Below are 57,671 nucleotides of genomic sequence, written 5' to 3'. Positions count from 1 at the left end.
GCGTTCATCGCCGGCGTCGATGCGGAGGTGCGCGTCGCCCGGCTGCTGGGTCCGTCGCACTACCAGCGCGGCTTTCACGGCACCGCGACCTACGGCACGTTTGGCGCCGCCGCCTCTGCGGGGCGCATGCTCGGCCTGGACCAGGAGGCCACGATCCGCGCCTTCGGCATCGCCGGTACACAGGCGGCGGGGCTGAAGGCGGTGTTCGGCACGATGTGCAAGCCGCTTCACGCCGGCAAGGCGGCGGCCAACGGCCTGCTCGCCGCGCGTCTTGCGGCCCGGGGCTTCACCAGTCATCTCGACATCCTTGCGACCGAGCAGGGCTTCGGGACGACCCAGTCGGACGCGCTCAATCCGGAAGCGGCGCTCGCACCGCCGCCGCGCGGTCACTGGGTCCGCGAAACGCTCTTCAAATACCATGCCGCCTGCTACCTGACCCATTCCGCGATCAACGCCGCGGATGTTCTGCGCCGCCGCCAAGCATTCGGGCCCGACCAGATCGTAGCGGTGGAGGTCGGCGTCGACCCCGGTCACCTGCGCGTCTGCGCGATTCCGGCACCCGCCACGGGGCTCGAATGCAAATTCTCGCTAACCATGACCACCGCGATGGCGCTGATGGGGGAGAACACGGCGGACGACCTGCTCTTTACCGACGCCACCGCGGCGCGCACCGATTTGATGGCGCTGCGCGACCGCGTCGTGGTGACTGGCCGGAAGGCCAGAAGCGCGACGCTGTCAGAGGTGACGGTACGGCTCGCCGATGGACGGGTGTTGCGCGAGGAAGCGGATTGCGCGGTGCCGGCGGAGGACGTCGAGGCACAATGGACCCTGCTAATTGCCAAGTTCCACTCCTTGGTCGATCCGGTACTCGGCGCGCAGCGCGCGGCGGCGCTGGTCGCACATTGCCGGGCGCTGGACACGGCGTCCAGCGTCAGGCCGCTGATCGCGCTTGCTGAGTGATCGCGCGATATTCGGCTTCGCCGCCGGCCGGGTTGGCGGCAGTGAAGGCGGCAAAGCTCTTTTGTAGCTCGAAGAGCGCGGCGATGATGGTCGGGCGCGCCGCCTCGATCCGCTCCACCGGTACCCCGACGCCAATCGCCATCGGCATCAGCCCGACCGGTGCGGGCACGGTAATGGCGATCGCGCCGAAGCTGGGCGTCACATCGCCGCGCGTTTGCGCGTAACCGCGCTGGCGCACCTGCTCGATCAGCGCCAGGAACTCGCTCGGCACGACGCGCAACCGCGCTTCCGTCGCTTCTGCGTTGCAGCGATGGACATGGCGAAGCACCTCCTCGTCCGACTTCAGCGATAGCAACGCCCGGCCCATGGCCGATACGGTCATCAGCTTCAGGACTCCCGAACGGATCTGCATTGCGCGAACCTTGTCGCGAAAGATGACCAGGATATATTGTGCGTGCGTACCGTTCTGGATGCCGACGAAGACTGTTTCGTCGACATGTTCCTGCAACTCGGTCAGCCTGGTGGTAAGCGAACCGGCATCGTCGAATTGATGGTTGATCCAGCTACCCAGCAGCGCGACGCGGATCGTGGGCGAATAGGTCCGGGCCGCGCGATCGTAGTTCATGTAGCCCAGTTCGCGCAGGTTCGTCAGCAGCATGGAGGCGCTGGCCTGCGGTATCCCGAGTTCGGCCGCGATCCGCCCGACGGTCAGCGGCCGCTGACGCATCGAGAAGAGCTCGAACAGCGCCAACGTGCGTTCTGCCGATTTGACCGAGCGTATCACCGTTACATTCCGTAGAGTTCGGCTTTTCTGAGCGTGTTGCGCGTCAGGCGCAATACGGCCACGTCGATCATCACGCCGTCCACCTGTACCGCACCGAGCCCACGCGACTCGGCTTCCAGATAGGCGGCTTCCTGGCGCCGTGCGCGATCGACATCGGCTTGGCTGGGGCTGAATACGTCTAGTGCAGGCTCGATCTGCGAGGGGTGGATCGCCCATTTGCCGACCATTCCCAACGCTCGCGAGCGGGTCGCCTCGCGGCGGAAGCCTTCGTCGTCGCGAAAGTTGGCGAAGGGGCCGTCGACCGCATCGATCCCCGCCGAGCGCGCGGCCATGGTGATGCGCCACCGGGCATAGTGGAAGATGTCGCCGGGGTAGCCGTCGCTTGACCCGATCGCCTTGGTGTCGATCCCCTGTGACCCCGAATAGTCCCCCATGCCGAAGATCAGGCATTCCATTCGTGGCGAACAGCTCGCGATCTCCTCCACATTCTGCAGCGCCTGCACCTCTTCGATCAGCACCTCGATGCCGATCTGACGGTCGAGCTTCAGCCGCTTTTCGAGCTGCGTCAGCATGCGATCGAGGAACAGGACGTCGGCGGCCGTGTAGGGCTTGGTCAGCATGATCGTGTCGAGGTTGGTGCCCGCGCCCTCGACGATCTCGATGATGTCGCCGTGACACCATTCGGTAGTGACGTCGTTGATGCGGACGCAGCGGGTCTTCTTGCCCCAGTCGAGATTGTTGAGCGCGTGGACGATCTTCTGCCGCGCCTCGACTTTTACTGATGGCGCGACCGCATCTTCCAAGTCGCAAAAGACGTGATCCGCTAGCGATTGCGCGCCCTTGGCGAGCATCTTCTCGCTGGAGCCGGGGACGGAAAGCTGGGAGCGACGCGCGCGCGCGGGACGGTTCATGCGGGGGTCCTTTCATGGGCGGCCGCCTCGCGGCGGTCGATGAGCATCTGGATTTCTTCGGAGGAGAGACCGGCTTCGGCAAGGCGCTGGCGGGTGTGTTCGCCCAGGAACGGCGCGCGCGTGCGAACGCCACCCGGTGTTTCCGTCATCTTGATCGGCACGCCGGCGATGCGAAGCGGGCTGTGGCCGGGCTCCTCGACCGGCACGATCATCTCGCGGGCGATGAAATGCGGGTCCTGCTCGATCTCCGCAATGTTCATCACCGGACCGAAGGGAATATGTCCCCCCAGCCGCTGCATCAGCTCGGCCTTGGTGAAGCGTCGCGTCGCCTCGCCCAGCGCCGGGATCAGCGCGTGACGGTTCGCGGTGCGCTGCGGTCGGGTCGCGAAGCGTGGGTCGGTCAGGAGGTGGCCCGCGTCCAGCGCCTCCGTCAGTACGGAAAAGAACGCGTCCTGCTGCGCGGCGATGGTGATGTGGCCGTCGGCGGCTGGGAACATGCCGAACGGGCAGAGGAAGGGATGGTGGTTGCCCTCCGGTCCTGGGACGACATCCTCGGTCGAGTGCTGCCAGATCATCCGCTCGCATACCGCCAGCACCGAATCCGCCATCGCCACGTCGACGAACTGGCCGACGCCCGTCCGGCGCGCATGGTGGACCGCCGCCAGCACGCCGAAGCCGAGCATCAGTCCGGGGACGATGTCGCCAACGCCCGGTCCTACCTTGGTCGGCGTACCGGCATCGGGACCCGTGATGGCCATGATGCCGCCCATCGCCTGCGCGACGACGTCGAAGGCGGGCCATTGCTGGTATGGTGACTTGCCCGTGCGCGGGTCGCCGAACCCGCGCAGGCAGCCATAGACGAGCCGGGGATTGATCTCCCGCAATACCTCATAGCCCAGGCCCAGCCGGTCCATCACGCCGGTGCGGAAATTCTCGGTGATCGCGTCGGCGTCGCGCACCAGCATCTTCAATGCTTCGCGCCCGCCCTCGCTCTTGAGGTCGAGAACGATGCTTTCCTTGTTGCGGTCGATGCTCTGGAAATAGCCGCCCAGTTCCCGCTGCTGACCCCCGGACCCGTTCGGTCCCCGCGTCATGTCGCCCTGCGGCGACTCGACCTTGATGACCAGGGCACCATGATCGGCGAGTACCATCGTGCCATAGGGGCCCGCCAGCATCTGGGTCAGATCGATGATCCGGATGTCGCTGAGTGCGCCGCTCACCGATCGCCCCAATGGCTCTTCCGCTTCATCAGCACCAGCCGGTCGACCTGTGCGACCTGCTCGTCATGTTGGTTGAAGCCATAGTGGCGGAAGCGGATCAGCCCCGCATCCTCGCGGTCAGCGTCGCTGCGTTCCAGCACCTCGCTGAACGCATACAATGTGTCGCCGTGCGTCACCGGACGCATCAGCTTGACGTTGTCCAGCCCGAGTTCGGCGAGCGCGTTTTCGCAGCAATCCTGTGCCGCGAGGCCCAGCACCATCGAGAAGTTGACCCCGCCATAGCTGATGATCTTGCCGTTGCCGAAGGGCCCGCCACTCTTCGACATGGCGTCTTCATTGAAATGACCCTGCGCGGTGTTCATCACCATGTTGGTGATGAGCACATTGTCCAGGTTGGTGACGGTCTTGCCGCGCGCGTGGCGAATGGCGAGTCCGACTTCAAAGTCCTCGAAGTAATTGTGTTGCCCGGTCAGGGCGGACAGGCGCTGCATCATTGCGCTCCTTCGATCTGGCGGCGGCGGACCAGGTTGGATCGGCGAAAGCTGACGACGGCGGCGCCCTCCTCGTCGATCCCGGCGCTGTTCCAGGTGACGATGCCGTTGGCCGGGTTGCTGCCGGACACGCGCGCCTCGATTGTCTCGCTGGTCGCACGGATGGTCGTGCCGGGATAGACCGGCCGATGGTAGGTCAGCTCGAACACGCCAAGGAACGGCCCGCCGATTTCCGAACAATCCTCGACCGATAGGCCGAGCACGATGTTGAAGAGGAGCTGCGGGTTGACGACGATGTCCGGATGGCCGTGGGCGCGGGCATAGTCGCGGTTGAAGTAGAGCGGATTGAACGCCAGGGTAAGGGTCGAGAAGAGCAGGGTGTCGCTGGTCTCGACGGTGCGGCCCCAATGGTGTTCGAACTTCTGGCCGACCGTGAAATCCTCGAAGAGGCGACCCTTCGGCCACAGCTTCGCCCGCTGCCTGATATCCTCCGCCATCCACCCCGCTCCGACTGTTTTGTTGCCTTGGGAATGCGCGTGACCATCGCGTTGAGCAAGCCGACCCGGCGTCGCTGACGGTAAGCATCACAGATGTGATTGAGGGAAACCTTGGTGGCGGCCCCGGGAACGGCGGGTTTCCGGGCGATTGCGCGGCTTCATCACGTATGCGATACCATGTTTGGACGGGATGCCTTTGCGAGCGGCGGCAGATACGATGGACCTCGAATTCGAGCTCCGCTTCAGCCGAGCCATCCAAGGGAGAGACATCATGGTCGTGAGACCCACTCGTTTCAGGATCCTGCTCGCATCCACCGCCGCGACGGTGGCGCTGGTTGCGGCGACCCCGCTATATGCCCAGACCGGGCCGCAGCCGCGCTCAGCCGGCAATCAGGCCGACCTGCCGCAGACGCCTGCCGAACAGGATCGCGAGCAGGCGGCGGACACCCCGGTTTCCGATCCCGCAGCGCAGACGGTCGGCAACGACATCGTCGTCACCGGATCGTTCATTCGCGGCACACCGGAAAACGCCGCATTGCCCGTGGACGTGATCGGCGAGGCGGAACTCGCCAATCGGGGCACGCCCTCCACCCTCGACCTGATCAAGTCGCTGCCCAGTTCGAGCGGCGTGCTGGGTGACTCCAACCAGTTCGATTCGCGCTCCGGCGGATCGGAGGGCAGCGGCTCGATCAACCTGCGCGCCCTCGGTCCCGAGCGGACGCTGGTGCTCCTCAACGGGCGCCGGCTCAGCTTCAATCCCGTCGCCGCGACCGCCAACGGCGTGGTCGACACCAACCTCATTCCCTCGGCGGCGATCAGCCGCGTCGAGGTGCTCAAGGACGGCGCTGCCGCGCTGTACGGTTCGGACGCGGTGGCTGGCGTGGTCAACTTCATTACCCGCACCGATCAGCGCGGTCTCGCACTCGCCGCCGACTACCGGTTCATCCGCGATTCGGACGGCGATTTCACTCTGTCCGGCTCGTACGGCGGCCGGTTCGGTGATCTGCGCGTGTTCCTTTCCGCCGGCTACCAGCATCGCGCGCAGCTGGAGGCCTACACCCGCGACTTCGTGCGCGTGGGCTATCTAGACAATCCGAACGGCGGTTACACCGCAATTGGCAATCCCGGCACCTATATTCCACTCGGCGCGAACAACGCAGCGATCGGTCCGGCGCGCCGCGACGTCAATTGCGCGTCGTTGAACGGCTTTCCCGGCTTCAGCGGCGCAACACCGGTCTGCTACTCGCAGAGCGTCCAGTTCGACAATCTGGTCGAGGAGGAGAATCGCTACCAGGTCTTCGGCGACCTCTCCTACGAGATCAGTGACAAGGCTACCCTGTACCTCGAGGGGCTTTACGCGCACACCGAAGTGCCGCGTTACATCACCAGCCCGTCGCAGGCGCCGGTACAGCTCCCCGGGGTCGATCCGACGGGCGTGCCGGCGCTGGCCGGCCGCTTCTTCGTCCCCGCGAGCAATCCGGGCTTTCAGTCCTATGTCGCGGCCAATCCGGGCGTGTTCCCGGCCGGCACGACGGGCGTCCAGCTCGTGTCGTTCCGGCCGTTCTTCCTCGGCGGCAATCCGCTGTTCCGAGACACGGGCGGCGCCGAAGCCGAGCGCAAGATCGACGCCTTCCGCATCTCCGGGGGGCTACGCGGCAACCTCAACCCGTCCTTCGGGTATGATTTCACCGTCACCTACATGGAAAACAAGAACTACCGGACGAACAACGACGTCATCTCCAATCGCCTGCAGCTTGCGCTGATCGGGCTTGGCGGATCGGGCTGCGATTCCGATCCGGCGCGGGCGGGTGTCCAGGGCACGCCCGGAGTCGGAGCCTGCCAGTATTTCAATCCCTTCTCCACCGCCGTCGCGTTCAACCCGCAGCAGGGCGGCGTTAACCCGCAATACAACCCCGCCGTCGCCAACTCGAACGACGTCGCCGGCGCATTCTATCAGACCTTCAGCTACAACGCCCGGAGCCGGCTGCTGGTGGCCGACCTGGTCTTCAACGGTCAGACGGGGATCAATCTGCCCGGTGGCGAGATCGGATGGGCGCTGGGCGGCCAGTACCGCAAGAGCTGGTACGAGAACCGTGCCAACGGGATCGGCGACGCCAGGACCAATCCGTGCCTGAACACCCCCGATTTCCTCGTGACCAACTGCGCGATCCGCAATGGTCCGCTGTCCTTCTACAACGTCACGACGCCGGTGGATCTCACCGGCAGCGTCTATGCGGGCTTTGCCGAACTGAGCCTGCCGGTGTTTGACTCGCTGTCGTTCCAGGCTGCCGCTCGGTACGAAGACTATGGCGGCGGGATCGGCTCGACCTTCAACCCGAAATTTGCGGGCAAGTGGGAGGTGGTCGACTGGCTGGCGTTGCGCGGGTCGATCAGCACGACCTTTCGCGGGCCGCCGCTGATCTCGACCGATCCCAATCCGGCGACCACGCTGCAGAACGTCCGCGGCATCTTTCGCGCCATCGACGCCTTCGGCGATCCCAACCTGAGCCCCGAAAGCGCGACGTCGTTCAACATCGGCGCACTGGTGGACGCCGGCGGCTTCCGGGCCTCGGTCGATTACTTCAAGTTCAAGTTGCGCGACTCGATCACGGTCGAGCCGATCAGCGCACTCGCTGCCGGCCTGTACCCCACCAACACCACCAATCGATGCACCGATCCGGCCTTTGCGGCCATCCTGGCGCGGTTTTCGTTCCAGGATCTCAACGGCAACGGCACCGCGGACGATTGCGCGGCCGCGAACATCGCCCGGGTCCGCGTCAACATCATCAACGGCGCGCCGGTCAACGTGGACGGGCTGGACTTCGCGATTTCCTATGCGATGCGCGATGTCCTGGGCGCGCGCGTCACGGTCGGGGCGGACGCAACCTGGTCGCTCAACTACGACATCGGCGCGCTCAGCCTGGGCAACCTGCCGCTGTCCCCGGCGTTCGACGCGGTCGGCAAGCTCAACTTCCAGACGGTCGCCTACCCGCTGCCGGAATGGAAGGGCACCGCCTATGTCAACATCGACGCGGGGCGGCAGAACCTGCGCGTCACCGCCCGCTATTTCGACGGCTATGTCGATCAGCGTACCGACATCTTCTCGCCCTCGGTGAACTACAGCACCAACGGCACCACGCCGACCACTTTGCCGCAAGGCAAGAACATCGCTTCGTGGACCGTGATCGACGTGGCCTATCGGCTGGAGCTCCCCGCCGAGATGCAGTTCGTCGCGAGCATCGACAATTTGTTCAACGTCGACCCGCCCTTCGTTCGCCTCAACTACAGCTACGATCCGTTCGTGGCGAACGGGCTGGGCACCACCGTCAAGTTCGGCTTCAGCAAGAAGTTCTGATCCCATGACCCCGCACAGCCTCGACGCCGCCGCCGCCCTGCCCGAAGCAAACGGCTATCTCACTCCCGAGCGGCTGATGATCCGCGATCTCGCGCGCGATTTCGTGCGCGACGAAGTGCTGCCGGTCGCCAACCGGCTGGATCCCGAAAAGGGCGACATTCCGCGCGAGCTGATCGACAAGATGGGCGATCTCGGCTTCTTCGGTATTCTGATCCCGCAGGAGCTGGGCGGGCTGGGGCTGGGCGCGTTCGAATATTGCCTGGTGGCGGAAGAGTTGGCGCGGGGATGGATGAGCGTCGCCAGCATTATCGCACGCGGCAACAACTTCTACCGGTCGATCCCTGGGAGCCCGGAGGAGCGTCAGGAAAAGGCGCGCAAGATGGCGGCCGGCCGGTATCTTGGCGCCGCGGCCCTGTCGGAACCCAACACCGGCTCCGACCTGTCCGGCGTCAGCTGTCGGGCGCGTCGGGATGGGGACGATTGGGTCATCACTGGCAACAAATATTGGTGTACCTTTGCCGACGGCGCCGACTTCATCAACGTGCTTTGCCGGATCGACGATCCCGACGCCCCGCCCGACGCGAAGGCCGGCACGATCAGCGTCGCGGTCGAGAAGCCGCGCGGCCAGCTTCCCCAGGGCGTCACGGGTAGCCCGATTCCCAAGATCGGCTATTTCGGCTGGAAGACCTGGGAACTGCATTTCGACGGCGTGCGCGCACCATACCGCACGCCGACGAGCGAAGCGGACGGCAGCGGCAGGGGCTATCAGGTCGCCGCCGCCGGCCTCGGCATTGCCCGTGCGCATACGGCCGCACGCGCCATCGGGCTGGCGCGCGGCGCGCTGGAGGATGCGATGGTCTATGCCAAGGAACGCGTGCAGTTCGGGCAGCCGATCTCCGACTTTCAGGCGATCCGTTTCAAGATCGCGACCATGGCGACGGAGATCGAAGCCGCGCGCCAGCTGATGTATCATGTCTGCACGGAGCTCGACGAGGGTCGCCCCGCCCGTGTGGAAATCTCGATGGTCAAGCTGTTCGCATCGGAGATGGCGGAGCGCGTGACCAGCGAGGCGCTGCAGATCTTTGGCGGCGCCGGTTACACCACGCTTTACCCGATCGAGCGCTACTGGCGCGACGCACGCCTCACCAAGATCTTCGAAGGCACGTCCGAGATCCAGCAGCGGATCATCGCCGATCAGCTGCTCGGCAAGCCCAGCCGCAGGGGGTCCAACTGATGCAGCCCATCGTGCCTGCCGATCCGATCGAGGCGGTGGCGGAGCCTCATGCGAGCGGCGCGGCCGCCCGGACCACCAGTTCGTCGGCGGCCAAGCTGACGCCCAGCTGGCTGGTCCTGACACTGTTGATGCTCAGCTATGCCGTCAACTTCGCCGATCGCACGATCATCAACGTGCTAGGCGAGGCGATCAAGCGCGACCTGCAGCTCAGCGACACGCAGCTCGGCCTGCTCGGAGGGCTCAGCTTCGCCTTGCTGTACGCGGTCATGAGCGTGCCGATCGCGCGCCTTTCCGATCGGTACAGCCGGGTCCGCATCCTTTCCACCGCCATCGCCTTCTGGTCGGCCGCGACCATGTTGTGCGCCGCGGCGACCAGCTATGTTCACCTGCTGGTGATGCGCGTGTTCGTGGGTATCGGCGAGTCCGGTTGCTCGCCCTCGGCACAGTCGCTCATCACCGATTACTTCCCCCGTGCGAAACGCGCGTTCGCCATCTCGATCTATTACATCGGCGTGCCGCTCGGCAGCTTCGGGGGCGCGATGTTTGCGGGAGCGCTGGCCGAGGACTATGGCTGGCGCGTCGCGTTTCTCGTCGTTGGCGCGCCCGGCATCCTGCTGGCGCTGGTGCTTCTCCTGCTGATGCGTGAGCCGCCGCGAGGCCGGTTCGACGCGATTGAGGCGGACTCGGAAGCGCCCCCGTTCAGCGCCGTGCTGCGGACCCTGTGGTCGACGCCGGGGCTGCGCAACGTCGCGGCCGGCACGACGCTCGCGGCATTCACCGCCTATTCGATCGGCGCATTCCTCCATCCCCTGTTCGTGCGCGACTTCAAAATGGATTATTCCGAGGCGGCCTTCACCTATGGCGTGGTCAACGCGGGTGCCGCCGCCGTCGGGACGTTCATTGGCGGCTGGCTTACGGATGTGCTGACGCGCCGCGACTATCGCTGGATCGCATGGCTGCCGGCGCTGGGACTGGCGATCGGCATTCCGCTTCACGTCGGCGGGGTGCTCCAGTCCTCCTTGACGGTGCTGGTCGTCTGCATGTTCGTATCCAGCTTCGCCGGCGCGTTTTACCATGGCCCGACATTCGCCTCGATCCACAACCGCATTGCGCCACGGATGCGCGCCACGGCGACCGCCATCCTGATGCTGCTCTCCGCGTCGATTGGGCTGGGCATGGGGCCGTTGCTGACCGGTTTCGCCAGCGACAGCTTCGCGGCGGCGGCCTTTACCGGGCTGGACTATGCCGGCGAATGCGTGCGGCGTGGCATGCTGGCTGCGGCGACATCCGAGGTGCGCGCAGCCTGCGGGGCGGCCTCGGCTGAAGGTGTTCGCTACGCCATCGCGCTCGTGTCTCTGGTCAACATCGTGGCGGTCTGGAACTACATGATCGCCGCCCGGCGCCTCAGTCGCGAGGAAGACGGCGTCGAACTGCACGGAGGCTGACCGAATGACGTCCCGCCCGCGGCGTAGCGCGCTGTACATGCCGGCCTCGAACGCCCGCGCGATCGAGAAGGCGCGGGCGCTACCGTGCGACACGGTGATCCTCGATCTGGAGGATGGGGTTGCGCCCGACATGAAGGACCTCGCCCGCGATCAGGCTACTGAAGCGGCACGGGCAGGCGGCTTCGGCCGGCGCGAGCTGGTGATCCGGGCTAACGGCCCGGATACCGAATGGGGCGAGGCGGACCTTCGCGCCGCCGCCGCCGTGCGGCCGGACGGCGTGCTGCTGCCCAAGGTGTCCGACCCGGAGGTACTGCGGCGCGCCCGGGCGATGATCGGCGAGGGCATCCCGCTGTGGGCGATGATCGAGACCTGCGACGCGATCCTGAACCTCGCCGCCATCGTGGCAGCGGCGCGCGAGACGGGGCTTGTGGCCCTGGTCGCGGGCACCAACGATCTCGCCAAGGAGATGCGTTGCCGTCCGGGCGCCCTGCGGACGCCGCTATTGCCTGTGCTGAGCCAGATCGTCGTGAGCGCCCGTGCCGCAGGGGTGACGGCGCTGGACGGTGTCTGTAACGTGATCGACGACGACACCGTGTTCGAAGCGGAGTGTCGCCAGGGTCTGGACTGGGGCTTTGACGGCAAGACGCTGATCCATCCCGCGCAGATCGCCACGGCCAATCGGGTGTTTGCGCCCAGTTCGGAGGAGATCGCCTGGGCGGAAAAGGTGGTCTCTGCCTTCACCCTGCCGGAGAACGCCTCCCGCGGCGCGATCCGCCTTGAAGGCAAGATGGTGGAGCTGCTGCACCGCGCCGAGGCGGAGCGGACGCTCGCCATCGCGGCGGCGATCCGCGCTGCCTGAGCCGTCGCCGCCCGGCGATCGCCTGCGCACGCTGATCGCGGGGCTATCCTTGCCCGTCATCGTCGCGCCGATGTTTCTGGTCTCCGGCCCGGCGCTGGTACTCGCCGCGTGTGCGGAAGGGCTGGTTGGCAGTTTCCCGGCCCATGCGACGCGCACGCGGGCCGAGTTCGAGGCGTGGCTGGTGGAGATCGAAGAAGGGCTGGCCGCGCTGCGTGCTGCTCATCCCGATCGCGTCGTCGCGCCCTATGGGGTCAACCTCGTCACGCACGCGACCAACCCGCGCATGGCAGGCGATCTGGAGCTGTGCCTGCGCTACCGCGTGCCGGTGGTCCTGACCTCCAAGAGCGCACCGATCGATCTGGTGCCGACCGTGCAGAGCTATGGCGGGGTCGTGCTGCACGACGTCGCCAGCCGGCGGCATGCCGAAAAGGCCGCCGCCGCCGGCGTCGACGGTCTGATCGCGGTTGCGACCGGTGCCGGTGGGCACACCGGCACGATCAATCCGTTTGCGCTCCTCAACGAGGTACGCTCCGTCTGGGATGGGCCGTTGGCGCTCGCCGGGTGCATCGGCACCGGGGCGGACATCCTCGCCGCGCAGGCCATGGGCGCGGACCTCGCCTATGTCGGCACGCGCTTTCTGGCGACGGAGGAGTCGCTGGCAAGCGATGGCCACAAGGCGATGGTGGCCGCCGACGGAGCGAGCGACGTCTTCTTCAGCGCGGCCGTCGACGGCGCGCCCGCCAATTTCCTCACGCGCAGCCTGCTTGCCGCCGGTATCGAGCTCGACGCGCTCCGCACGACCTTGCCAGGCGCCATCGTGGCGGCGGGCACCGCCAAGCGCTGGAAGAACCTCTGGTCGGCGGGGCAGGGGATCGGCGCGGTGAAAGCGGTGGAACCCGCGCGCGCGGTCGCGCAACAACTCAAGCGAGAATATGCCGCCGCCCGCGCCACGCTGCTCGCCCGGCTGAGCGGTTGAGCTACAGTGACGCGATCACGGCCGCGCCGAAGGCATGCGTCGTGGCCTTCCCACCAACGTCGGGCGTAAGGGTGAGGCCATCTGCATAGACCCGCTCGATGCCGGTGCGGAGCCGCGCCGCGGCGTTGCCGAATCCGAGATACTCGAGCATCATAGCCGCCGACAGCAGTGTCGCCGTCGGGTTGACGATATTCTTGCCGGCTATGTCCGGCGCGGTGCCATGCGCCGATTCGAAATAGGCATAATCGGCACCGAAACAGCCGCTCGCCGCCACCCCCAGCCCGCCGACCAGCCCCGCTGCCATGTCCGACAGGATGTCGCCGTAAAGATTGGGCATCACCAGCACGTCGAAGCGGTTCGGCATGCGGACGAGCCGGTGCGCGCAGTCGTCGATGATCAGCGTCTCGAACCCAATGTCCGGAAAGTCGGCGGCGACTTGCGTCGCGACTTCCATGAACAATCCGTCGGTCTGGGGCAGCATGTTGTGCTTGGCGCTGGCAGTGACCAGCCCGCGTCCGCCCGCCAGCTTGCGCGCGCGCGCAAGCTTGAAGGCGTGGCGTACGACCTGCTCCGACTTGGCGCGCGTGATCGCCTTCAGCGCGAAACGACCCTCTCCCATCAGATGCGGCGCGACGCCCGCAGTGCGGCTCGTCAGGGCCAGCGGCTCCAGCACGGCGAGGTCGCCTTCGATAGCGACATAGGCGTCCTCCAGATTCTCGCGCACGATCACCAGGTCGATGCCGGTCGGATCCGCAAGGACGCTGGGCATCCCCGGAAACCAGCGGATCGGACGCACATTGGCAAAGGTCTGCATGCCCCAGCGCAGATAGAACAGCGCCGCTGCCGAAGGCCCCGACGTGGCGCCAAACAGCGTCGCATCGGCATCGTCGATCGCGGTTCTAGCCATGTCGGGAAACGCCGGCAGACCGGCCGCGAGGGCGCGCTCTCCGACCAGGGGATGTACGAACCGAAGCCCGAGCGCCATGCTCTGAAGCACTTCCAGCGTCGTTTCGAGCGCCTCGACGGCAGCGCCCTCGCCCGGAACCACAGCGACTGTCGGCAACGCGTTGCTCCCTGCGACGTTTTCGTGAAACCATTGCTAGTGCATTCACCGCGGGTGAGCGAGCGTCGCGGCGCACCATTCGCCAGGTTGCCGGAACTGGGCATGGGGGAGCAACAGCCATGAATTTCGATCTCGCCGACGACCACCGCATGCTGAAGGATCTGGTGCGCCGGTTCGTCGACACCGAGCTGATGCCGCTGGAACCCGGCGTGCTGGCGCGTGAGGCTTCGGGACAGTCACCCGCGCTGCCGCCGGCGGACAATGCGCGGATCGACGCTGTGTCGCGCGACCTGGGGCTCTGGGGTCTGGACGCGCCGGAGGACATCGGCGGGGCAGACTTGCCGATGGTCGCGATCGTCGGCGTCAACGAGGAGCTTGGGCGAACGATCGTTCCGTATGTGCTGCCGCCCGACTCACCCAATCTGCGGATGCTGATGGCGACCGTCACCGACCGGCAGCGGACCGCTTACCTCGAGCCCTATGTGCGAGGCGAGACGATTTCGGCGATTGGCATCTCTGAACCGGGCGCGGGTTCGGACCCGTCGGGCATGTCGACGCGCGCGGTGCGTGATGGTGACGATTGGGTCATCAATGGTCGCAAGACATGGATCACCCGCGCCGCCGAGGCCGACTTCACGATCGTCATGGCGGTCACCGAGCGAACTGAGGCGGGCAGGCGCAACAGCGTGAGCGCTTTCCTGATCGACCGCGACACGCCGGGCTTCAACATCCTGCGGCAGATCGCGCTGATCGGCGGCCAGTCAGCGTACGAGATAGCGCTGGAGGACTGCCGGGTGCCCGGTTGGAAGCTGCTCGGTCAGGAGGGGCAGGGGTTCGCACCGATGCAGGTCCGGCTTGGGACACGCCGGATAGAGATGGCATCCTGGTCAATCGGCATGGCCCAGCGCGCGCTCGACATGCTGGTCGACTATGCACCGCAGCGCACCACCTTCGGCAAGCCGCTGTCGGAGCGTCAGGCGATCCAGTTCTGGATCGCCGACGCGGCGACCAAGATCCATGCAGCACGGCTGATGACCTATGACTGCGCGTGGAAGCTCGACGAGGGCCGCGACGTGCGCAGCGAGATATCGATGATCAAGGCGTTTGCGGTCGAGATGGCATATGAGGTCGTCGATCACGTCATGCAGGCATTCGGCGCCATGGGTATGACCAAGGAACTGCCGCTTCACCTGATGGCGACGCGGCTACGCACCATGCGGATCTACGATGGGCCGACCGAGGTCCACAAATGGGTGGTCGCCCGCAACCTGCTCGGCACGGCACACTGAGGCGACGGAACCATCGGGAGAAAGCCGGCCGGCACCGCCGGACGCCCGGCTCGAGCCAAGCGCCATTGTGCACACCGCCTTGCACGCGCAAAAGGTCCGCCGCGCCCTGCCTCCATGACAATGTCGAGAAGGTTCATGCCTGTGCCTGCCACCGAGCCGAAGATCGACAAGGAGGCCTTGCTCGCCCGGTACGTCGCCGAACGCGACAAGCGCCTCCGGACCGACGGCAGCGCGCAGTATCATCGCACCGAAGGCATGTTCGAGCGCTACAAGCTGGACGTCCAGGCAGAGCGGATCGAGCGCGAACCGCTCTTCGATCACGTCACCTTCGCGTTCGTCGGTGGCGGTTTTGCCGGGCTGGTGACCGGCGCGCGGCTGGCCGAGGTGGGCGTCACTGACGTTCGCATTGTCGAGAAGGGCAGCGACTTTGGCGGTACATGGTATTGGAACCGTTATCCCGGTGCTCAGTGCGACACCGCCTCGATGGTCTATATGCCGCTGCTGGAGGAGACCGGACACCGCCCGACCGAGAAATACGCGCACGGACCAGAGATCCTGGCGCAATGCGGGCGGATCGGGCGGCAATATCGGCTGTACGAAAAGGCATTGTTCCAGACCGAGGTGACGGGTGCCGAGTGGGACGAAACGGCATCACGCTGGATCGTCTCCACCAATCGCGGTGATCGCTTTACTGCCACCTATCTGGGAATGGGCGTCGGACCGTTGCACGTCCCCAAGCTGCCGGGCATCCCCGGCATCGAAACCTTTGCAGGCCACAGCTTCCACACCAGCCGCTGGGACTATGCCTATACCGGCGGCGATGCCGAGGGTGCGCCGCTGGACCGGCTGGCCGACAAGCGCGTGGCGATCATCGGCACCGGCGCCACCGCGGTGCAGATCGTGCCGCATCTCGCGGCGGCCGCGGGTAAGCTCTTCGTCGTGCAGCGCACGCCCTCGTCAGTCGACGTACGCGACAACCGCCCGATCGATCCCGACTGGTTCGCGACGGTCGCGACGCCGGGCTGGCAGCTACGCTGGCTGGAGAACTTCACCGACAACCAGGCGGGAGGTAATGCGCGCGACGATCTGGTCCAGGACGGCTGGACCGACATCTCGCGTCGTATCCGCTCAAGGCTCATGGGTCTGCCGCGCGAACAGATGACGCAAGCGGCGATGCTCGCGGCGTACGAGGACTGCGATTTCGAGAAGATGGAGGAGATTCGCGCTCGGGTCGACACGACCGTCGCGGACGCCGCCACGGCTCAGGCGCTGAAGGCGTGGTATCGCCAGTTGTGCAAGCGACCCTGCTTTCACGATGCCTATCTGCCGGCGTTCAACCAGCCCTCGACGGAGCTGGTCGATACCGACGGGAAGGGGGTCGAGCGGATCACGCCCGCAGGGTTCGTGGTCTCGGGACGCGAATATGCAGTGGACTGCATCATCTTCGCATCGGGCTTCGAGGTCGGCTCCGATTACGAGAAGCGCGCCGGATTCGATCCGATCGGACGCGAAGGGCTGACGCTGTCGCGTGCTTGGCGCGACGGAATGCGATCTCTGCATGGTATTCACGTCCACGGCTTTCCCAACGCGTTCTTCGTCCAGCCCGGGCAGGGCGCCAACCTGATCTCGAACATCCCGCACAACCTGGTCGAGGCCGGACGCACGATCGCGACGGTGGTCGGCCACGCGCTTACGCTGGGCAAGCCGGTCGTGGAGGTGGGGGAGAACGCGCAGCGGGCATGGGTCGAGCAGCTGCTCGGTGGCCCGCCCCGGCTGCTCGGTGCGCCGGACTGCACGCCGGGCTACTACAACAACGAGGGGCAGGAGCCGACGGCGGCGATGCGTTCCGCCGTCGGCTATCCGGCGGGGCCGAGCGCCTATTTCCGTTACCTGGATGGTTGGCGGACCAGCGGTGCCTTTGCCGGGCTGACCTTCACCTGACGCTAAAGGTCTGTCGTCAGGCCTGAACGCGCAGCTCCTGCAGCCCGCGAAAGAACGGCAGCGTGCGCCAGCGAGGTTCGACCTCGGTGTCAAGCATATGGAGCTTGGGAAAGCGTTGGAACAGCTTCAGCAACGCCAGCTGGCCTTCCAGCCGCGCAAGCGGGGCGCCGATGCAGATGTGACTGCCGCCGCCAAACGACAGATGCGGCGCGCGCTTGGCGTCGATGATGAACGCCTCCGCATCGTCAAATACGGCCGGGTCGCGATTGGCGGCGCGCAGGACGGTGGTCACCGCCTGGGTCGCCGCGACCGGGCAGCCGCCGATCTCGCCATTTTCGGCCATGATGCGTTGGGTGATGTCTATCGGCCCCTCATACCGCAGCACCTCCTCCACCAGTGAGGGTGCGAGGCCCGGCTCGGCGAGCAGCTTGTCGCGTTCGTTTGGGTTGAGCATCAGCTGTCGGGCACCGTTCCCGATCAGATCGGTGGTCGTCAGATTGCCGCCGACGAGCAGCGCGATGAGGTTGACCACCAGCTCGGCGTCGTTGATCTCCGCGCCTTGTGCCTGAAGCGCGACCATGTCGCTGATCAGGTCGTCGCCAGGGTTTGCCCGCCGGTCTGCAATCTGCGCGCGGAAATAGGCATGGAGCGCAGTGCGGCAGCGTTCGAGCACGGCGGTTTGTTCGGCCGAGCGGAACGGGTTGAGGCCCAAGATCACGCCTTCGGACCACTCCCGGAAATCGTCCAGGTTGTCGCCATCCACCCCCAGGATCGCCGCGATCGCGTGCACGGGAATGGGTACGCAATAGCGGGCCATCAGGTCGAACGGCCGCGCGGGATCGATGGCGTCGAGTGCGGCGGCGATGACCCGCTCCACGCGCGGGCGGCAGGTCTTCACGCGTGCGTAAAAGGCGCGCTGGAGCGGCCGGCGTATGCGCGCGTGGTCCGGGTCGTCCAGGACCAGGATCGACACGGCCTCGGCGCGCGGTACCCCGGGTGGAAGCTGCTCGGCCTGACGGCGGATCAGGACGGCAGCCTCCTCCGCCTTTGCGCCATCGCGATACGTGCGGCGGTTCGCGAGCACGCGATGTGCCTCGGCATAGCCCGTGACGATAAACGTGCCCGCCTGTGGATCACGAGCCACCGGGCAGGTCTCGCGCAGCGGACGGAGCACCGCGTGCGGATCGTACTGGTAGGCCGGGTTCATGGGCGTGAGCGCGAGTAGCGAAGCGTGGGGATCATCGCTCATGGGTACTCTCCTCGATCGACCGCCTGAGCGACTCGTTGGAAGCGATCGTCCGTAGCCGCGGCCTTCCCATGGCTCCTTCCGATCGGATCAGTGGCGCGCTCCGTGCTGCCCGCAAGCACTATTACGCCCGGCGCGGCGTCAAGCGCAACGCGCGGATACCCGGGTAAGAGCGCTGCGCGACGCCTCTGCGACAGGTAGTGGCAGCGACACTACACCTGGGTCGTCATAGTCATCCCGACCCCGCTGAACTCGCGAGACGGCAAATTCGAAGTCACACCGCCAGAAGACTCGTCTTCTGAGTGGCTCCGGCAGAAATCCATATGCAGGTCACTGACGACCGCGATCGAGCGCACGAGCATTTTGATCTTCACCGAGCGCGAGCCAGTCCGTCTTCGGCAAGCCGTAAAGCATGTCGAAGAACTCGAGCTGGAGCCGCGCCGGCGTGGAGCGGGAACTGTTCCAGAGCATCACGATGCCGCTCCGGTCAGCGGGGTCGAACAGGATGAGCGACCCGTACCCGTCTACGGCTCCCCGGTGTCCGACCAGCCGATGCCCTGCATAATCGAAGCTGCGCCAGCCCAGACCATATGACGCGTTGGCCAATGCGCGATCCATCGGGCCACGTCTCCCGTGAGGCGGCGTCGCCACGCGCGGGCGGTGAAGCGTTTCCAGCACGGCAGGTGAAAGCACTCCGGGGGCACCGCCCATCTGTGCGGACATCCACCGGACGAGATTGCGGATTGACGAGTTCACGCCGCCTGCAGCCGGAACGTGGTAATAAGGATCCTTCACCTCGACCGTTCTCCTGTTCGGGCGGTGAGGGCGGGCCCAGCTTGCAGAGCCCTCGAGGCCCGCGCGGCCGATGCTCGTGTTGGTCATGCCCAGTGGCGCGAACAGCGTTTCACGTGCGGTCTTTGCATAGGACTGTCTGGTGACCTGCTCCACGATCTCCGAGGCGGTGTCGAAGGCGACGTTCTGATAGCTGTAGCAGGTCCCGGGCAGGCAAAGGGGGGTGATGGTGCTGAGCTGTGACCGAAGCACCGTCGGATCGTCGCCGGCCTCCAGGCGGTCGTCCCAGGCGTTCCGCGGAAGGCCAAGACGATGCGACAGCAGATCGGCCACCGTCACCCCGGACATGTTGCCGGCCAACCGCAGACTTGTGCCCACAGAAACAATTGGCGCGGCTAGCGACAGACGCCCATCCTCGTCGAGCTTGGCTACCAGGGTCGCGGCTACACCTTTCGACACGGACGCCCAGCGGAACACCGTGTCCGGCGTCACCGCGCTGCCCGAGCCCGCAAGTGTTTCACCATATCCGCGCATGAAGCGAACGTGCCCGCGCTCAATGGTGGCGACGGCAAGCCCGACCATATCCGGCTGCTGCATCAGCTTGACGACCCGCCCATCCAGTCGACCATAGTCGACACGCGACGGGTCCATGCGGTTCTTCGCGTCGGCGGTGGTAACAGCCGTGGGAGCTGTGGCCTGCCCGCTTTCGCTTCCAGCAGCACTGCGAACTACGAGCGTTGCGGCTGCGCCGCAAAGGACCACAGTCGACGATATCAAACCGATCTTCGTCTTGGACCCAAGCATGACCGTTGGCCCCCTACGCTGCACGAGCAACTCCTAGCGACCGCCTTTTAACGATTGCGCAGACTTCATATACTGCTTCTCGGCGGCGAGGGTCGGCGGCGTCAACCGCGACCTTGGTGGGAGAATAGATCCCGAAGCCGGCCAAACCCCGGTAGCCGTCGATCGACGGGATGTTGAGGATGCGGCCGCCTGCGGATTGCGGGCGGTGGCCAGCGCCGTCGCCCCTCGCCAAAGCGCGTTCGACAACCAGGTCACCGAAACCGCGCGAGGCGCGGTGATGAACCAGGTCTTCATGAGGACAGTCCTTGAGATTGCAGACAGAAGCTCACTCCGTGGGCGAGAGGCGCGCCCACAGATCGTTGAAGGCGAGCGCGTCGAAGAAGGCGGCGGCGCGGATCCTGGTCCTTCAGTCGCCATGGTCAAGAGGTCGAGTTCGAGGCGAGTGGGCCGCTTGCCCTTCATGATCACGAGCTGATGATCGAGGCGGCGCTTGCCGGGATTGCGCTCGCCTATGTCTGGGGAAACCGGGTGCTGCCCCACCTCGCGGAGGGGCGTCTGATCGCCTGCATGGAAGACTGGATCGTACCTGAGGACTGGCTCTACATCTACTATCCGACCCGCAAGCACATGACGGCGGGCCTGGGCGCGATTGTAGAGATGTTGCGGGCCTGAAACACCAACGCGATGGCCTCAGATCCTCCACGCGAGACGACCGATACAAGCCATGTTCCATTTTAGCTGGGGGCCGAAAGCTGCTCCACAGATATCATGTCGTAGGAAGGGGATCGCAAAGGACCCGCGTCATCTCCGCCACCGCCCTATTCTGCGAAGGATCTCGTCGAGAAAATGACTTAAGCTGCCTCTTGCGTACCGTTTGCGCACGATGGCTCGTCTGATGAGCTAAGTCATTGGCGCGGTGGTGGAGCTGAGGGGAATCGAACCCCTGACCTCTGCAGTGCGATTGCAGCGCTCTCCCATCTGAGCTACAGCCCCGCGCACCCGCCGGAGGCGTTCGCCCTCCGGGGAGCGTTGCGCTTAGCGGCACTCCCCCAGCGATGCAACATGCGCTCTGGCAGGTCTCGACGACCCGTCGTCGCCGGACCATCCACCATCCTGCCGCCCCTTGAGCCGCAGTTTAGATCGCCCCGCTGAACGTATCGCACTGTGCCGGGTCGCCGCTCCGCAGGCCACGCTGCAACCACCGCTGCCGCTGCTCGGAACTGCCGTGGGTGAAGCTCTCCTGGTTGATGTTGCGGCCGCTTTGACCCTGCAACCTGTCGTCTCCAATCGCGGCAGCGGCGGTCATTCCTTCTTCGACATCGCCCGGCTCCAGTCGCTGGCGGTTCTGCGCGGCCCAGACGCCGGCATAGCAATCGGCCTGCAGCTCAAGCCGCACGGACGCGGCGTTACCCTCCGCCCGGCTCGACGAGCGCTGGATCTGCTGCACACGCGCCGAGGCGCCGGTCAGCGTCTGGATGTGATGGCCGAACTCGTGAGCGACCACATAATATTGGGCGAAGTCGCCCGCCGCGCCGAACTTGGTGGCGAGCTCGTTGAAGAACGTGGTGTCGATATAGATGCCGCGATCCAGCGGGCAGTAGAACGGGCCCATTGCGGCCTGCGCGGCGCCGCAGCCGGACTGGCCGTTCCCGTCGAAGAACTGTAGCGATGGTGCCTCGAAGCGCTGCCCCGCCTGGGCATAGAGGGCCTCCCACGTGTTCTCGGCGGATGAGAAGGCGTTGCAGGTCGCGCGTCGCGCCGGGTCGGTCGAGCAGATCGCCGCCGCGCCGCCGCCTTCTGCCGACGCGGAGCGGGTCGCCACCTGCGGCGTTCCGCCCATCCCCACCATGCTGCCGAGGCCACCCAACCCGCCGCCGAACACCGCCATCACGATCAGCAGGACGATGATCCCACCGCAGCCGAAGCGGCTGGCGATCAGTGGCAGCAGGCCCATCAGCAATCCGCCGCCGCCGCCCCCGCCAAAGCCGCCAAAGCCGCCGCCGCGGTCGCTTTGGGAGCCGACGTTGATGTTGGGATCGAAGTCGTCGAGACGCATGGCGGTTACCCTCAGCCGTTACGGAGGTGCAATGCTTTGGGGCACGTCCGGGTTGCACGGCCCCGTGAGCGACGCCAAAGCACGGCGATAAAGAAGGACTACCCTATGTTTCTGCGCGGCAAGACGGCCATTGTGACGGGCTCCACCAGCGGGATCGGCCTGGCGATCGCGCGCGGGCTGGCGGCGGAGGGCGCCACCCTCGTCATCAACGGGTTTGGCGAGGCGGACGCGATCGAGCACGCGCGCGGTGGGCTGGCGGACTCAAGCGGGGCGCAGGCGTTGTACGATGCGGCCGACATGTCCCAGCCCTCACAGATCGCGGCGATGGTCGATCGGGTGGTGGCTTCGACTGGCTCCGTCGACATCATCGTCAACAATGCCGGCATCCAGCATGTCGCACCGATCGCCGATTTTCCGGTCGAACGATACGATGCGATCATCGCGATCGTGATGTCCTCCGCCTGGCACCTCGCGCGCGCAGCACTGCCGCACATGCGGGACAAGGGGTGGGGCCGGATCGTTACCACAGGCTCCGCGCACAGCCTGGTCGCGAGCCCGAACAAGTCGGCCTATGTCATGGCCAAGCACGGGCTGGCAGGGCTGACCAAGACGCTAGCGCTGGAGGCGGCGACCAGTGGCGTGACGGTGAACATGGTGTCGCCGGGCTATGTCTGGACACCGCTGGTCGAGAACCAGATCCCCGATACGATGCGCGCACGCGGGCTGACGCGCGAGCAGGTGATCGACGACGTGCTGCTCGCAGCGCAGCCGACCAAGCGTTTCGTCACGCCGGAGGAGGTCGCCGCGCTGGCGGTGTATCTGTGCCGCGACGAGGCGCGGTCGATCACCGGCGCGAACCTGTCCGTGGACGGTGGCTGGACGGCCGCCTAGGGGGCAGGGGCGAGCCCCCTGGCAGGCGCGGGCATGAGAGCGGGTGACGCCAGCGGCGGCAGTGTCGCGAGGTATGCCTTGCCGTTCTGGTTGATCTTCGTGACCCGCGCCGCGTTGGCCGCCTGAACCGCGAGCAGGTATGAGCGCGGCTTCTTCATCAGCTTGGGATAATCGAGGCGGGAAAGGCCGACGGCACGCGCCGCCTCCTTGACGAAGTGAACGCAGTTGCGGCCGTTTAGGCGGTAGGTGGCGTCGCCGGTCTTCTCACTCCACCCGGACACCAGCGCCAGCAGCTGATTATATTGCGCATCGGTCAGCACCATCGAGAACTGCGCATCGCTCGACGCGATGTAGGACGGCTTCAGCGGCTCGACGCGGCCAGGAACGGCGCCGAACAGGATGGCGGGCGAGATCGTCCTCGCGGTGAAGCCATAGGTGGTGTCGACGGCTGGTCCGCCAGCATCCGGCACGCCGCGCACGGACACGAAGGCATGCGGAAAGCTGTTGCCGAATTCATGGCTCCAGAAGGTGACCGTGACCGCCGCCTGCGCCGGAATGGCGAGGCCGATCAGGAGCAGAAAGGCAGAGAAGAAGCCAATAAGTCGAGACATGATCGCTATTTAGATTTTTCACTTGCGTTCGGCTAGACTGCGCATGGCTCTACCCGCCGGCACCTCCAGGCGCCGGCGGGCAGACCGTTCGGCTGCTCAGCCAGCCCGTCCCAGCCGATGGTACAGCTGCGTGTACTGGCGCGAGCGGGTGTCGTCCTCGGGCATGTTGCGGATGTATTCGCCCACGGCTTCTTTCAACAGGTCGAAGTCCATCGGCGACAGAACGGCGCGGGGCCGGCCTCCATCGGTCGGGCGTTCGCGGGCGTCGATGTCGTCGCTCATGCTGCTTCCTTCCTGAACTGATCGGCCTCGGTCGACTCCGCGAGCGCGGTCGTCGAGCTTTCGCCGCCGGCGACGGCCTGCGCAACCAAGTCGAAATAGCCGGTGCCGACCTCGCGCTGGTGACGGGTCGCGGTGTAGCCCTTGCTCTCGCTGGCGAACTCGGCCTGCTGGAGTTCGGAATAGGCCGCCATGCCACGGTCGCGATAGCCGCTCGCCAGCTCGAACATGCCGTAGTTGAGCTGGTGGAAGCCGGCCAGGGTCACGAACTGGTACTTGTAGCCCATCGCGCCGATCTCGCGCTGGAACTTGGCGATCGTGTCGGCGTCGAGCTTCGCCGCCCAGTTGAATGAAGGCGAGCAGTTGTAGGCCAGCATCTTGTTGGGGAACTGCTTCTTGATCGCCTCGGCGAAGCGGCGAGCGTCGTCGAGATTGGGGTAGCTCGTTTCCCACCACAGCAGATCGGCATGTTCGGCAAAGGCCAGACCGCGCTTGATGCAATGGTCGACTCCGGAGCCGTCCTTGAGGCGGAAGAAGCCCTCGGCGGTGCGCTCGCCGGTCAGGAACTCGTGGTCGCGCTCGTCGACGTCCGACGTGATGAGCTTGGCGGACTCCGCGTCGGTCCGCGCACAGATCACGGTCGGCACGCCCGACACGTCGGCGGCGAGACGCGCCGCGTCGAGATTGCGAATGTGCGCCTGGGTGGGGATCAGCACCTTGCCGCCGAGATGGCCGCACTTCTTCTCCGACGCGAGCTGGTCCTCGTAGTGAACGCCGGCGGCACCGGCGGCGATGTAGGCCTTCATGATCTCGAAACAGTTGAGCGGGCCGCCAAAGCCGGCCTCGGCGTCGGCGACTATCGGTGCGAACCAGTCGCGCGTTGCACCGCCTTCGCTATGCTCGATCTGATCGGCGCGTTGCAGAGCGTTGTTGATGCGCTTGCACAGCTCCGGTCCGGCATTGGCGGGGTAGAGCGACTGATCGGGGTACATCGCGCCTGCGGTGTTGGCATCGGCGGCGACCTGCCAGCCGGACAGATAGATCGCCTTCAGCCCGGCGCGGACCATCTGCATCGCCTGGTTGCCCGTCATCGCGCCCAGCGAATGGACGTAATCCTCGGTGTTGAGCAGCTCCCACAGCTTGAGCGCGCCGCGCCTGGCGAGCGTGTGCTCGATCGGGACCGAGCCGCGCAGCTTCGCCACATCGTCGGGGGTGTAGGGCCGCTTGATGCCGTCGAAACGGCCAGCGGGGGCGGGGATCAGGTCTTCGAAGGTGGTAGCCATCATTGTCTTCCCATTTACAGCCGATCTGGAACAACGCGGCCGTGACACGAGAGACAATGACGGAAGTTCAATGGAAGTTCAGCCGTAAACGCCGCGGTATCGCGTATCCCTGTGGCCCGCCCGATACGTTCTTCTGTATTGCTGTAAATACTTTACAAAGGGTGCCGAAGCGAGTCGTAGCAGGCGAAAGGCGTGTAGGACATGGCAGAACGCAAGCTGATGGCCGGGCACGCGGTGCGGCGCGTGCGGCGGCAAGCGGGGCTGACGCAGGCGGCGATGGCGGAGGTGCTGGAGATCAGCCCCAGCTACCTCAACCTGGTCGAGCGCAATCAACGGCCGGTGTCGGCGGGGCTGCTGGTGCGGCTGGCCGAGCGGTTCGACTTCGATCCGCGCCTGCTTAGGGCGGCAGAGCCGGGCGGCGGCGCGGATGCGATCCGCCGGCGGCTGGCCGATCCACTGTTCGCCGACCTGGAGATCGACCGCAACGAGGTGGCGGAATGGCTTGCGGCTGCGCCGGGCGGCGCCGAGGCGTTCGCGCGGGCGTTCGACCGGGGCGGGGCGGGCACGGAGCGGGCGGTGGAGGACAGCCCAGGCGGCGCGGTGCGGGGAGCGATCGAGCGGTGGCGAAACCACTTCGCGGACCTCGACGCCGGCGCGGAGGCACTGGCGGACGAGCTGCGGCTGGGCAGCGACGACCTGTACGGTGCGATCGCCGAGCGGCTGCGGGTGAAGCATCACCTCGCCATCCGCGTGCTGCCGGTCGACGTCATGCCCGACCTGCTTCGCCGCGTGGACCTGCACGCTCGCCAGTTGCAGCTGTCGGAACTGCTCGACCGCGCGTCGCGGACCTTTGCCGCCGCGTCGCAGCTGGCGCAGATCGAGGCGCGGGCTGAGATCGACGCATTGACCAAGGGCGCGGAGATCGCGGACCGGGGAGCGGAGCGGCTCTTTCGGCGGCATCTGGTCAGCTATTGGGCGGCGGCGCTGATGATGCCCTATGACCGCTTCCTGCGCGCATGCGAGGCGACGGGTTATGACGTCGAGCTGTTGCAGCGGCGCTTCGGTGCCGGGTTCGAGCAGGTGGCGCATCGGCTGACGACCTTGCAGCGGGTCGGTGCGCGCGGTTTGCCGTTCTTCATGGTGCGAGTCGATCGCGCGGGACAGGCGTCGAAACGCTATGCGGGCGGGAGCGGTTCAGCGCTGGCGGCGGCGGAGGGGCGGTGCCCGTTGTGGCGGCTGCACCATGCGTTCGACCGCCCGGGGGAGCTCGCCGTGCAGCTGGTCGAGTTGCCCGGCCCCGGATCAGTGTCAGCGGCAGGCGGAGAACGCTGGCTCACGATGGCGCGAACGGTGGTGCCGCAAGGTCGCCAGGTCGGCGCGGTGGCGGCGGAGTTCGCGGTCGGGCTGGGTGTCGAGGCGGGGCAGGCGGCCGGACTGGCGGCCGCGCGGGGAATCGATCTGGCTGGCGACGCGACGCCAATCGGGTTGGGCTGCGCGGCGTGCCTGCGGCCGGATTGTCCGCAACGCTCGCTGCCGCCGAGGGGGCGGGCGCTGCTGATCAACGAGCGCGAGCGCCGGGTGTCCGCGCTGACGTTCGCGGGGGATTAGGGGCTAAAGCGATGACCCTGGCGTCGGCTTCTCGACCCATTCACGAAACACGCGAATGGCTTGTGCCAGATCGAGGGGACCGCACGCCGCTTCGAAGCGATGACCGTTTACATAGGCAACCCACCCGCTGCCGAGCTTACCCAACGCCATCGGCCACTACAGGTGATCGGCAAAATATGGGCTAACGGTCTCGCCCGAGAGTAGCAGCGCCAGCGCGGCGACCAGGTCGAGAAGGGTGACGTGGAGCAGCACGACGGCATACAGGCAGAAGGTCCATTCCACCTGCCCGCGCAAGCCGAAGATCGCCCACCAGGTCTGCGCCAGCACCAGCAGCAGCATCGCAGCGCGAAACAGTGCGCGCCAGTAGATCGTGGTGCGCGCCCGCGCGACGAGCAGCCCGCGGATGCCCTGCAACAGCTCGGTCGCGGCGAGGCCGATGATGATGGAAAACAGGACCGCGATTGAAGGCGTCGGCGGTCGCCATCGCGCGTACGTTCAGCAGCCCGCGGTGGACAGGCGGGCGAGCTGGTCCTCGCTGAGCTCCAGCGTCATGGCGGGCAGCAGTTCCTTCAGCTGCGCGACGGAGGTGGCGCTGGCGATCGGCGCGGTGACGCCGGGTTGGGCGATCAGCCAGGCAAGCGCGATCTGGGCGAGCGTTGCGCCGGTGTCGGCGGCGATCGCGTCCATCGCGGCGAGCATGGCCGCACCCTTGCCGGTCAGCAGCTCGGCCATGCGACCGCCGCGGACGCTCTGCTTCAGGTCGGCTTCGGACCGGTATTTGCCGGTGAGAAAGCCGCTGGCGAGTCCGTAATAGGGGACGACCCCGATATTCTCCTGCACGCAATAGGCCTGCAGCTCGCCTTCGAACTTTGCGCGGCTGACGAGATTGTACTCGGGCTGAAGCACGCCGATGCGGGGCAGGTCGCTGCCGTTCGACAGATCGACCGCCGATCTGAGACGAGCGGCGGAGAAGTTGGAGGCTCCGACGACGCGAACCTTGCCGGCCGTGACCAGCTTGCCGAAGGCGGCAAGATAGTCCTCCTGCGCGACCTCCTCATCGTCCTGGTGCGCAAAATAGACGTCGATGCGATCGGTGCCGAGCCGCTGGAGCGAGGCCTCGCAGGCCGCGGCGATGCGGGCGGGCGCGAGCGTTGCGCCGCCTTCGCCGGGCAGCATTCCGACCTTGGTGGCGATGAGCACGTCGTCACGCCTGCCCGACGCCTTCAGCCACTCGCCCAGCACCGCTTCCGACTCGCCGCCACGATGACCCGGCACCCAGGCGGAATAGACATCGGCGGTATCGATCATCGTCCCGCCTCCCGCGACGAACGCGTCGAGCACCGCGAAGCTGGCGGCGCGATCGGCGGTCCAGCCGAACACGTTGCCGCCGAGCACCAGCGGGGAAAGCTCAAGGTCGGTCGAGCCCAAGCGACGAAGTCGGCCTTCGGCCTCGGGCCGGCGATGGGGGATCATGGCTGCGCCTCATTGGTGGTGACTTCGTCGAGATCGACGGCGTTGGCGTCGAGCATCTCGGCCGCCTCGTTCAGCTGCTGCTCGTCGTCGGCGGTGAGTCCGCCAGGCTGAGGATCGGGGTCCGGCGAGCAGGCGGCGAGGAGGAGGGCGAGGGGGAGGAGGCGCATGGACGAAGCTTACGCCCGACCTCCTCCTTCGTCACCCGGAACTTGTTTCAGGGTCCGTGCGATCACTGCCGGATGCACGCGACGCTCCCGAGCCGCGTGGATGCTGAAACAAGTTCAGCATGACGGCGCGGTCGCGTCACCGCTCCAGTTCGTTGCCGAGCGCCTGGAGGCCGCGACCGGCTTCGCGTCGCGCATTGTCGGTCGCGGCGCCGACATGGTCGGCGGCATTGTCGAGCGCGGTGCCGGCGTCTTCCAGCGCCGCGTCTGTGCGGGCACCCGCCGAGTCAGCAGCGTTCTCTCCCGCGTCGATCGCCTGTTCCACGGCGGCGTCGACGTCGTCGACCGCATTCCGTGTGGTGGCGGACACGTCGGCGGCGGCGGCGTTGGCGTCCGCGGCGGTGTCGTTGTCGACGGACACGGTGCAGGCGGACAGCGCCAGCATGGCAGCGAGCGTGAGGGGGGCGAGCGCGGCAAGCTTCATCGTTTCACTCCAGAACAGATCGCGGGCCTAACGCAGGTAAGTCGGAACAGGTCCGATTGACGTCATATAAAGAATTCTTTATATGATCGTTCGTGACCGTAGCTCTCGAAGTCTTCCGCGCGCTCGGCGACGCGACCCGGCTGCGGATCGTGCAGCTGGTGCGGCGCATGGAGCTGTCGGTGGGCGAGCTGGCGCAGGTGCTGGGGCAAAGCCAGCCGCGCGTATCCCGGCATGTGAAGATCCTGTGCGACGCAGGGCTGCTGACGCGGCGCAAGGAGGGCAGCTGGGTGTTCGTGGCGCTCGGCCGGCCCGACGCGGTGCACCCGGTGGCGGCGGCGCTCGACGGCTGGGCCGGTCCGGACGGCGCCGGGGATCACTGGGCGGTGGCCGATAGCGCGCGATTGCAGGCGGTGCGCGCGGATCGCGCCGGGGCGGCGGCGGCGTGGTTCGAGGCGCGCGCAGGCGAGTGGGACGCGATCCGCTCGCTGCACGTGGCCGAGGAGCAGGTCGAGGCGGCGATGCAGGCAGTGCTCGGCGCCGGGCCGTTGGGAGCGCTGGTCGACATCGGCACCGGGACCGGACGCATGCTGGAGCTGTTCGGCGGTCAGGCTGAAAGTGCGCTGGGTGTCGACCGTTCGTCGGAGATGCTGCGGCTGGCCCGCGCCAAGCTGCAGGATCGCGCCGAGCTGCGCCAGGCCGACCTGTACGCGCTGCCGCTGGCGGACGGGGCGGCGGACGTCGCCATCCTGCACCACGTGCTGCACTTCGCGGCCGATCCACCCGCCGCCATCGCGGAGGCGGCGCGGGTGCTGGGGCGTGGCGGGCGGCTGCTGATCGCGGATTTCGCGGCGCACGACCGCGAGGAGCTGCGCCTGCGCGACGCGCATGTGCGGCTCGGCTTCGACGATGCGCAGGTGGCGAGCTGGTACGCGGCGGCGGGACTCGCCACCGTGCGTACCGAAACGCTGGAGGGCGGAGAACTGACGGTCAAACTGTGGCTGGGTCGCAAGTCGGTTGCGAGCAGGGTCGAGAGGCAAGGCGTTCGGTTGAAGGAGGTGCGAGCAGCATGACGCTATCGGTAAACCAGCTGGCGGAGGCACAACGGGCGCTCGCGACGCCGCTCTATGCCGATGTCGGCGGCGATCTCGAGGTGTCGTTCGAATTCTTCCCGCCCAAGAACGAGGCAATGGAGGCGCAGCTGTGGGACGCGGTGCGGACCCTGGAGCCGCTTGGTCCGCGCTTCGTGTCGGTCACCTATGGCGCGGGCGGATCGACGCGCGAGCGGACGCACGCGACGGTGGCGCGTATTCAGCGCGAGACGTCGCTCGCGGCCGCCGCGCATCTGACCTGCGTCGAAGCGACGAAGGACGAGATCGATCGTGTCGCGCAGGAATATTGGGCGGCGGGCGTGCGGCATATCGTGGCGCTGCGCGGCGATCCGCCGACCAAGGGGGCGAGCTATGCCTCGCATCCGGGCGGGTACGAGAACGCCGCCGATCTGGTCGCCGGGCTGAAGCGGCTGCATCCGTTTGAGGTTTCGGTATCGGCTTATCCCGAATGCCACCCGGATTCGACCGACGCGGCGGCGGACCTGGACAATCTGAAGCGCAAGCTGGACGCAGGTGCGAACCGCGCGATCACGCAGTTCTTCTTCGAGCCGGAGACGTTCTTTCGCTACCGCGACGAGCTGGCGGCGGCGGGGGTCGATGCGGAGATCGTGCCGGGAATCATGCCGGTGATGAACTTCGCCAGCGTCAAGCGAATGGCTGCCATGTGCGGCACAGCGGTGCCGGCGTGGATGGCGCGGCTGTTCGAGGGGCTGGACGACCACCCCGCCGCGCGCCAGCTGGTCGCGGCGACGGTGGCGGCCGAGCTGTCGCGGCGGCTGTATGCGGGTGGGGTGAAGCAGCTGCACTTCTACACGCTCAACCGGGCTGAGCTGGCGTATGCGATCTGCCACCTGCTGGGGGTGCGGGCGCGGCAGAAGCAGGAAGCGGTGGCTGCCTAAATTCCTCCCCGGGACGGGGAGGTGGCAGCCCGAACGGCTGACGGAGGGGGCTCTCCGCCAGCGCACGATCCTCTCGGAGAGCCCCCTCCGTCACGCAGGCTTCGCCTGCGCGCCACCTCCCCGTCCCGGGGAGGATCGAGGTCTGACATGACACCACGCGAACAATTTATGGCCCAGGCGGCCGAGCGCATCCTGATCACCGACGGGGCGTTCGGGACGGAGATCCAGAACTGGCGGCTGGACGAGGCCGCCTATGCGGGCGAACTGGGGCTGGGGCACGACCAGAAGGGCAACAACGACATCCTGGCGCTGACGGCGCCGCACGTGCCGGCGTCGATTCACCGCGCCTATTTCGAGGCCGGTGCCGACATCGCCGAGACCAACACATTTTCCGCCAACCGGATCAGCCAGGCCGATTATGGCGCCGAGCATCTGGTGCGCGCGATCAACGTCGAAAGCGCGCGGATGGCGCGTAATGTCGCCGACGAGTTCGCCGCGCGCGATGGGCGGCCACGGTTCGTCGCGGGAGCGCTGGGACCGACCAACAAGACGCTGTCGCTGTCGCCGGACGTCAATGACCCGGGCTATCGCGAGATCGACTTCGACTTCCTGAAGGATGTCTATCGCGAGCAGATCGACGCCCTGGTCGAGGGCGGGGTCGACTTCGTGCTGATCGAGACGGTGTTCGACACGCTTAATGCCAAGGCCGGCATCATGGCGGCGATCGAGGCAGGCGAGGCGCTGGGTCGCGACCTGCCGATCATGCTGTCGATGACGCTGACCGACCTGTCGGGGCGCAACCTGTCCGGACATACGGTGGAAGCGTTCTGGCACGCGGTGCGCCATGCGCGGCCGCTGACCATCGGGCTGAACTGTTCGTTCGGCGCCGAGCAGTTGCGACCGCACGTTCGCACGTTGAGCGACCTGTGCGATACGCTGATCATGGTCTATCCGAACGCCGGACTGCCCAACGAGCTGGGCGAATATGACGAGCAGCCCGGCACGACCGCCAAGCTGGTCGGCGAGTGGGCCGATGCCGGTCAGGTCAACGTGCTGGGCGGATGCTGCGGATCGACGCCCGCGCATATCGCCGCGATGGCGGAGCGCGTACGGGGGCTGCCGCCTCGGCAGGTGGCGGTGCCGGCGGTGCGGACCAGGCTGGCCGGGCTGGAGCCGATGACGATGGCGGCATGATCCAAGCTCCCCTCCCGCTCGCGGGAGGGGTCGGGGGTGGGGCTGACACGCTCCCCTACTCGACATGCCCACCCCCAGCCCCTCCCGCAAGCGGGCGGGGAGTTGAGAAGAACCAATGAACTCCTCCTCCTTCGTCAACATCGGCGAACGCACCAACGTCACCGGTTCGGCGGCGTTCAAGAAGCTGATCATGGCGGGCGACTATGCCAAGGCCGTCGAGATCGCGCGCGCGCAGGTCGAGAACGGCGCCCAGATCGTCGACGTCAACATGGACGAGGGGCTGCTCGACGCCGAGCACGCGATGACCACCTTCCTCAAGCTGATCGCCGCCGAGCCTGACATCGCGCGGGTGCCGGTGATGATCGACAGCTCGAAATGGAGCGTGATCGAGGCAGGGTTGAAGTGCGTCAGCGGCAAGCCGATCGTCAATTCGATCAGCATGAAGGAGGGCGAAGCTCAGTTCCTGTCGCAAGCTCGCGCATGCATGGCCTATGGCGCGGCGGCGGTGATCATGGCGTTCGACGAGACAGGCCAGGCGGACACCGAGGATCGCAAGGTCGAGATCTGCGGGCGCGCCTATGACCTGCTGACCGGCATCGGCTTTCCGCCCGAGGACATCATTTTCGACCCCAATGTGTTCGCCGTCGCCACCGGGATCGAGGAGCACAACAACTACGGCGTCGACTTCATCAACGCCTGCCGCCGGATCAAGGAACGCTGCCCTCACGTCCATATCTCGGGCGGGCTGTCCAACCTGAGCTTCAGCTTTCGCGGCAACGAGCCGGTGCGGCGCGCGATGCATTCGGTATTCCTGTTCCACGCCATCCCGGCGGGGCTGGACATGGCGATCGTCAATGCCGGCCAGCTGGATGTTTACGACACGATCGACGCGGAACTTCGCACGGCGTGCGAGGATGTGGTGCTCAACCGCGATCCAGAAGCCGGCGATCGGCTGGTGGCGCTGGCGGAGAAGTATCGCGGCACCGACGCGGTGGCGGAAAAGGCGGCGGCGGAATGGCGGAGCCTGCCGGTGACGAAGCGGCTGGAATATGCGCTGGTCAAGGGCATCGACATGCACGTCGTCGACGATACCGAGGAGTGCCGGCAACAGTTCGCCCGCCCGATCGAGGTGATCGAAGGGCCGCTGATGGACGGGATGAACGTCGTCGGAGACCTGTTCGGCACCGGCAAGATGTTCCTGCCGCAAGTGGTTAAAAGCGCGCGCGTTATGAAAAAGGCGGTGGCGCACCTGCTGCCCTTCATCGAGGCGGCGAAGGAGCCGGGCGCGCGCGGCAAGGGCCGGATCGTGATGGCGACGGTCAAGGGCGACGTCCACGACATCGGCAAGAACATCGTCGGCGTGGTGTTGCAGTGTAACGGCTTCGAGGTGATCGACCTTGGCGTCATGGTGCCATGGTCGCGCATCCTGGCGGCGGCAAACGAGAACGATGCGGACATGATCGGCCTGTCGGGGCTGATCACGCCCTCGCTCGACGAGATGGTGACCGTCGGCGAGGAGATGAGCCGCGCCGGCATGACGATGCCGCTGCTGATCGGCGGCGCCACCACCTCCAAGGTTCACACGGCGTTGCGGATCGCGCCCGCCTATGCCGGGCCGGTGGTTCATGTGCTCGATGCGTCGCGTGCTGTCGGCGTGGCGACGACACTGGTCAGCGACACCGGGCGCGATGCCTATGTGGCGGGGGTCGCCGCGGACTATCAGGCGGTGCGCGATGCGCGCGCGGCCAAGGCGCCGAACGCGCTGCTGCCACTCGCCGATGCGCGCGCGAAGGGGTTCGTGGCGGACATGGCGCTGAAGCCGCATGCGCCGTTGCAGCCGGGGCGGCACCAGTTCGACGGCTGGGATCTTGGCGAGCTGCGCGCGGTGATCGACTGGACGCCGTTCTTCCGCGCGTGGGAGCTGGCGGGGAACTACCCGGCGATCCTGGAGGACAAGGTGGTCGGGGAGAGCGCGCGGGGCCTGTTCGCGGATGCCAACGCGATGCTGGACCGGATCGTGCGGGAGAAGTGGCTGACGGCGAAAGGCGTGGTGGGGTTGTGGCCGTGTCGGCGGGATGGCGACGATGTGCTCCTGTTCCCGTCCCGCTCGCGGGAGGGGCTAGGGGTCGGCCTGTCCGCATCCGGTCTGACAGGCCCGCCCCCGACCTCTCCCGCGAGCGGGAGGGGAGAAGAAGTGCGCCTCCCCTTTCTCCGCCAGCAGATCGCCAAGCGGGAAGGGCGGGCCAACATGTGCCTTGCCGATTTCGTCGATCCGGCGGGCGACTGGCTCGGTGGGTTCGCGGTCGGCATCCACGGCATCGAGCCGCATCTGGCCGCGTTCAAGGCCGCGCATGACGATTACAACGACATCCTGCTCAAGGCGCTGGCGGACCGGCTGGCGGAGGCGTTCGCGGAGGTGCTGCACCGGCATGTCCGCACGCATCTGTGGGGCTATGCGGCCGGCGAACAGCTGACCAACGAAGCGCTGATCAAGGAGCAGTATCGCGGCATCCGCCCCGCGCCTGGCTATCCGGCGTGCCCGGAGCATTCGCTGAAGACGGTGCTGTTCGACCTGCTGGATGCGGAGGCGACCGGGCTGACGCTGACGGAGAGCTTCGCGATGCTGCCGACCGCGGCGGTGAGCGGCTTCTATTTCGGCCATGCGCAGGCGGAGTATTTCGGCGTCGCGCGGATCGGGCCGGATCAGGTCGCGGACTATGCGGAGCGGCGGGGCGTGGATGTGGCGCAGGCGGAGCGGTGGCTGCGGCCGAACCTGGACTAGCTCTACGTCACCCTGAACTCGTTTCAGGGTCCATGCGCGACGCCAGACCCTTAGCGATTGGCTCGCGTCGGGCATGGATGCTGAAACAAGTTCAGCATGACGAACGGCTACTTGTGACCGCCGTGGCCGGCGTTCTGGCCGTCGGTGCCCTTGCCGTCGTTCTTCAGGCTGTTGTCCTGCTTCTTGTTGCCGCCTTCGCGCTCGGCATGGCTGTCGGTCTTGTGGAAATCGCCCTTCTTCTTGTGATCGGTCATGTGCTTGCTCCTTCGGCGGTAGAACGCGTTGCGGCCGACACATATCCCTCCGCGACGGAAGTCGGGGTCCAGCCCGCGGCGCGGCCGGCCGGGCCCCGGCGTCCGCCGGGAGGGCTCGTTCCGTGCCGTTTCGGCGCATGTCGGCGTGCCGGTAAGCAGTTGCGGTGTCGCCAGAGCACCTTAACCTTCTATCCGGCTGGTCCCCCGGGCCATCCACTCGCATCGCTGATCCGAAAAGGATTCTTCATGCGCTCCCTCATCCTCGTGCTCGCCCTCGCAACCCCCGCCGCCGCCCAGCAATCCGCGCCGTTCGTCGTCGCCGAAACCGGCCAGGGCTTCTCCCGCCTGCAGGAGGCGGTGTCGTCGATCCGGCTGGGCACGGGCACGATCCTGATCGCGCCGGGGACCTATCGCGACTGCGCGGTGCAGGCGGGCGGCTCGATCACCTTCCGCGCGCGGCAGGCCGGTACGGCGGTGTTCGAGCGCACCGCGTGCGAGGACAAGGCGGTGCTGGTGCTGCGCGGCGCGCGCTCGACGGTGGATGGCCTCGTGTTCCGCAACATTCGTGTGCCGGACGGCAACGGCGCAGGAATCCGCACCGAGATCGGCGACCTGACGGTCACCAACTCGATGTTCCTCGACAGCCAGGAGGGCATTTTGGGCGGCCATCCGGCGCAACGGATCAGCATCGACCGCTCGACCTTTTCCGGTCTCGGCCAATGCCACGAGACCGAGAACTGCTCGCATTCGATCTATCTGGCGCCGGGCGGCCCGGTGACGATCACCAACTCGCGCTTCGAGCGCGGGCGCGGCGGGCATTATGTCAAGGTGCGCGGGCCGCGCGTGACGATCCGCAACAACAGCTTCGATGACAGCGGCGGCACGCGGACCAACTACATGATCGACCTGCCGGAGGGCGCGCAGGGGCTGATTGCGGGCAACAGCTTCGTGCAGGGCAAGGGCAAGGAGAACAGTTCCGGCCTGATCGTCGTCGCGGCGGAGCGACGTACGCATCCGAGCACCGGCCTGCGGATCGAGGGCAACGATGCGCGGCTGGCGCCGGGCGCGCCGGGCAATCCGGCGTTCGTGGCGGATCTGTCGGGGGACAGGCTGGCGGTGGGAAGCAATAGCCTCGGCGCCGGGATACGGATGTTTGAACGGCGATGAATTCAGCCCTCCCCGGCTTCCGCCGGGGAGGGGCTTGGATCAAGGCTTACACGTATCACCCGCGCCCGGATCGAGGTCCAGGCACCGTCCGTCCACGCCCGGAATCGGCAGCCCGACCCCCGCCGCCAGCGTCGGCGCGATGTCGACCGTCTCGACCGACAGCGGCTGTTCGAACCCCGTCATCCCCTTGCGCCAGAAGATCAGCGGCACGCGGCGATCATAGTCCCACGGCGAGCCGTGCGTCTCGACATAGCCCGGCCCGGGCGTCGGGATCGGCGTGACGCGCGGGCGGAACAGCAGCAGCATGTCGCCCGAGCGCTCCGGGTCGAACGAGGCGCGTGCGCGCTCGGCGAGCGTCCAGTTCTCCGGTGGTCCCGACGGCAGGGGTGTCGCGGCGACCTGCGCGCGGGTCAACGCCGCGGCGACCTGGGGATGCGCGCGGAACCGGGCCAGCGCCTCGCGCTCGACACGCGCGCGGTCGGCCGGCGACAGCGCCCGGTCGATGTGTACGTCGTTGTCGGCGGCGATCAGGACGCGGCCCTGCAGCCCCAGCTTCGCGCCGATCTCCTTGGCGAGCGTGCCGATCGACAGGTCCGTCGAGAGCCGCGCGGCGGTCGGCATGGCGCGCTGCTGGTGACGCTCGGTGACGTCGTGCGCACCGTGATCGCCGGTCAGCACGACCTGATAGTCGAGCCCCCAGCCGTCCAGCGTGTCGAAGAACGCGCCCAGCATCTGATCGAGCTGGTCCATCTGGATGCACATCTCGCTGCCGCCGGTGCCGAAGCTGTGGCCGACATAGTCGGTCGCGGACAGGCCGATCGCGATCAGGTCGGTCTGCGCCGCCTTGCCGAGCCGCATGTCCTGGATCAGCCCCGCGGCGAGGCCCAGCACCGCGGCGTCGGACGCCGGCGAGGCGCGGAACGAGCGGGCATCGCCCGCCGCGCGCGCGAAGCGGCCCTGGCCCAGCGAGAGCGCACCGACCTGCACGGGGCGATCGGCGGGCGCGCACCAGCCGGGCAGCGGCAGCGCCGCCTGCGGCTGCGCAAGCAGCGCGGCGACGGCGGCGCGGGTGCGCTCCACCACCGGCGGCGCGACGCGGCCGGCATAGCTGACGAAGTCCTTGTCCTTCCACCACCACAGCTCGTCGATGCGATGGCCACCCATCATGATCGCGGCGCGGTCCTTGCCCGCGACGGCGACGACGCGGGTGGCGGCGTTGGCCTGCTTCATCCGCTCGCCCAGCGTCGGCACCTTCAGATGCTTGTCCGACGCGGTGTAGTTGCTGGAGGTCGAGCCGGGCACGGACTCGTCCTCCGCGCAATAGACGAGCTTGTCCGATCGGGCGACGGACTGGTCGACCCATTGATTGGCGATGATCCCGGTCCGAGCGGGACGATAGCCGGTGAGGATGGTGGAATGGCCGGGGCATGTCTCTGTCGCGGCATGGCCTTGATAGGCTGACGGGAACACCGCGCCGTTTAGCAGCTGGGCGAAACCCCGCTCGAAGCGGTTGCGGTACTGCGCGAAGAGATCGGCGGACAGCTGGTCGACCGAGATCGCCACGATCAGCTTCGGCTTGGTCGGAATGGGTCGGGCGACCTGCTGGGCGACGGCAGGCACCGCGGTGGCGAGAAGCAGGGCGGCGAACACATGGCGCATGGACAAGTCCTTGGGGTCGGGCGTCGCCCACGCTATGAGCGGGCGATGGGGTTTGAGCAATGATGCGTGCGCTGCTTAGCATGCTGATGACGTGGTTATTGGCGGGCGCGGCGGTGGCGCAGACGCGGCATGTCGCGATCGAGCTGGTGGCCGAGACGGTACGGCCGGCGGCGGGATCGAGCGTGACGCTCGCCTTCGCGTCGACCCCCGAGCGCGAGTGGCATGGCTATTGGATCAACGGCGGCGATGCGGGTGTGCCGACGGTGGCGACGTGGACGCTGCCGGCGGGGGTCACGGCGGGGCCGCTACAGTATCCGGTGCCGGGGCGGCTGCTCGTCTCCGGGCTGATGAACTATGTCTACGAGCGGCCCTATGCGCATCTGGTCGAGCTGCGCGTGCCGGCGGGGCTGGCGGCAGGGACGCGGCTGCCGGTGCGGGTGGCTCTCGACTATCTGGTGTGCACGGTCGAGATCTGCGTGCCCGAGAAGCAGACGCTTACGGCCGAACTGACGGTGGGGGACGGCGCGATCGAACCCGCGACGCGGGTCCGGTTCGACGGGTGGCGCCGCGCGATGCCCAAGCCGCTCGGGTCGCGCGCGAGCTTCGCGGCGGCGGACGGGCGGTTCCGGTTGGCGGTGCCGTTCCCGGCCGACGCCACGCTGGGCGAAGCATATTTCTTCCCGCTGGTGGGTGGTGCGATCGATTACGCGGCGCCGCAGGTGGTGACTCGCGACGGTGACCGGCTGATCGTGGAAACCAAGGCGGCGACGATCGGCACGCCGCCCGCGACGCTGGACGGCGTGCTGTCGACGGGGGAGGGGCAGGGTTTCGCGCTGCGCGCCGTGCCGGGCTCGATTGCGCCACCGACGGGGGGTGGCGATCTAAGCTGGCGCGCGGCGCTGATCGCGTTTGCGGGCGCGGTGCTGGGTGGGTTGCTGCTCAACATCATGCCGTGCGTGTTCCCGATCCTGAGCCTCAAGGCGCTGAGCCTCGCGCGATCGGGCGCTGACGCCAAGGCGGCGCGGAGCGAGGCGTTGGCTTATACCGGTGGCGCGGTGCTGGCGTGTCTGGGGCTGGGCGTCGCCATCCTGGCCCTGCGCGCGGGCGGCAACGCGGTCGGCTGGGCGTTCCAGCTGCAGGACCCGCGCGTCATCGTCGTGCTGCTGGCGCTGACGGTCGGCATCGCGCTGAACCTGTCGGGGCTGTTCGAGGTGCCGACGCCGCGCTTCGCCAGCGAGAACGGCGCGGGCGGGGCGTTCGCGACCGGCGCGCTGGCGGCGTTCGTGGCGACGCCGTGCACCGGCCCGTTCATGGGCGCGGCCCTGGGCGCGGCGCTGGTGCTGCCGACCGTCGCCGCGCTGGCGGTGTTCGCGGGGCTGGGGCTGGGGCTGGCGCTACCGTTCTTGGCTGTCGGTTTCGTGCCGGCCCTGCGGCGGCGGCTGCCCAAGCCGGGTGCGTGGATGGAGCGGTTCAAGCGCGCCATGTCGGTCCCGATGTGGCTGACCGCGCTGGCGCTCGCCTGGGTGCTGGGACGGCAGGCGGGGGTCGACGCGATGACCTGGGGCCTGGGCGCGGCGTTGCTGGTCGGCTTCGCGCTGTGGCTGGCCGGTCGGCGACAGGCGCGCGGACTGGGCGCGGGCATGGCGATGACGGCGGCGCTGGTGCTGGCGATCGGCGCGGCGGCGGGGGTGCCGCGCGAGGCACAGGCGGTAGCGGGCGCTCCAGCGAAGGGCGACGAGGCGTTCTCCGAGACGCGCCTTGCAGCCCTGCGCGCCGAGAACCGGCCGGTGTTCGCCTATTTCACGGCGGACTGGTGCCTCACCTGCAAGGTCAACGAGGCGGGCGCGATCGATCGAGCGGCGGTGCGCGCGGCGTTCGACACCGGCAAGGTGGCGGTGCTGGTCGGCGACTGGACCGATGGTGACGCCGATCTGGGCCGGTTTATCGAGCGTCACAATCGTGCGGGCGTGCCCCTGTATTTATGGTATGCACCGGGTGCGTCGGCACCGCAGGTGTTACCGCAGGTATTGACGCCAGGTATGTTGACCGCCCTTGCCGCGGAATGGCGGCGCTGAAGGGGAGCTGGAGATCATGCGTCCCCCGATCGTTCTCGCTGCCGCCGCCGCACTGTTCGCCGGCCCCGCTGTCGGCCAGCAGGCGACCAACGCCGCCGCCGGCAATTTCCGCCTGACCGACGCCACCGGCAAGGCGGTGCAGCTGGCGGACTACAAGGGCAAGACGGTCGTTCTCGAGTGGAACAACCCCGACTGCCCCTTCGTGAAGAAGCACTATGCCGGCAACATGCAGCGGACGCAGGCCGCCGCGCGCAAGGACGGCGTCACCTGGCTGACGATCAACTCGAGCGGGCCGGGCAAGCAGGGGCATGTGACGGGCGCACAGGCGCGGGCCTATGTCGCCGGCGCGAAGGCGCAGCCGACCGCGTACCTGCTCGATCCCGAAGGCCGCGTCGGCAAGGGCTATGCGGCGAAGACCACGCCGCATCTGTACGTGATCGATGGCAAGGGCACCCTGCGCTATCAGGGCGGGATCGACGACAAGCCGACCGCCGACGTCGCCGACATCGCCGGCGCGCGCAATCATGTGCTCGCGGCGCTGGGCGAGCTGAAGGCGGGCAAGGCCGTGTCGGTGGCGGAGACGCGGCCGTATGGGTGTTCGGTGAAGTACGCTTTGTAGCTCGGTCCGCCTTCCGCTCAACTCGTCACCCCGCGCAAGGGAGGGGCCCCATCCCGCCCGCGTGCGGACCAGCGACAAGGGTGAGGCGATGGGTTCCCGCGTTCGCGGGGATGACGAAGATGGCGGCGGGTAACGATGAGCAGGCTGCTCAGGCGCGTGCCCTCAGCCTGCTCGCTTCGCGAGCTGTCCCTCTCCCGCTCGCGGGAGAGGGTTAGTAGGGCTTGCATCCGCTCTCGCCGCGCCGCAGCATGGAACCTAGGTGGGAAACGAGGGTATAAGCTGGGTGAGTAAAGCGCCGGCGTTTGACGAAATTCGTGACCGTACCGGCGGCGGCTTCGACGCGGTCGCGCAGTGGCTGGAGGCGACGCCGGGCGAGGAGCTGCGGCGGCGACAGGCATCGGCGGAAGCGACGTTCCGGCAGCTGGGCATCACCTTCGCGGTCTATGGCGACAGCGACGCGGCCGAACGCATCATTCCGTTCGACATCGTCCCCCGCGTCTTCCTGCCCGACGAATGGTCGCGGCTGTCGGAGGGGCTGGTGCAGCGGGTGGAGGCGATCAACGCGTTTCTCGACGACATCTATGGCGCGCAGAAGATCCTCGCCGACGGCGTGCTGCCGACCGACCTGGTGCTCGGCAATGCGCAGTTCCGGCCCGAGGTGCATGGCATGCGCAGCCCCCACGGGGTGCGCGCGCACATCTGCGGGATCGACCTGGTGCGGACCGGACCCGACGATTTCTGGGTCCTGGAGGACAATGCGCGCACCCCGTCGGGTGTCAGCTACATGCTCGAGAACCGCGAGGCGATGCTGCGGCTGTGCCCCGAGCTGTTCCGCCAGCTGCGCGTCGCGGCGGTGGACAGCTATCCCGACGCGCTGTTGCAGACGATGCAGTCGGTCGCACCGAAAGGCGGCAGTTCCAAACCGGTGTGCGTCGTGCTGACGCCGGGGCACTTCAACTCGGCCTATTACGAGCACAGCTTCCTCGCCGATTCGATGGGGATCGAGCTGGTCGAGGGCGCGGACCTGCTGGTCGACGACGACGTGGTGTGGATGCGCACCGTGCAGGGGCGCGTGCGCGTCGACGTGATCTATCGCCGCATCGACGACGACTTCCTTGATCCGCTGGTCTTCAGGCCCGACAGCGCGCTGGGGGTGCCGGGGCTGATCGCGGCCTATGCGGCGGGCAACGTCGCGATCATCAATGCGCCCGGCAATGGCATCGCCGACGACAAGGCGATCTATAGCTACATGCCGGAAATCGTGCGCTATTATTCGGGCGGCGAGGCGCGGTTGCCGAATGTCGAGACGTGGCGGTGCCGAGAGCCGGAATCGCTGCGCTATGTGCTCGAGCATCTGGACGAAGTGGTGGTCAAGCTGGTCGACGGATCGGGCGGGTACGGCATGCTGGTCGGGCCGACCGCCAGCAAAGCGGAGATCGAGGAGTTCCGACTTGCGCTGGTGGCGGAGCCGCACCGCTATATCGCGCAGCCGACGCTGGCGCTGTCCACCGTGCCGACCATGGCGGACGCGGGGTTGGCACCGCGCCATGTCGATTTCCGCCCCTTCGTGTTGAGTGGCGCGAAGGGGGTGCAGGTGGTGCCGGGCGGGCTGACGCGGGTGGCGCTGCGCGAGGGCTCGCTGGTCGTGAACTCCAGCCAGGGTGGCGGGACCAAGGACAGTTTCGTGCTGATGAACGAACCGCGCATGCGACAGTCGCAGAGCATGGGCGGGATGACGCAGAGCCAGGGGATCGGGTCTTGAGGGGGCAAAGTGGCCGGCACCCCTTGCTCGTCCCCGGCGGAAGCCGAAGCCCCGTATCGGCGCACCGCGCCGATCGACGCTGCGGCGTCGCTTTTTGCTTCAGCTGGGCCCCGGCTCTAGCCGGGGAGCGGCTTCAGGGAGCGGCGGCAATCCTGTGCTGAGCCGCACCGCATCCGCGCTGTACTGGCTCGGCCGCTACTTCGAGCGGGCGGACTTCGTCGCGCGGCTGGTGGAGGCGACGGCGCGGCTCGATACGCTGTCGTCGCGGCCCGCGGGCGAGGCGGCGTGGCTGTCGGCGCTGGCGGTGACCGATCAGGAGGCGACGTTCGCCGGCACCGGCGCGTCGGCGGGGCAGATGGAGGTGGCGAGCTTCCTCACCGTCGACGCCGCCAATCCAGGATCCGTCGTCGCCTGCCTGGAGAAGGCGCGACAGAATGCAAAGGCGGTCCGCACCGCGCTGACGCGCGAGGCATGGACCGCGATCAACCGCGCGTGGCTGGCGTTCGCCAAGCGACCCGACTCGGACGAGCTGGCCGATACGCTGCAGCTGGTGGAGGCGGTGCAGAACGAGTGTCGCGGATTCGAAGGCGCGGTGCATCGCATGCTGCGCAACCAGGCGACCTGGTTCATTCGGCTGGGTTCGGCGGTCGAGCGCGCGGACAACACGGCGCGGCTCGTCGACGTCAAATATCACCTGCTGCTGCCCGAAGGAGAGAAGGTCGGCGGGTCGCTGGATCGCGATCAGTGGACCACGATCCTGCAGACCGTGTCGGCGGTAACCGCCTATCGCTGGCTGTATTCCGACGGACTGACGATCGCCAACGTGGTCGAGCTGCTGCTCGCGCGCACGGAAATGCCGCGCAGCCTGGCGGCGTCGGCCGATGAGGTGGTGGAGGTGCTGGGTCAGCTTGCCAAGCACACCGGCCGGCACGGCGAAGCCGACCGGATGGCGCGGCTGCGCGCGAGCCGGCTAGCGCGGACGCGGTCGCGCGAGGTGATCGCGGCCGGGCTGCACCAGTATCTACAGGCGTTCATCGACGAAAACGCGCAGCTGCACGGCGCGATCGGCCGGCAGTTCACGTTTTCATGATGGGACATATCGCTTCAATCCTCCCCGGCACGGAGAGGGGGACCGCCGGCGCAGCCGACGCGGGAGGGGGCAGGCCTCGTGGAAGGCCGCGTGTGGATAGCCTCCTCCTCCGTCACGCGCTTCGCGCGCGCCACCTCCCCAAAAACGGGGAGGATTGACGGTGCGCCTCTCCGTCGACCACCGCACGACCTATCGGTTCGCGTTGCCGCAGGCGCGCGTGGTGCAGCTGTTGCGGCTGACGCCGGGCAACAGCCACGACCAGACGGTCGCGTCCTGGCAGGTGCATGTCGATTGCGACGCCCGCATGCGCGAAGGCCGCGACGGTTTCGGCAACCAGGTGACGATGCTCTATGCCGAAGGACCGCTGACCACCGTCGAGATCGCGGTGCATGGCGAGGTGCTGACCAGCCATTCGGCGGGGTGCGTGCTGGGCGTGGCGGAGCCGCTGCCGCCGGCGCTGTTCCTGCGCGAGACGCCGTTGACCGCGTATGACCGCGACGTTGCGGCCTGGGCGCAGGAGGCGGCGGCGGAGCATGACCCGGTCGCACGGCTGCACGCGCTCAACCAGGCGCTGCATGCGCGCTTCGCGATCGACCGGGGGCGCGGCGATTCCGGCACGACCGCGTCGGTGGCCTGGACGCGTGACAGCGTCACGCCGCGCGCCCTGGCGCAGATTTTCTGCGTCGCCGCACGATCGCTGGGAACGCCGGCGCGGTTCGTGTCGGGCTATCACCTGTGGGAGGTCGATGGAGAGCACCATCCCGCCCCCCATGGATGGGCGGAGGCGCACGTCGCGGGGCTGGGGTGGATCGGCTTCGATCCCACCACCGGACGCTCACCGGAGGAGGAGTATGTGCGGGTCGCGGTGGCCCTTGACGCAGCCGGGGCCGCACCGGTGGCGGGGTCGCGCCTGGGGCGGGGGGCGGAGGAGCTCGAGGTGGATGTGACGGTATCGAGGGAGGAGTAGGAGCAGAGGGAGGGCTCTACGTCCTGCTGCGTTACGCCAGCGCCGGCACCTTCTCCTCCACCGGCTCAAGCTCGCGGTCGGTCATCAGCCGCCAGCCGGCGGGGCCCAGCACCTCGATCGGGCGATACCGGACCTTGTAGGCCATCCGGCTCGACCCTCTGATCCAATAGCCGAGATAGACATAGGGCAGCCCCGCCTCGCGGGCGTGGGCGATGTGGTCCATGATGATGAAGTTGCCGAGCCCGGGCCGGTCCGCCGCTTCGGCGTCGAAGAAGCTGTAGATCATCGACAGGCCATCGGCTTGCCGATCTGTCAGGCAGGCGCCGATCAGCTTGCCGCGACGTCCGTGCGCAGCCGGCTCGCGATATTCGAACAGCGTCGAATTGACCGGGGATCGCTCGACCATGTCGGCAAAGTCCTCCTCGTCCATGCCGACCATGCCACCGCCGGGATGACGGGCGGCGAGATAGCGGCGCAGCAGCTGGTACTGCTCGTCGGTCGCCCAGGGGCGGCAGGGCGTGACCTCGATATCCGCATGGCGCCTGAGCAGCTTGCGTTGCGTGGCGTTGGGCTGGAAATCCGGCGCGACGACGCGAACCGACACGCAGGCGACGCAGCCTGCACAGCTGGGGCGATAGGCGACACCCTGCGAGCGCCGGAAGCCGATCCGGCCGAGCGCGTCGTTGAGCTCGGTCGCGTGCACGCCGTTCAGCTCGGTGAACACCTTGCGCTCCTGCTTGCCCGGCAGATACGGGCAAGGGCTGGGGCTGGTGACGAAGAAGCGCGGAAAGCGAAACGGCGCGGACACTCGCGAACTCCTGTGGCGTCAGGCCTTATGAGTCTTTGCGAGGCTGCTGAAAAGCGGCTTTACCACGATTGACGGTTAACGGCCTCAGGCAAGTTCCACCGGGCTGACCTCGTACCCTGCTTCGCCGAGCGCGGCGATCAGGCGGTCGAGGTGCTTGCGGTCGCGCGCCTCGCATTCGATGTCGGTGATCAGGCCCTTGGCCGGCAGCGAGGTGAAGACGCGCTGGTGGTAGACCTCGATGATATTGATGCGCTCCTGGTCGAAGATGCGCGCGACGTTGAACAGCGCGCCGGGCTGATCCTGCAACCGGATGCGCAGCCGCGCGAGCCGACCGGACCGGGCCAGATCGCGCAGCAGGACGTTGGCGAGGAGGCGCGTGTCGATGTTGCCGCCGCACAGCACCACGCCGACAGTGCGGCCCTGGAAGCGTTCGGGATAGGCGAGCAACGCCGCCAGTCCGGCCGCGCCCGCGCCCTCGACCACCGTCTTCTCGATCTGGAGGAGCAGGCTGACCGCCTCCTCCAGCCGCCGTTCGGACACCAGTACGATGTCGTCGACGAGCGCGCGCACCATCCGCGCGGTGATGCCGCCGGGCTCCTTGACCGCGATCCCCTCCGCCAGCGTGTCGCCGGCGCAGGGCAGGGCGGTGCCGCGCAGCCGGTTGTACATCGACGGGAACAGCCGCGCCTCGACGCCGATGACCTGGATCGGGCGGCCATCCGCCGCTTCCCGCGCACGAGCGACCGTCGCCATGCCGGAGATCAGGCCACCGCCACCGATCGGCGTCACGATCGTGTCGATCGCGGGCACGTCGGCGAGCATCTCCACCGCCACCGTCCCGGCGCCGGCGATGATGCGCGGGTCGTCGAACGGGTGGACGAAGGTGAAACCGCGCTGCCCCTCCAGCACGCGCGCATGCGCATAGGCGGCATCGAACGTGTCGCCTTCCATGATCACGGTGGCACCGTGGCCTTGCGTCTGCGTCACCTTCACCGTCGGCGTGTTGATCGGCATGACGATGGTGGCGGGCACGCCCAGCCGCTGCGCGTGATAGGCGAGGCCCTGCGCGTGATTGCCCGCCGACGCGGCGATCACGCCCTTGGCCTTGGCCTCGTCCGACATCAGCAGCAGCGTGTTGAGTGCGCCGCGCTCCTTGTACGCTGCGGTGAACTGCAGGTTCTCGAACTTGAGATAGACGGTCGCGCCGGTCAGCTCGCTGAGCGTCCTGCTGATCAGCGTCGGCGTGCGGACGATCGCGTCGGCGATGCGCGCGTGCGCGGCGTGAATGTCGTCGATCGAGACGGGCATCGCGTCTGGATCGACAGTGCGGGCGAGGGTGGCCATCCGCGCTGGCTAGCGCATCTGGCGCGGGGGGGAAACACGGCTTATCCCGACGGGTATGAGCATCCGTACCTTCGTCACCCTGAACTTGTTTCAGGGTCCATGCGCGCGCCTTGCCGCCCGGACCACTGGCCGCGGTTGCGCATGGATGCTGAAACCAGTTCAGCATAGCGGCCGTAAGCGTCGGCTCGCCGCCCTCTCCGCGGCGGCGATGACCCTGATTCCCACTGCCGCCTTGGCCGACGCCTTGGTCGAGAACGTCAACGGCATGACGATGGACAAGGACGGCAGGGTCGTCCGCTTCACCGGGCTGCTGATGTCGGCCGACGGCAAGGTGACCGCCCTGCTGCGCCGCGAGGACAAGCGGCCCGCGCGGGTGGACTGGCGCGCTGACATGAAGGGGCGGGTGCTGCTGCCGGGCTTTGTCGACGCGCACGGGCATGTGCTGGACCTGGGGTTCCGCGCGCTGGCGCTGGACCTGTCCGACACGACCAGCCTGGCGGACGCGCAGGCGAGGATCAGGGCCTATGCCGCCGCGAACCCGGAGCGGACCTGGATCATCGGCGGCGGGTGGAATCAGGAGAAATGGCAGCTGGGTCGCTTTCCGACCGCCGCCGATCTGGACGCGGCGGTAAGCGACCGCCCGGTCTGGCTGTCGCGCGCGGACGGCCATGCCAGCTGGGGCAACACGGCAGCTTTGAGGGCGGCGGGCGTCACGGCGCGCAGCGTGTCGCCGCCGGGTGGACGGATCGAGAAGATCGGCGGCCTGCCATCGGGGGTGTTCGTCGACGCGGCCGAGCAGCTGGTGTCGAAGGCGGTGCCGCAACCGCTCCCCAAGGAACGCGACGCGGCGTTCCTGCAGGCGCAGAAGCTGCTGCTCGCCGACGGCATCACCGCCGCCGCCGACATGGGCACGACGGTCGACGACTGGCTGACCTATCGACGCATGGGCGATCGCGGCGCGCTGCGCGTGCGGGTGATCAGCTATGCCGCCGGGGTCGAGCCGGCGCTGCAGGTCGGCGGGGCCGGGCCGACGCCCTGGCTGTACGCGGATCGGCTGCGGATGGTCGGCGTCAAGCTGTACGCCGACGGTGCGCTCGGGTCGCGCGGCGCGTGGCTGAAGGCACCCTATGCCGACGCAGCCGGTCAGGTCGGCGCGGGGTTCATGACCGACACGCAGCTGCAGAACAAGATGAGCCGCGCGGCGATGGATGGCTGGCAGGTTGCGGTGCATGCGATCGGCGACCGCGCGGATGCGCAGGTGCTCGACGCGATCGAGCTGATGGCGGAGACCTACAAGGGCGATCGGCGCTGGCGCGTCGAACATGCGCAGATCGCCGATCCGGCCGATCTGCCGCGCTTCGGCAAGCACGGCACGATCGCCTCGATGCAGCCGATCCACCAGACCAGCGACCGGACGATGGCGGAGGCGCGGCTGGGGTCGGCGCGGCTGACCGGCGCCTATGCGTGGGCGTCGATGCTGAGGAACGGCAGCAGGCTGGCGTTCGGCACCGACTTTCCGGTCGAGCGGCCCGACCCGTGGGCGAACTGGGCGGCGGCGTTCACGCGCGCCGATGCGGCGGGAGAGCCGTTCGGCGGCTGGCGTCCCGAGGAGCGGGTCAGCCGCGAACAGGCATGGTGGGCGCTGACGGGCGGTGCCGCCTATGCGGGCTTTGCCGAGCGACAGTTTGGCAATCTACAAGTCGGGCAACGCGCGGACTTCATCATCGTCGATCGCGATCCGCTGCTGGCGAGTCCGAGCGAGCTGCGCGCGACCAAGGTTCAGGAGACCTGGGTCGGCGGCGAAAAGATGTGGGAGCGCGGTAAATAATCGTCGTCACCGGGAGCGTGACGGCGACGATGGGCGCGATCGCCCTGCTCACGCCGGGCGCGGGCGCATAGCGCACGCTCTCGCGCCGAGGACGGGTGCCTGAGCCACGCCTGTTATGTCGATGCCGGGTCGCGTGACCGGCTGTTTTCAGCGAGCAATGGTGCGACGTGGTGGCGTTCCAGCGGGCAAAAAGCCGTGAGCGGAAGCTGTCAGCGACGTTTCACCTGGCAATACGCACCGGACAGCCGACAGGTTGCGGTGTATCATAACTCATAACACGACCATCATCGTAACCGTGTTCGAATGATAGCCGACGCGCATCTTCTGCTCCGCCGCGATGGCCATATGCATACGGACGGAAAACCATTTGCTAATCAGTGCCGCAGTACAAGCGGCGATGTTTACTGTCACGCTGGACCCTGCAGCAAACCTCGTATCGGCCGCGATGACCGGGTTCTTCGACGTGCCCGGCTTCGAGCAATACGAGATCAAGGTCAGCTCTGTTATCAGGCGTGCTGCGCGTCGGTCGGGCGGATACTTGATTCTGCTGGACATCAGCGGCTCCGCCATTCAGTCACAAGAGATTGTTGCCCAGTTTCAGCGGCACGTTGCCGGGGTTCCGAGGGCGCGCCTCTGCGCTGTCGTAACGGGCCAATCAGCCGCTCGTTTGCAAGCGCGACGCATGATAAGCGGGCCGACGGTAAAGATGTTCGAACATCGTGAGCGCGCGCTGGAGTGGCTATTTAAGGACAGAGCCGCTTCAATCGAGCGCCTTCAAGCCGTCAGGGTTGGCTGAACAAGAATCCAGTCGCGAGTGGCGACGGTAACGTCCTGAACGTCCACTACCGGGCGCAAGCGGAATGGCCGCTTCCGGTCGAGGACCGCGCGCTTTGCTTGCTCGATGCGTCGCATCAGAATGACCGAGGGGAGCGACAAGGCGACGCCACAGGCGACACGGGAAGCCCGGAGTTATTCCTCGGACCGGATCAGCACGGCCTCGCCGATGAGGAAGAACAGCAGGAACGGCGCCCAGGCCGCGAGGAAGGGCGGGTAGGCACCGAGATTGCCCATCGCGAGCGCGAAATTGTCGGCGACGAAATACGCGAAGCCCAGCGCCATGCCGATCACCGCGCGCACGAACAGCTGCCCCGACCGCGCGAGCCCGAACGCGGCGACCGCGCCGAGCAGCGGCATCAGCACCGACGACAGCGGACCCGACAGCTTGTGCCACAGCGCGCCTTCCAGCGCCTTGGTCGGACGGCCGGCGTCGCGCAGGTCGCCGATCGCGGAGCGCAGCGCGCCGAAGCTGAGCCCTTCCGCGTTGACCGTGCCGAGCGTGAACTGATCGGGCCGCACGCCGCGCGCGACGACGATCTCGCCCAGCGCGCTCACCGTGCCGGTCGCGACGTCGAAGCGGGTCGCGGGCCCGACGCGCCAGCCGTTCCCGTCGCGGCGGCCGTTCGGCGCCTCGATGACGGCCATCAGCGCGCCTTCGCGACGGTCATAGACGGTGACGCCGCGCAGCCGCGCCGCGTCGCCCTTGCCGGTGATCGAGTCGACCTCGATCAGGTCGTCGCCGGCGCGCACCCAGACGTTGCCCCGGTCGCCGCGATCGCGCGGCATCGGTCCGTAATCCGCCTTTTGCCAGCCATCGAGCGTGGCGGTGGCGCGGGCGACGATGCGATCGTTGAAGGCAAAGGAGAGCGCCGCGACGCCGAGGCTGGCCAGCAGCAGCGGCGCCAGCACCTGGTGCGCGGACAGGCCCGACGACTTCAGCGCGATCACCTCGGAATTCTGGTTCATCTGAATGAGCGTCAGGATGGTGCCGAGCAGCACCGAAAACGGCAGGAAGCGGGCGACGATCTCCGGCGCGCGCAGCGAGACATAGGTCCACACCTGACCATCGCCATTGCCCGGCACGGCCAGGATCTTGCCGGATTCGCTCAGCAGGTCGAGCGCCTGCAACACCAGCACCAGTCCGGCGAGGATCGCAAAGGTGCGGACCAGGAACAGTCGCGCCATGTAGAAGGACACGGTTCGCGAGGGGAAGAAGCTCCTCACGCCACTGCCTCACGGCGCCGCTTGAAGCGACCCGTCACGAGCTTCGCGGCGCGCGAGAAGAAGCGTTCCAGCCCGCCGATCGGCTGTCCGCCGGGAACATAGGCGATCTGGTAATAGAGCCAGCCGGTCAGTGCGGCGAACAGCGCGAACGGCACCCACAGCGCGATCAGCGGGTCGACGCGGCCGAGCTCGCCGAAGTCCGTCGCGTACTGGTTGACCTTGTGATAGGTGACGACGAGCACGATCGACAGGAACACGCCGAGCGCCGACGTGCTCCGCTTGGGCGGCACGCCCAGCGCGAGCGCCAGGAACGGCAACAGGAACATCGACGCGACCTCGACCAGCCGGAAGTGGAATTCCGCGCGGCTCTGGTCGCGCAGCGTCTGCGTGTCGCCGTCCTTGCCCAGCCGGGCGAGCTCGGGCAGCGTCCATTCAACGTTGCGCCCGCCGCGATCGCGGAAACTCTCGGTTCTCGGTAGCGGAATCGGCAGGTCGTGCGACGTGAAGGTGAGCACGCGCGGGGCGCTGAATTTCGGGTCGGTGTGCACCAGCGTGCCCCGCACCAGGCGAAAGATGATCGTGTTGGGGTCGTCGGTGGCGAGGAACTCGCCGCTTTGCGCGGTGACGGAAACCCATTTGGTCGGGCTCATCTGTTGATGGACGAAGATGCCGGACAGGCGGCGGCCCTTGTCTTCGCTCTCCTCGATCCGCAGCGTCATCTTGTCGCCGAAATGCGTGAATTCGCCGACCTTTATCGAGGCGCCCAGCGCGCCGGTGCGCAGCTCGAAGCGCAGCCCTTCGTAGAAATAGCGCGCCTTGGGCTGTACATAGCCGACGATCGCCAGGTTCACGGCGGCGAGCACGAGCGCGTACATGAACGGCACGCGCAGCAGCCGGCCATAGCTCATGCCGACGCCGCGCAGCACGTCCAGCTCCGATGTCGTGGCGAGTCGGCGGAACGCGAGCAGGATGCCCAGCATCAGCCCGATCGGGATGCCCAGTCCCAGATATTCGGGCAGCAGGTTGGCGAGCATCCGCCACACGACGCTGACCGGCCCACCCTGCGTCGCGACGAAATCGAACAGGCGCAGCATGCGGTCGAGGATCAGCAGCATGGCGGCGATGATCAGCGTCGAGAACAGCGGCAACGCGATCAGCCGGGCCATGTAGCGGTCGATGGATTGCACGGGGGCGCTCTAGCGGTCGCGGTGGGGGGCGTCACCTGCTTTCCCAGGCACCGCTTCGGCATGACGTGACCGGCTACTCCGCCGCGATCAGCTCCGGGGTGTCGCGGCGTCCGGCCATTGCCTCGGCTATGCCGTCTTCCAGACCCGCCAGCGTGAATGGTTTGCGAAGCACGGGGCGGCCGTGCAACTCGTCGGAGCCGACCTCGCCCGCAAAGCCGGTGACGAACAGGACCGCGAGGTCGGGCCAGCGCTCGAGCAGCCCGGCTACCATTTCAGGGCCCGTCTGGCGCGGCATCAGCACGTCGGACACGAGCAGATCGACACCGCCGGCGGCCAGCAACAGCGCGGGCGCGGCGAGCGGGTCGCCGCACGCGCGCGGCCGATGGCCGAGTTCGTTCAGCGCGCCCATCGTCGCGGCGAGCACGCGCGGATCGTCCTCCACCACCAGGATATCCAGCGACCGTTGCGCCGCGGCAACGACGACCGCCAGCTCGAGCCGGGTCGTGTCGCGCGCCTCCCCCACTTCGCGCGGCAGGTGCAGCGTCACCACGGTCCCTTCGCCCGGCGCGCTTTCCAGGCCGATCTCGCCCCCCAGCTGCTGCACCAGCCCGAAGATCTGGCTGAGTCCGAGGCCGGTGCCCTTGCCGACCTCCTTGGTCGTGAAGAACGGCTCGAACACCCGCTCCGCGACCTCTGGGGTCATGCCGCAGCCGGTGTCGTACACGGCGATCCGGACATAGTCGCCCGACGCGCAGTCGCCGACCTCGCCCGCGCCCAGCGTGGCCGCGCCGATGACCACGGTCAGCTCGCCGCGCCCGTTCATGGCGTCGCGCGCGTTGACGGCGAGGTTGAGCAGCGCATTCTCCAGCTGGACCCGATCCGCACGCACCCGCCAGCCGCGGCCTTCGTCGCGGTGGAGGACGGTGATGCCGTCGCCCAGCGTGCGATCGAGCAGGTCGCGCATCCCGGCCACCAGCTGCGCGACGTCGATCGGCTCGGGCTTGAGCGACTCCTCGCGACTGAAGGCGAGCAGGCGTCGGGTCAGCGCGGCGGCGCGGGCGGCACCTTCGCTTGCGCTGTCGATGTGACGGCGCGCGGCTGCCGGATCGTGCGCGAGCGTCCTTGCGGCGAGTTCCAGTCCGCCGCTAACGACCGCAAGCATGTTGTTGAAATCATGTGCGATGCCACCAGTAAGTTGGCCGACCGCCTCCATTTTTTGCACCTGGCGCAGCTGCGCCTCCTGCACGCGCAGTTCACCCGTCGCCTGCGCAACCGCCGCCGCCAGCTCGTCGGCGCGCCGCGACGCGGCTTCCGCCTCCGCCTCCGCCTGCGCGCGTTCGCCCATCGTCCGGACGATGATCCAGCCCAGCGATACCGCGCCCAGCACCAGCAGGATGCCGAACGCGGCGAGCACGCGAGCCACCCTGCTGGCGTCGCTTACACTCGCTCTCGCGGCGGCCTGTCGCTCCTCCAGCAGCAGGCGCTCATAGTCGGTGATGAGGTCGAGTTCGCGATTGATGGCCGCCAGCGCGGGTGCCTGGCGCGCGCGGTGGTACAAGGCGAGTGCCTGCGCGTTCTTCTTGTAGCGGGTCGACAGTGCGACCACCGACAGCTCCTCGCCGCGGGTGCGATGAGCAGTGCGCAAGCGACTGATCCGACGTTGTTGTTCTTCGTTCGCGCCGGTAATCTGCGCCAGTCGCTGGAGCTGTGACTCGCTCGCCTGCCATTCGCTGGCATATAGCTGGCCAAGCTGCTCGTCGGCGGAGATCACGTAGCGACCCAGCGACGCTTCGGCCCGGGCGATGGTGCCCGACAGCGTCCGGGCCAGGATCATCAGATCATAGCTGTCGCCCTGCAGCGCCAGCGCGCGATCGCGTTCGCGGTTTGCACCGCTCAAGGTCACGATAAGCGCGAACAGGACTGCCGCGCCCGACAGCGCCAGGATCGCGAGCATGACGCCTCGCCAGCTGATCCTGCCCATCAGGGTAGTGGTATCACCCTCGTCCCCGGTCATCCGGCCTTTCTACCCCAGTCGGGGACCCGGCGATAGGTCGAGAGCGCGGCTCAGCCGATCGCGCCCACCGTCCGTCCCGCGTTGGCGAACATCACCAGCACGCGATCGAGCTGCTCGATAGTGTGCTCGGCGCAGAGCGAGCAACGGAGCAGATAGGTGCCCGCCGGCGTCGCGGGCGGGCGGGCCATGTTCACGTACAGTCCGGCATCGAGCAGGGCCTGCCACATCGCGACCGCTTGTTCCTGATCGTCGAGGATGATCGCGATGATCGCGCTGTCCGGCGTCGCGGTGCCGAGCCGAAAGCCGAGCTGCGTCAGTCCGCCATGCAGATGTCGTGCATTATCCCATAGTTGCCGGCGCTTGTTGTGCGCGAACTGAAGCTTGCGGATCGACGTCGCGGCCGTGGCGACGACGCTGGGCGGCAGCGAGGCGGTGAAGATATACGCGCGGCAGGCCAGCCGGATCGCCTCGAACTTCGGGTGATCGGAGACGCAGAAGCCGCCCACCGTGCCGACCGATTTCGAGAAGGTGCCGATGACGAAGTCGACGTCGCAGCCTTGCTCCTCGTATACGCCACGCCCGTTGGGGCCGTAGAAGCCCATCGAGTGGGCCTCGTCCGACAGTACCATCGCGCCATGCTTCTTCGCGACCGCGACCATCTCCTTGAGCGGCGCGACGTCGCCCAGCATCGAGTATACGCCCTCCAGCACAACGAGCTTGCCCGGCTCTTTCGGCAGTCTTCCCAGACGTTTGTCGAGGTCTTCTACCGAATTGTGGCGGAAACGGACGATCTCAGCATTGCCCTGCGCGCAACCGTCATAGATCGAGGCGTGGCTGTCGGCGTCGAGGATGACGTACTCACCCTTGCCCGCGAGCGTCGAAATCATCCCCAGATTGGCCATATAGCCGGTCGAGAAGACGATCGCACCGCTGACACCATAGAAGTCGCGCAGCGCCTGCTCGACTTCCATGTGATCGCGGAATGTGCCGTTGAGCATGCGGCTGCCGTTGGTGCCCGAGCCGAAGCGGTCGAGCGCGTCCTTGCCGGCCTGGATCACGTCCGGATCGAACGTCATGCCCATATAGTTGTAGGTGCCGAGCAGGATCGTCTCGCGCCCGGCGATCACGGCCTGGGTCGGCGAGCGCACCTCGTCCATGACGATCGCGAACGGGTCGGTGACGCCGGTGTCGAGCAGGCGCTGGCGTTCGCCGATCAGCGCGTCGAACTTGCTCATCAGGTCGCGCTCGGGCGCGACCGGTGGCGGATCGAGGTCGAGCGTCTCGGGCTGGAAGCCGGTCTCGGTCATGCTTTCAACTTCGCTACCGCGTCGACCAACTGGCCGACCGTCTCGATCTCCGCCTGCATGTTCATGGTGATGATGATGTCGAACTCGTCCTCGATCGCGGCGACGAAGTCCATCACGGTCAGGCTGTCCCACTCCAGATCGCCCTGGAAGCTGGTCGTCTCGCCAAGCACCACGCCCTTCTTGTTGAACGGCTCGATCTGGGCGGTGACGGTGTCAAAGATGGCTTGGCGGTCGCTCATGATCGGTTCCTGACGCGCGAATGCGGCGGTGTTGCGGCGCGGCTATAACAAGCCCTGCTGGCGATACCATGCGGCGGTCCGCCTCAGCGCCGCGTCCGTGGTCTGCGTGGGCTGCCAAAGCGCCGGCGGCGGGCGGCGCGCGGGATCGATCGTCCAGTCCGGGTGACGGAAGTATGCGACGCGATCCGCAGTGAGCTTCGCGCCCGCGCCGCGAACCGCGGCGTCGATGGCCGCGGCGGCGGAGAGCAGCAGGCCCGGCAGGGGCAGGGGGAGCACGCGCTTTCCCACCGCGCGGCCGATCGCGCGCGCGAAGCCGTCATGGGTCCAGCCCTGCGTGCCGTCGTCGACCTCGTAGATCGTGCGCGGACCTGCCGTCGTGGCGAGCGCGAGCAACAGGGCGGCGAGATCCTCGACCGCGATCACCGACAGGCGACCGCGCGGCGGCAGGGGCACGACATGGCGGCGGGCGAAGCGAAACATGTCCAGCAGTTCGAGGTCGCCGGGGCCGAACACGGCCGGCGGGCGGACGATGGTCCAGCTCAGGTCGGAGTCCTCGACCCGCTTCTCGGCCTCCGCCTTCGACCAGCCATAGGCGGACAGCGCGGGCTCGCGCGCGGCGAGCGAGGAGACGTGGACGAAGCGCGGCACGCCGGCGTCGCGGGCGGCTGCGAGCATCCTGCGCGTGCCGTCGATGTTGCTGGCGGCGAAGCCGGCCCGGTCGGGCGCGTTGACGACGCCGGCGACGTGGACCAGCGCGTCCGCGCCTTGTGCCAGCCGGCCACTGCTGGCGAGATCGCCCGCGATCCAGGTCACGGCCGCGCGTGCGGGCTGCGGGCGGCGCGTCAGGGCGCGAACCTCGTGACCGGCGGCCAGCGCCTGCTCGAGCAGATGGCCGCCGACGAAGCCCGTGGCGCCGGTGAGCGCGAGGATCACAGCAGCGCCAGGTGATTGCGGTGCACGAGCGCCGATCGCGGCGCATAGCCCAACAGCGCGGCGTGCTCTTCGGATCGCTTGCCGAGCAGGCGCTGGGCGTCGGCCGCGTCATATTCCGACAAGCCGCGCGCGACGGGACCGTCGGGTCCGTCGATGGTCACCAGATCGCCGCGCGCGAAGCCGCCCTTCACCGTGGTCGCACCTGCCGCGAGCAGACTGGTGCCGGCTCTCAACGCTTTCGCGGCACCGGCATCGACGGAGATCGACCCTTTGGCAGTCAGCCCACCTGCGAGCCATGCCTTGCGCGCGGGCGCGGCACGTTCGGCGGCGAACAGCGTGTGGCGCGCGGCGGCCGACAGCGGGTGATCGGCGCGCCCGGACGCGATGGCGAGCGGGATGCCCGCCGCCGCCGCGATCCGGGCGGCGGCGAGTTTCGACGTCATGCCGCCGGAGCCCATGCCGGAACCCGACCCCGCATCGGCCATCGCCACCGTCGCCGCGTCGACGCGCTTGACCTGAGCGATGTGAACCGCGCCCGGCAGCGCGGGATTGCGGTCGTACAATCCATCGACATCGGACAAAAGGATTACGCCACTCGCGCCCGCCACCTGCGCGACCCGCGCGGCCAGCCGGTCGTTGTCACCGAAGCGGATCTCCGCCGTCGCGACGCTGTCATTCTCGTTGATCACCGGCACGACGCCGAGCGACAGCAACCGGTCGAGCGTGGCGGCGGCGTTGAGGTAGCGGCGGCGATCCTCGAGATCGTCCAGCGTCACCAGCATCTGCGCGGCGGTGAGCCCCTGCGCCGCGAGCACCTCCGACCAGACCTGCGCCAGCGCGATCTGCCCGGTCGCGGCAGCGGCCTGCGCATCCTCCAGGCTGGCGCGACCGCCCTTTGTCAGGCCGAGCCGGCGCGCGCCGAGCGCGATCGCGCCGGATGAGACGATTGCGACCTGCTGCCCCGCACGGGCGCGGTCGGCGATGTCGGCGGCGATCCCCTCCAGCCACGCCCGCCGCACGCTCCCGTCCTCGCCGACGAGGAGCGCCGAGCCGATCTTGACGATCAGGCGCGGGCAGGAGGGAGGCGGGAAGAGCATCGGCTGTAGCGCTACAGCGTGTGCGCCGTCGCGCCAACTGGATCAGTCGCGCGCGAAGATTTCGGAACTCGGGATCGTTAACTGCAGTGCGGGAATGACGATGCCGCGCTGCCCGGAGAAGATGTGGTCAAGCCAGCCATCCTCCAGCCGCTCAACCGTGCGGCACATCTCATTGATCGGATCCACGAATGCGACAGTACGGATGCTGGCGACCCGCTTGTACTCGGCAAGCTTCGTACCTTGATCCAGTGTCGTAGTGCTTGGCGAGAGCACTTCGATGACAGCGACTGGATCGGTGATCTCCTGATCATGGAGGATTCGGTCATAGTCCAGCCCACCGCATTGGATGCTTACGTCTGGGTATCGCACTTCCGTTTCGCTGATGCGCACGGCCATGTCCGAATCGAACGGCCGGCAATTGCCGCCTCGCAGCTTAGCTCTCAGCCAGGCGTAGATGTTGCCCTTGACCCATGAGTGCGCAACCGTGCCGCCCGTCATCATCACAATGACGCCGTCCGCTAATTCGAACCGCTTATCGGTGCCAAAGTCCATCGCCAGGA

50 protein-coding genes, 1 tRNA gene and 1 pseudogene (1 of these 52 running past the window's edge) are annotated in these 57,671 nt (G+C 67.5%); 22 read left to right on the top strand and 30 right to left on the bottom strand.

The features are described 5' to 3' along the window. On the top strand, positions 1–960 hold the 3' portion of the coding sequence (locus tag JWN21_RS12825; protein ID WP_299650826.1) for an MmgE/PrpD family protein. Its footprint begins 411 nt before the window's first position; only the last 960 of its 1,371 coding nucleotides appear in the window; its start codon lies off the left edge, out of view; it ends in the stop codon at positions 958–960. Here JWN21_RS12825 and JWN21_RS12820 read toward each other — a convergent pair. Genes JWN21_RS12820 through JWN21_RS12800 form a run of 5 tightly spaced genes read right to left on the bottom strand, consistent with a single transcriptional unit; the run spans position 932 to position 4,863 of the window. After that, complete coding sequence (locus JWN21_RS12820; RefSeq protein ID WP_299650823.1) at positions 932–1,744, bottom strand: helix-turn-helix domain-containing protein; 813 nt, start codon at positions 1,742–1,744, stop codon at positions 932–934. The genes JWN21_RS12825 and JWN21_RS12820 overlap by 29 nt on opposite strands. Positions 1,745–1,746: 2 nt before the next feature. Then, entirely contained in the window at positions 1,747–2,655 is a 909-nt protein-coding gene (locus JWN21_RS12815; protein WP_299650821.1) for a CoA ester lyase, read from the bottom strand. After that, the gene (locus JWN21_RS12810) at positions 2,652–3,875 is read right to left on the bottom strand and encodes a CoA transferase (protein ID WP_299650818.1); all 1,224 of its coding nucleotides are present in this window, start codon (positions 3,873–3,875) and stop codon (positions 2,652–2,654) included. Before JWN21_RS12810 ends, JWN21_RS12815 begins: the two co-directional genes overlap by 4 nt. Beyond that, positions 3,872–4,366, bottom strand: a complete 495-nt coding sequence (locus JWN21_RS12805; RefSeq protein ID WP_299650815.1) for a MaoC family dehydratase — start codon at positions 4,364–4,366, stop codon at positions 3,872–3,874. Before JWN21_RS12805 ends, JWN21_RS12810 begins: the two co-directional genes overlap by 4 nt. After that, entirely contained in the window at positions 4,366–4,863 is a 498-nt protein-coding gene (locus JWN21_RS12800) for a MaoC family dehydratase (RefSeq protein ID WP_299650812.1), read from the bottom strand. The genes JWN21_RS12805 and JWN21_RS12800 overlap by 1 nt, the downstream gene beginning before the upstream one ends. Positions 4,864–5,134: 271 nt before the next feature. Here JWN21_RS12800 and JWN21_RS12795 point away from each other — a divergent pair, with 271 nt between their 5' ends. From JWN21_RS12795 to JWN21_RS12775, 5 genes are read left to right on the top strand one after another with little or no spacing between them, the layout of a single operon-like run. Then, on the top strand, positions 5,135–8,218 hold the full coding sequence (locus JWN21_RS12795; RefSeq protein ID WP_299650809.1) for a TonB-dependent receptor: 3,084 nt from the start codon (positions 5,135–5,137) through the stop codon (positions 8,216–8,218). A 4-nt stretch (positions 8,219–8,222) separates the two neighbouring features. After that, on the top strand, positions 8,223–9,452 hold the full coding sequence (locus tag JWN21_RS12790; RefSeq protein ID WP_299650806.1) for an acyl-CoA dehydrogenase family protein: 1,230 nt from the start codon (positions 8,223–8,225) through the stop codon (positions 9,450–9,452). After that, positions 9,452–10,897: an MFS transporter gene (locus JWN21_RS12785; protein ID WP_299650803.1), complete on the top strand. Its 1,446-nt coding sequence runs from the start codon at positions 9,452–9,454 to the stop codon at positions 10,895–10,897. The genes JWN21_RS12790 and JWN21_RS12785 overlap by 1 nt, the downstream gene beginning before the upstream one ends. Positions 10,898–10,901: 4 nt before the next feature. Then, positions 10,902–11,756 carry a CoA ester lyase gene (locus JWN21_RS12780; protein ID WP_299650800.1) on the top strand — a complete coding sequence of 285 codons (855 nt, stop codon included), beginning with the start codon at positions 10,902–10,904 and terminating at the stop codon, positions 11,754–11,756. Positions 11,757–11,805: 49 nt separating this feature from the next. Continuing rightward, complete coding sequence (locus JWN21_RS12775; protein ID WP_299650754.1) at positions 11,806–12,732, top strand: nitronate monooxygenase; 927 nt, start codon at positions 11,806–11,808, stop codon at positions 12,730–12,732. Between the two features lies 1 nt (position 12,733). On the opposite strand, the gene JWN21_RS12770 is transcribed toward JWN21_RS12775, so the two are convergent. Further along, positions 12,734–13,795, bottom strand: a complete 1,062-nt coding sequence (locus JWN21_RS12770; RefSeq protein ID WP_299650751.1) for an isocitrate/isopropylmalate family dehydrogenase — start codon at positions 13,793–13,795, stop codon at positions 12,734–12,736. 119 nt (positions 13,796–13,914) lie between these two features. On the opposite strand from JWN21_RS12770, the gene JWN21_RS12765 reads away from it, so the two are divergent. Then, positions 13,915–15,084: an acyl-CoA dehydrogenase family protein gene (locus JWN21_RS12765; protein ID WP_299650747.1), complete on the top strand. Its 1,170-nt coding sequence runs from the start codon at positions 13,915–13,917 to the stop codon at positions 15,082–15,084. A gap of 135 nt (positions 15,085–15,219) precedes the next feature. Next, complete coding sequence (locus JWN21_RS12760) at positions 15,220–17,025, top strand: NAD(P)/FAD-dependent oxidoreductase (protein ID WP_299650744.1); 1,806 nt, start codon at positions 15,220–15,222, stop codon at positions 17,023–17,025. Positions 17,026–17,041: 16 nt separating this feature from the next. Here JWN21_RS12760 and JWN21_RS12755 read toward each other — a convergent pair whose 3' ends face one another. Then, entirely contained in the window at positions 17,042–18,274 is a 1,233-nt protein-coding gene (locus tag JWN21_RS12755) for a cytochrome P450 (protein WP_299650741.1), read from the bottom strand. A gap of 327 nt (positions 18,275–18,601) precedes the next feature. Further along, positions 18,602–19,867 carry a serine hydrolase gene (locus JWN21_RS12750; protein WP_299650738.1) on the bottom strand — a complete coding sequence of 422 codons (1,266 nt, stop codon included), beginning with the start codon at positions 19,865–19,867 and terminating at the stop codon, positions 18,602–18,604. A 396-nt stretch (positions 19,868–20,263) separates the two neighbouring features. Between JWN21_RS12750 and JWN21_RS12745 the strand changes: the two are divergent. Beyond that, positions 20,264–20,539, top strand: a pseudogene (locus JWN21_RS12745) (LysR substrate-binding domain-containing protein); the annotation flags it as partial. 245 nt (positions 20,540–20,784) lie between these two features. Here JWN21_RS12745 and JWN21_RS12740 read toward each other — a convergent pair. Next, positions 20,785–20,860 (bottom strand) — tRNA-Ala (locus tag JWN21_RS12740). 142 nt (positions 20,861–21,002) lie between these two features. Continuing rightward, the gene (locus tag JWN21_RS12735; RefSeq protein WP_299650735.1) at positions 21,003–21,923 is read right to left on the bottom strand and encodes a neutral zinc metallopeptidase; all 921 of its coding nucleotides are present in this window, start codon (positions 21,921–21,923) and stop codon (positions 21,003–21,005) included. A gap of 105 nt (positions 21,924–22,028) precedes the next feature. On the opposite strand from JWN21_RS12735, the gene JWN21_RS12730 reads away from it, so the two are divergent. Further along, positions 22,029–22,814: a 3-hydroxybutyrate dehydrogenase gene (locus JWN21_RS12730; RefSeq protein WP_299650732.1), complete on the top strand. Its 786-nt coding sequence runs from the start codon at positions 22,029–22,031 to the stop codon at positions 22,812–22,814. Here the strand turns inward: JWN21_RS12730 and JWN21_RS12725 are convergent. From JWN21_RS12725 to aceA, 3 genes are all read right to left on the bottom strand, one after another. Continuing rightward, the gene (locus JWN21_RS12725; protein ID WP_299650729.1) at positions 22,811–23,425 is read right to left on the bottom strand and encodes a hypothetical protein; all 615 of its coding nucleotides are present in this window, start codon (positions 23,423–23,425) and stop codon (positions 22,811–22,813) included. The genes JWN21_RS12730 and JWN21_RS12725 overlap by 4 nt on opposite strands. 96 nt (positions 23,426–23,521) lie before the next feature. Then, entirely contained in the window at positions 23,522–23,707 is a 186-nt protein-coding gene (locus JWN21_RS12720) for a hypothetical protein (RefSeq protein WP_299650726.1), read from the bottom strand. Continuing rightward, the gene (aceA, locus tag JWN21_RS12715) at positions 23,704–24,987 is read right to left on the bottom strand and encodes an isocitrate lyase (protein WP_299650723.1); all 1,284 of its coding nucleotides are present in this window, start codon (positions 24,985–24,987) and stop codon (positions 23,704–23,706) included. The genes JWN21_RS12720 and aceA overlap by 4 nt, the downstream gene beginning before the upstream one ends. A gap of 201 nt (positions 24,988–25,188) precedes the next feature. Here aceA and JWN21_RS12710 point away from each other — a divergent pair, with 201 nt between their 5' ends. Then, complete coding sequence (locus tag JWN21_RS12710; RefSeq protein WP_299650720.1) at positions 25,189–26,595, top strand: short-chain fatty acyl-CoA regulator family protein; 1,407 nt, start codon at positions 25,189–25,191, stop codon at positions 26,593–26,595. A 156-nt stretch (positions 26,596–26,751) separates the two neighbouring features. Here JWN21_RS12710 and JWN21_RS12705 read toward each other — a convergent pair whose 3' ends face one another. The 4 genes from JWN21_RS12705 to JWN21_RS12690 form a co-directional block, all read right to left on the bottom strand. Continuing rightward, the gene (locus tag JWN21_RS12705; protein ID WP_299650717.1) at positions 26,752–27,009 is read right to left on the bottom strand and encodes a hypothetical protein; all 258 of its coding nucleotides are present in this window, start codon (positions 27,007–27,009) and stop codon (positions 26,752–26,754) included. A gap of 81 nt (positions 27,010–27,090) precedes the next feature. Further along, positions 27,091–28,068: an aldo/keto reductase gene (locus JWN21_RS12700; RefSeq protein ID WP_299650715.1), complete on the bottom strand. Its 978-nt coding sequence runs from the start codon at positions 28,066–28,068 to the stop codon at positions 27,091–27,093. Continuing rightward, entirely contained in the window at positions 28,065–28,235 is a 171-nt protein-coding gene (locus tag JWN21_RS12695; RefSeq protein WP_299650712.1) for a hypothetical protein, read from the bottom strand. Before JWN21_RS12695 ends, JWN21_RS12700 begins: the two co-directional genes overlap by 4 nt. Before the next feature lie 136 nt (positions 28,236–28,371). After that, on the bottom strand, positions 28,372–28,716 hold the full coding sequence (locus JWN21_RS12690) for a hypothetical protein (protein ID WP_299650709.1): 345 nt from the start codon (positions 28,714–28,716) through the stop codon (positions 28,372–28,374). Between the two features lie 92 nt (positions 28,717–28,808). On the opposite strand from JWN21_RS12690, the gene JWN21_RS12685 reads away from it, so the two are divergent. The 4 genes from JWN21_RS12685 to metH all read left to right on the top strand — a co-directional run bounded on the left by JWN21_RS12685 (position 28,809) and on the right by metH (position 34,700). Further along, on the top strand, positions 28,809–29,786 hold the full coding sequence (locus tag JWN21_RS12685; protein WP_299650706.1) for a metalloregulator ArsR/SmtB family transcription factor: 978 nt from the start codon (positions 28,809–28,811) through the stop codon (positions 29,784–29,786). Further along, positions 29,783–30,724, top strand: coding sequence for a methylenetetrahydrofolate reductase [NAD(P)H] (metF, locus tag JWN21_RS12680; protein ID WP_299650704.1), 942 nt, complete (start codon positions 29,783–29,785; stop codon positions 30,722–30,724). Before JWN21_RS12685 ends, metF begins: the two co-directional genes overlap by 4 nt. Positions 30,725–30,871: 147 nt before the next feature. Continuing rightward, positions 30,872–31,918 (top strand): homocysteine S-methyltransferase family protein, encoded by a 1,047-nt coding sequence (locus JWN21_RS12675; RefSeq protein ID WP_299650702.1) that lies wholly within the window; start codon positions 30,872–30,874, stop codon positions 31,916–31,918. A gap of 115 nt (positions 31,919–32,033) precedes the next feature. After that, positions 32,034–34,700 carry a methionine synthase gene (gene metH, locus JWN21_RS12670; protein ID WP_299650698.1) on the top strand — a complete coding sequence of 889 codons (2,667 nt, stop codon included), beginning with the start codon at positions 32,034–32,036 and terminating at the stop codon, positions 34,698–34,700. 107 nt (positions 34,701–34,807) lie between these two features. Here metH and JWN21_RS12665 read toward each other — a convergent pair whose 3' ends face one another. Further along, positions 34,808–34,954: a hypothetical protein gene (locus JWN21_RS12665; protein WP_299650695.1), complete on the bottom strand. Its 147-nt coding sequence runs from the start codon at positions 34,952–34,954 to the stop codon at positions 34,808–34,810. A gap of 246 nt (positions 34,955–35,200) precedes the next feature. Here JWN21_RS12665 and JWN21_RS12660 point away from each other — a divergent pair, with 246 nt between their 5' ends. Further along, positions 35,201–36,121: a right-handed parallel beta-helix repeat-containing protein gene (locus JWN21_RS12660; RefSeq protein WP_299650692.1), complete on the top strand. Its 921-nt coding sequence runs from the start codon at positions 35,201–35,203 to the stop codon at positions 36,119–36,121. A gap of 39 nt (positions 36,122–36,160) precedes the next feature. Here JWN21_RS12660 and JWN21_RS12655 read toward each other — a convergent pair whose 3' ends face one another. Beyond that, the gene (locus JWN21_RS12655) at positions 36,161–37,780 is read right to left on the bottom strand and encodes an alkaline phosphatase family protein (protein WP_299650689.1); all 1,620 of its coding nucleotides are present in this window, start codon (positions 37,778–37,780) and stop codon (positions 36,161–36,163) included. A gap of 86 nt (positions 37,781–37,866) precedes the next feature. Here JWN21_RS12655 and JWN21_RS12650 point away from each other — a divergent pair, with 86 nt between their 5' ends. From JWN21_RS12650 to JWN21_RS12630, 5 genes are all read left to right on the top strand, one after another. Continuing rightward, a complete protein-coding gene (locus JWN21_RS12650) occupies positions 37,867–39,855 on the top strand; it encodes a thioredoxin family protein (RefSeq protein ID WP_299650686.1) in 1,989 nt (662 codons plus the stop codon). A 16-nt stretch (positions 39,856–39,871) separates the two neighbouring features. After that, entirely contained in the window at positions 39,872–40,474 is a 603-nt protein-coding gene (locus tag JWN21_RS12645) for a redoxin domain-containing protein (protein ID WP_299650683.1), read from the top strand. Positions 40,475–40,757: 283 nt separating this feature from the next. After that, entirely contained in the window at positions 40,758–42,236 is a 1,479-nt protein-coding gene (locus tag JWN21_RS12640; RefSeq protein WP_299650680.1) for a circularly permuted type 2 ATP-grasp protein, read from the top strand. 154 nt (positions 42,237–42,390) lie between these two features. Continuing rightward, positions 42,391–43,326 (top strand): alpha-E domain-containing protein, encoded by a 936-nt coding sequence (locus JWN21_RS12635; protein ID WP_299650677.1) that lies wholly within the window; start codon positions 42,391–42,393, stop codon positions 43,324–43,326. A 160-nt stretch (positions 43,327–43,486) separates the two neighbouring features. Further along, positions 43,487–44,293 carry a transglutaminase family protein gene (locus tag JWN21_RS12630; RefSeq protein ID WP_299650674.1) on the top strand — a complete coding sequence of 269 codons (807 nt, stop codon included), beginning with the start codon at positions 43,487–43,489 and terminating at the stop codon, positions 44,291–44,293. Between the two features lie 31 nt (positions 44,294–44,324). On the opposite strand, the gene JWN21_RS12625 is transcribed toward JWN21_RS12630, so the two are convergent. Together JWN21_RS12625 and JWN21_RS12620 are read right to left on the bottom strand one after the other, a co-directional pair. Then, on the bottom strand, positions 44,325–45,101 hold the full coding sequence (locus JWN21_RS12625; RefSeq protein WP_299650671.1) for an arginyltransferase: 777 nt from the start codon (positions 45,099–45,101) through the stop codon (positions 44,325–44,327). 84 nt (positions 45,102–45,185) lie between these two features. After that, positions 45,186–46,445 (bottom strand): threonine ammonia-lyase, encoded by a 1,260-nt coding sequence (locus tag JWN21_RS12620; RefSeq protein ID WP_299650669.1) that lies wholly within the window; start codon positions 46,443–46,445, stop codon positions 45,186–45,188. Positions 46,446–46,653: 208 nt separating this feature from the next. On the opposite strand from JWN21_RS12620, the gene JWN21_RS12615 reads away from it, so the two are divergent. Continuing rightward, positions 46,654–48,273 (top strand): amidohydrolase family protein, encoded by a 1,620-nt coding sequence (locus JWN21_RS12615; RefSeq protein ID WP_299650843.1) that lies wholly within the window; start codon positions 46,654–46,656, stop codon positions 48,271–48,273. Between the two features lie 270 nt (positions 48,274–48,543). Here JWN21_RS12615 and JWN21_RS12610 read toward each other — a convergent pair whose 3' ends face one another. The 9 genes from JWN21_RS12610 to JWN21_RS12570 all read right to left on the bottom strand — a co-directional run. Next, the gene (locus JWN21_RS12610; protein ID WP_299650666.1) at positions 48,544–48,843 is read right to left on the bottom strand and encodes a hypothetical protein; all 300 of its coding nucleotides are present in this window, start codon (positions 48,841–48,843) and stop codon (positions 48,544–48,546) included. A 399-nt stretch (positions 48,844–49,242) separates the two neighbouring features. Next, positions 49,243–50,334, bottom strand: a complete 1,092-nt coding sequence (lptG, locus tag JWN21_RS12605; RefSeq protein WP_299650663.1) for an LPS export ABC transporter permease LptG — start codon at positions 50,332–50,334, stop codon at positions 49,243–49,245. After that, entirely contained in the window at positions 50,331–51,500 is a 1,170-nt protein-coding gene (lptF, locus tag JWN21_RS12600) for an LPS export ABC transporter permease LptF (RefSeq protein WP_299650840.1), read from the bottom strand. Before lptF ends, lptG begins: the two co-directional genes overlap by 4 nt. A 94-nt stretch (positions 51,501–51,594) precedes the next feature. Further along, positions 51,595–53,535 carry an ATP-binding protein gene (locus tag JWN21_RS12595; RefSeq protein ID WP_299650660.1) on the bottom strand — a complete coding sequence of 647 codons (1,941 nt, stop codon included), beginning with the start codon at positions 53,533–53,535 and terminating at the stop codon, positions 51,595–51,597. Positions 53,536–53,585: 50 nt separating this feature from the next. Then, positions 53,586–54,842 (bottom strand): aminotransferase class I/II-fold pyridoxal phosphate-dependent enzyme, encoded by a 1,257-nt coding sequence (locus JWN21_RS12590; RefSeq protein ID WP_299650657.1) that lies wholly within the window; start codon positions 54,840–54,842, stop codon positions 53,586–53,588. Then, entirely contained in the window at positions 54,839–55,081 is a 243-nt protein-coding gene (locus JWN21_RS12585; RefSeq protein WP_299650655.1) for an acyl carrier protein, read from the bottom strand. Before JWN21_RS12585 ends, JWN21_RS12590 begins: the two co-directional genes overlap by 4 nt. 42 nt (positions 55,082–55,123) lie before the next feature. After that, positions 55,124–56,014 carry an SDR family oxidoreductase gene (locus JWN21_RS12580; protein WP_299650652.1) on the bottom strand — a complete coding sequence of 297 codons (891 nt, stop codon included), beginning with the start codon at positions 56,012–56,014 and terminating at the stop codon, positions 55,124–55,126. Beyond that, on the bottom strand, positions 56,011–57,111 hold the full coding sequence (gene proB / locus JWN21_RS12575; RefSeq protein WP_299650649.1) for a glutamate 5-kinase: 1,101 nt from the start codon (positions 57,109–57,111) through the stop codon (positions 56,011–56,013). Before proB ends, JWN21_RS12580 begins: the two co-directional genes overlap by 4 nt. A gap of 42 nt (positions 57,112–57,153) precedes the next feature. Beyond that, the coding region (locus JWN21_RS12570) for a Uma2 family endonuclease (RefSeq protein WP_367182944.1) at positions 57,154–57,671 on the bottom strand (518 nt) is incomplete at its 5' end.

The organism is Sphingomonas bacterium (assembly GCF_028292945.1).
GTDB lineage: Bacteria > Pseudomonadota > Alphaproteobacteria > Sphingomonadales > Sphingomonadaceae > Sphingomonas.
Note: the sequence above shows the minus strand (reverse complement) of the source record. Positions and strands in the feature narration are given on the sequence as shown.

Excerpts from the sequence above, each read along its gene's own strand:
- JWN21_RS12695 (WP_299650712.1), bottom strand. The coding sequence starts at position 28,235 with ATGCGCCTCCTCCCCCTCGCCCTCCTCCTCGCCGCCTGCTCGCCGGAC.
- JWN21_RS12615 (WP_299650843.1), top strand. The coding sequence starts at position 46,654 with ATGACCCTGATTCCCACTGCCGCCTTGGCCGACGCCTTGGTCGAGAAC.
- JWN21_RS12610 (WP_299650666.1), bottom strand. The coding sequence starts at position 48,843 with ATGGCGGAGCCGCTGATGTCCAGCAGAATCAAGTATCCGCCCGACCGA.
- aceA (WP_299650723.1), bottom strand. The coding sequence starts at position 24,987 with ATGGCTACCACCTTCGAAGACCTGATCCCCGCCCCCGCTGGCCGTTTC.
- JWN21_RS12660 (WP_299650692.1), top strand. The coding sequence starts at position 35,201 with ATGCGCTCCCTCATCCTCGTGCTCGCCCTCGCAACCCCCGCCGCCGCC.
- JWN21_RS12735 (WP_299650735.1), bottom strand. The coding sequence starts at position 21,923 with ATGCGTCTCGACGACTTCGATCCCAACATCAACGTCGGCTCCCAAAGC.
- JWN21_RS12725 (WP_299650729.1), bottom strand. The coding sequence starts at position 23,425 with ATGTCTCGACTTATTGGCTTCTTCTCTGCCTTTCTGCTCCTGATCGGC.
- JWN21_RS12645 (WP_299650683.1), top strand. The coding sequence starts at position 39,872 with ATGCGTCCCCCGATCGTTCTCGCTGCCGCCGCCGCACTGTTCGCCGGC.
- JWN21_RS12595 (WP_299650660.1), bottom strand. The coding sequence starts at position 53,535 with ATGACCGGGGACGAGGGTGATACCACTACCCTGATGGGCAGGATCAGC.
- JWN21_RS12590 (WP_299650657.1), bottom strand. The coding sequence starts at position 54,842 with ATGACCGAGACCGGCTTCCAGCCCGAGACGCTCGACCTCGATCCGCCA.
- JWN21_RS12620 (WP_299650669.1), bottom strand. The coding sequence starts at position 46,445 with ATGGCCACCCTCGCCCGCACTGTCGATCCAGACGCGATGCCCGTCTCG.
- JWN21_RS12700 (WP_299650715.1), bottom strand. The coding sequence starts at position 28,068 with ATGATCCCCCATCGCCGGCCCGAGGCCGAAGGCCGACTTCGTCGCTTG.
- proB (WP_299650649.1), bottom strand. The coding sequence starts at position 57,111 with ATGCTCTTCCCGCCTCCCTCCTGCCCGCGCCTGATCGTCAAGATCGGC.
- JWN21_RS12760 (WP_299650744.1), top strand. The coding sequence starts at position 15,220 with ATGCCTGTGCCTGCCACCGAGCCGAAGATCGACAAGGAGGCCTTGCTC.
- lptF (WP_299650840.1), bottom strand. The coding sequence starts at position 51,500 with ATGGCCCGGCTGATCGCGTTGCCGCTGTTCTCGACGCTGATCATCGCC.
- JWN21_RS12585 (WP_299650655.1), bottom strand. The coding sequence starts at position 55,081 with ATGAGCGACCGCCAAGCCATCTTTGACACCGTCACCGCCCAGATCGAG.
- JWN21_RS12805 (WP_299650815.1), bottom strand. The coding sequence starts at position 4,366 with ATGCAGCGCCTGTCCGCCCTGACCGGGCAACACAATTACTTCGAGGAC.
- metF (WP_299650704.1), top strand. The coding sequence starts at position 29,783 with ATGACGCTATCGGTAAACCAGCTGGCGGAGGCACAACGGGCGCTCGCG.
- JWN21_RS12655 (WP_299650689.1), bottom strand. The coding sequence starts at position 37,780 with ATGCGCCATGTGTTCGCCGCCCTGCTTCTCGCCACCGCGGTGCCTGCC.
- JWN21_RS12675 (WP_299650702.1), top strand. The coding sequence starts at position 30,872 with ATGACACCACGCGAACAATTTATGGCCCAGGCGGCCGAGCGCATCCTG.
- JWN21_RS12730 (WP_299650732.1), top strand. The coding sequence starts at position 22,029 with ATGTTTCTGCGCGGCAAGACGGCCATTGTGACGGGCTCCACCAGCGGG.
- JWN21_RS12665 (WP_299650695.1), bottom strand. The coding sequence starts at position 34,954 with ATGACCGATCACAAGAAGAAGGGCGATTTCCACAAGACCGACAGCCAT.
- JWN21_RS12815 (WP_299650821.1), bottom strand. The coding sequence starts at position 2,655 with ATGAACCGTCCCGCGCGCGCGCGTCGCTCCCAGCTTTCCGTCCCCGGC.
- JWN21_RS12720 (WP_299650726.1), bottom strand. The coding sequence starts at position 23,707 with ATGAGCGACGACATCGACGCCCGCGAACGCCCGACCGATGGAGGCCGG.
- JWN21_RS12795 (WP_299650809.1), top strand. The coding sequence starts at position 5,135 with ATGGTCGTGAGACCCACTCGTTTCAGGATCCTGCTCGCATCCACCGCC.
- JWN21_RS12800 (WP_299650812.1), bottom strand. The coding sequence starts at position 4,863 with ATGGCGGAGGATATCAGGCAGCGGGCGAAGCTGTGGCCGAAGGGTCGC.
- JWN21_RS12755 (WP_299650741.1), bottom strand. The coding sequence starts at position 18,274 with ATGAGCGATGATCCCCACGCTTCGCTACTCGCGCTCACGCCCATGAAC.
- JWN21_RS12690 (WP_299650709.1), bottom strand. The coding sequence starts at position 28,716 with ATGAAGCTTGCCGCGCTCGCCCCCCTCACGCTCGCTGCCATGCTGGCG.
- JWN21_RS12780 (WP_299650800.1), top strand. The coding sequence starts at position 10,902 with ATGACGTCCCGCCCGCGGCGTAGCGCGCTGTACATGCCGGCCTCGAAC.
- JWN21_RS12650 (WP_299650686.1), top strand. The coding sequence starts at position 37,867 with ATGACGTGGTTATTGGCGGGCGCGGCGGTGGCGCAGACGCGGCATGTC.
- JWN21_RS12750 (WP_299650738.1), bottom strand. The coding sequence starts at position 19,867 with ATGCTTGGGTCCAAGACGAAGATCGGTTTGATATCGTCGACTGTGGTC.
- metH (WP_299650698.1), top strand. The coding sequence starts at position 32,034 with ATGAACTCCTCCTCCTTCGTCAACATCGGCGAACGCACCAACGTCACC.
- JWN21_RS12710 (WP_299650720.1), top strand. The coding sequence starts at position 25,189 with ATGGCAGAACGCAAGCTGATGGCCGGGCACGCGGTGCGGCGCGTGCGG.
- JWN21_RS12785 (WP_299650803.1), top strand. The coding sequence starts at position 9,452 with ATGCAGCCCATCGTGCCTGCCGATCCGATCGAGGCGGTGGCGGAGCCT.
- JWN21_RS12790 (WP_299650806.1), top strand. The coding sequence starts at position 8,223 with ATGACCCCGCACAGCCTCGACGCCGCCGCCGCCCTGCCCGAAGCAAAC.
- JWN21_RS12765 (WP_299650747.1), top strand. The coding sequence starts at position 13,915 with ATGAATTTCGATCTCGCCGACGACCACCGCATGCTGAAGGATCTGGTG.